At 42.7% G+C, this 57,671-nt stretch carries 51 protein-coding genes and 1 tRNA gene (2 of these 52 running past the window's edge); 30 read left to right on the plus strand and 22 right to left on the minus strand.

The window, feature by feature from the left end; translation table 11 throughout:
• A protein-coding gene (locus AC13FX_RS02420) for an MATE family efflux transporter (protein ID WP_482878839.1) crosses the window boundary here: on the minus strand, nt 1-873 show its 5' portion. Its footprint begins 441 nt before the window's first position; only the first 873 of its 1,314 coding nucleotides appear in the window; it begins with the start codon at nt 871-873; the stop codon falls past the left edge of the window.
• Nucleotides 874-1,048: 175 nt separating this feature from the next.
• Here AC13FX_RS02420 and AC13FX_RS02425 point away from each other — a divergent pair, with 175 nt between their 5' ends.
• The 10 genes from AC13FX_RS02425 (at nt 1,049) to AC13FX_RS02470 (ending at nt 8,780) form a co-directional block, all read left to right on the plus strand.
• Nucleotides 1,049-1,522 carry a hypothetical protein gene (locus AC13FX_RS02425; protein ID WP_482878840.1) on the plus strand — a complete coding sequence of 158 codons (474 nt, stop codon included), beginning with the start codon at nt 1,049-1,051 and terminating at the stop codon, nt 1,520-1,522.
• A complete protein-coding gene (locus tag AC13FX_RS02430; protein ID WP_482878841.1) occupies nt 1,522-2,382 on the plus strand; it encodes a hypothetical protein in 861 nt (286 codons plus the stop codon). Before AC13FX_RS02425 ends, AC13FX_RS02430 begins: the two co-directional genes overlap by 1 nt.
• 89 nt (nt 2,383-2,471) lie before the next feature.
• Nucleotides 2,472-3,026, plus strand: a complete 555-nt coding sequence (rsmD, locus tag AC13FX_RS02435; protein ID WP_482878843.1) for a 16S rRNA (guanine(966)-N(2))-methyltransferase RsmD — start codon at nt 2,472-2,474, stop codon at nt 3,024-3,026.
• Between the two features lie 10 nt (nt 3,027-3,036).
• Nucleotides 3,037-3,537: a pantetheine-phosphate adenylyltransferase gene (coaD, locus tag AC13FX_RS02440; RefSeq protein ID WP_482878844.1), complete on the plus strand. Its 501-nt coding sequence runs from the start codon at nt 3,037-3,039 to the stop codon at nt 3,535-3,537.
• A gap of 118 nt (nt 3,538-3,655) precedes the next feature.
• Nucleotides 3,656-4,849, plus strand: a complete 1,194-nt coding sequence (locus AC13FX_RS02445; protein WP_482878845.1) for a pyridoxal phosphate-dependent aminotransferase — start codon at nt 3,656-3,658, stop codon at nt 4,847-4,849.
• A gap of 72 nt (nt 4,850-4,921) precedes the next feature.
• On the plus strand, nt 4,922-5,209 hold the full coding sequence (locus AC13FX_RS02450; protein ID WP_482878846.1) for an FmdB family zinc ribbon protein: 288 nt from the start codon (nt 4,922-4,924) through the stop codon (nt 5,207-5,209).
• Nucleotides 5,210-5,284: 75 nt separating this feature from the next.
• A complete protein-coding gene (locus tag AC13FX_RS02455; protein WP_482878848.1) occupies nt 5,285-5,857 on the plus strand; it encodes a GbsR/MarR family transcriptional regulator in 573 nt (190 codons plus the stop codon).
• Nucleotides 5,850-6,215: a YraN family protein gene (locus AC13FX_RS02460; RefSeq protein ID WP_482878849.1), complete on the plus strand. Its 366-nt coding sequence runs from the start codon at nt 5,850-5,852 to the stop codon at nt 6,213-6,215. The genes AC13FX_RS02455 and AC13FX_RS02460 overlap by 8 nt, the downstream gene beginning before the upstream one ends.
• 123 nt (nt 6,216-6,338) lie before the next feature.
• A complete protein-coding gene (gene polX, locus AC13FX_RS02465) occupies nt 6,339-8,099 on the plus strand; it encodes a DNA polymerase/3'-5' exonuclease PolX (protein ID WP_482878850.1) in 1,761 nt (586 codons plus the stop codon).
• Between the two features lie 81 nt (nt 8,100-8,180).
• Nucleotides 8,181-8,780, plus strand: coding sequence for a flavin reductase family protein (locus AC13FX_RS02470; RefSeq protein WP_482878851.1), 600 nt, complete (start codon nt 8,181-8,183; stop codon nt 8,778-8,780).
• A 12-nt stretch (nt 8,781-8,792) separates the two neighbouring features.
• On the opposite strand, the gene AC13FX_RS02475 is transcribed toward AC13FX_RS02470, so the two are convergent.
• The 3 genes from AC13FX_RS02475 to AC13FX_RS02485 all read right to left on the minus strand — a co-directional run bounded on the left by AC13FX_RS02475 (nt 8,793) and on the right by AC13FX_RS02485 (nt 12,588).
• Nucleotides 8,793-10,634, minus strand: a complete 1,842-nt coding sequence (locus AC13FX_RS02475; protein WP_482878853.1) for a DUF4153 domain-containing protein — start codon at nt 10,632-10,634, stop codon at nt 8,793-8,795.
• 65 nt (nt 10,635-10,699) lie between these two features.
• Nucleotides 10,700-11,488 carry a toxin-antitoxin system YwqK family antitoxin gene (locus AC13FX_RS02480; RefSeq protein ID WP_482878854.1) on the minus strand — a complete coding sequence of 263 codons (789 nt, stop codon included), beginning with the start codon at nt 11,486-11,488 and terminating at the stop codon, nt 10,700-10,702.
• A complete protein-coding gene (locus AC13FX_RS02485) occupies nt 11,485-12,588 on the minus strand; it encodes an AI-2E family transporter (protein WP_482878855.1) in 1,104 nt (367 codons plus the stop codon). Before AC13FX_RS02485 ends, AC13FX_RS02480 begins: the two co-directional genes overlap by 4 nt.
• A 129-nt stretch (nt 12,589-12,717) precedes the next feature.
• On the opposite strand from AC13FX_RS02485, the gene AC13FX_RS02490 reads away from it, so the two are divergent.
• Entirely contained in the window at nt 12,718-14,220 is a 1,503-nt protein-coding gene (locus tag AC13FX_RS02490; RefSeq protein WP_482878856.1) for an aminopeptidase P N-terminal domain-containing protein, read from the plus strand.
• Between the two features lie 27 nt (nt 14,221-14,247).
• Nucleotides 14,248-14,646, plus strand: a complete 399-nt coding sequence (gene mce / locus AC13FX_RS02495; protein WP_482878857.1) for a methylmalonyl-CoA epimerase — start codon at nt 14,248-14,250, stop codon at nt 14,644-14,646.
• Nucleotides 14,647-14,726: 80 nt separating this feature from the next.
• Here mce and AC13FX_RS02500 read toward each other — a convergent pair whose 3' ends face one another.
• The gene (locus AC13FX_RS02500; protein ID WP_482878858.1) at nt 14,727-15,992 is read right to left on the minus strand and encodes a 6-bladed beta-propeller; all 1,266 of its coding nucleotides are present in this window, start codon (nt 15,990-15,992) and stop codon (nt 14,727-14,729) included.
• A 255-nt stretch (nt 15,993-16,247) separates the two neighbouring features.
• Here AC13FX_RS02500 and AC13FX_RS02505 point away from each other — a divergent pair.
• The 3 genes from AC13FX_RS02505 (at nt 16,248) to AC13FX_RS02515 (ending at nt 17,562) form a co-directional block, all read left to right on the plus strand.
• Nucleotides 16,248-16,321 (plus strand) — tRNA-Pro (locus tag AC13FX_RS02505).
• Nucleotides 16,322-16,441: 120 nt separating this feature from the next.
• Entirely contained in the window at nt 16,442-16,939 is a 498-nt protein-coding gene (locus tag AC13FX_RS02510) for a hypothetical protein (RefSeq protein ID WP_482878859.1), read from the plus strand.
• Nucleotides 16,940-17,145: 206 nt separating this feature from the next.
• On the plus strand, nt 17,146-17,562 hold the full coding sequence (locus AC13FX_RS02515; RefSeq protein WP_482878860.1) for a hypothetical protein: 417 nt from the start codon (nt 17,146-17,148) through the stop codon (nt 17,560-17,562).
• 54 nt (nt 17,563-17,616) lie between these two features.
• Here the strand turns inward: AC13FX_RS02515 and AC13FX_RS02520 are convergent, their stop codons facing one another.
• Genes AC13FX_RS02520 through AC13FX_RS02530 form a run of 3 tightly spaced genes read right to left on the minus strand, consistent with a single transcriptional unit; the run spans nt 17,617 to nt 19,255 of the window.
• Nucleotides 17,617-18,237 (minus strand): class I SAM-dependent methyltransferase, encoded by a 621-nt coding sequence (locus tag AC13FX_RS02520; protein ID WP_482878861.1) that lies wholly within the window; start codon nt 18,235-18,237, stop codon nt 17,617-17,619.
• Entirely contained in the window at nt 18,234-18,680 is a 447-nt protein-coding gene (locus AC13FX_RS02525) for a copper chaperone PCu(A)C (protein WP_482878862.1), read from the minus strand. The genes AC13FX_RS02520 and AC13FX_RS02525 overlap by 4 nt, the downstream gene beginning before the upstream one ends.
• Nucleotides 18,677-19,255: an SCO family protein gene (locus tag AC13FX_RS02530; RefSeq protein ID WP_482878864.1), complete on the minus strand. Its 579-nt coding sequence runs from the start codon at nt 19,253-19,255 to the stop codon at nt 18,677-18,679. The genes AC13FX_RS02525 and AC13FX_RS02530 overlap by 4 nt, the downstream gene beginning before the upstream one ends.
• A 74-nt stretch (nt 19,256-19,329) precedes the next feature.
• On the opposite strand from AC13FX_RS02530, the gene AC13FX_RS02535 reads away from it, so the two are divergent.
• Nucleotides 19,330-19,848: a hypothetical protein gene (locus AC13FX_RS02535; RefSeq protein WP_482878865.1), complete on the plus strand. Its 519-nt coding sequence runs from the start codon at nt 19,330-19,332 to the stop codon at nt 19,846-19,848.
• An 11-nt stretch (nt 19,849-19,859) separates the two neighbouring features.
• Here AC13FX_RS02535 and AC13FX_RS02540 read toward each other — a convergent pair whose 3' ends face one another.
• The 3 genes from AC13FX_RS02540 to AC13FX_RS02550 form a co-directional block, all read right to left on the minus strand.
• Nucleotides 19,860-20,780, minus strand: a complete 921-nt coding sequence (locus AC13FX_RS02540) for a cation diffusion facilitator family transporter (RefSeq protein WP_482878866.1) — start codon at nt 20,778-20,780, stop codon at nt 19,860-19,862.
• Between the two features lie 115 nt (nt 20,781-20,895).
• Nucleotides 20,896-21,354: a hypothetical protein gene (locus tag AC13FX_RS02545; RefSeq protein WP_482878867.1), complete on the minus strand. Its 459-nt coding sequence runs from the start codon at nt 21,352-21,354 to the stop codon at nt 20,896-20,898.
• A gap of 52 nt (nt 21,355-21,406) precedes the next feature.
• The gene (locus AC13FX_RS02550; RefSeq protein ID WP_482878868.1) at nt 21,407-22,681 is read right to left on the minus strand and encodes a M14 family metallopeptidase; all 1,275 of its coding nucleotides are present in this window, start codon (nt 22,679-22,681) and stop codon (nt 21,407-21,409) included.
• Nucleotides 22,682-22,803: 122 nt separating this feature from the next.
• On the opposite strand from AC13FX_RS02550, the gene AC13FX_RS02555 reads away from it, so the two are divergent.
• The gene (locus AC13FX_RS02555; protein WP_482878869.1) at nt 22,804-24,756 is read left to right on the plus strand and encodes a BamA/OMP85 family outer membrane protein; all 1,953 of its coding nucleotides are present in this window, start codon (nt 22,804-22,806) and stop codon (nt 24,754-24,756) included.
• The gene (locus tag AC13FX_RS02560; RefSeq protein WP_482878870.1) at nt 24,756-29,306 is read left to right on the plus strand and encodes a translocation/assembly module TamB domain-containing protein; all 4,551 of its coding nucleotides are present in this window, start codon (nt 24,756-24,758) and stop codon (nt 29,304-29,306) included. The genes AC13FX_RS02555 and AC13FX_RS02560 overlap by 1 nt, the downstream gene beginning before the upstream one ends.
• 257 nt (nt 29,307-29,563) lie before the next feature.
• Here AC13FX_RS02560 and AC13FX_RS02565 read toward each other — a convergent pair whose 3' ends face one another.
• The 3 genes from AC13FX_RS02565 to AC13FX_RS02575 form a co-directional block, all read right to left on the minus strand.
• The gene (locus AC13FX_RS02565) at nt 29,564-30,472 is read right to left on the minus strand and encodes an MBL fold metallo-hydrolase (protein ID WP_482878871.1); all 909 of its coding nucleotides are present in this window, start codon (nt 30,470-30,472) and stop codon (nt 29,564-29,566) included.
• A gap of 464 nt (nt 30,473-30,936) precedes the next feature.
• Nucleotides 30,937-31,614, minus strand: coding sequence for a YitT family protein (locus tag AC13FX_RS02570; protein ID WP_482878872.1), 678 nt, complete (start codon nt 31,612-31,614; stop codon nt 30,937-30,939).
• The gene (locus tag AC13FX_RS02575) at nt 31,615-31,986 is read right to left on the minus strand and encodes a co-chaperone GroES (RefSeq protein ID WP_482878873.1); all 372 of its coding nucleotides are present in this window, start codon (nt 31,984-31,986) and stop codon (nt 31,615-31,617) included.
• A gap of 96 nt (nt 31,987-32,082) precedes the next feature.
• Here AC13FX_RS02575 and AC13FX_RS02580 point away from each other — a divergent pair, with 96 nt between their 5' ends.
• Nucleotides 32,083-32,946, plus strand: coding sequence for an SDR family oxidoreductase (locus tag AC13FX_RS02580; RefSeq protein ID WP_482878874.1), 864 nt, complete (start codon nt 32,083-32,085; stop codon nt 32,944-32,946).
• Nucleotides 32,947-32,960: 14 nt separating this feature from the next.
• On the opposite strand, the gene AC13FX_RS02585 is transcribed toward AC13FX_RS02580, so the two are convergent.
• Nucleotides 32,961-33,164 (minus strand): hypothetical protein, encoded by a 204-nt coding sequence (locus AC13FX_RS02585; protein ID WP_482878875.1) that lies wholly within the window; start codon nt 33,162-33,164, stop codon nt 32,961-32,963.
• Between the two features lie 160 nt (nt 33,165-33,324).
• The gene (locus AC13FX_RS02590) at nt 33,325-33,804 is read right to left on the minus strand and encodes a DUF411 domain-containing protein (protein ID WP_482878876.1); all 480 of its coding nucleotides are present in this window, start codon (nt 33,802-33,804) and stop codon (nt 33,325-33,327) included.
• A gap of 186 nt (nt 33,805-33,990) precedes the next feature.
• Between AC13FX_RS02590 and AC13FX_RS02595 the strand changes: the two genes are divergently transcribed.
• Together AC13FX_RS02595 and AC13FX_RS02600 are read left to right on the plus strand one after the other, a co-directional pair.
• Entirely contained in the window at nt 33,991-34,476 is a 486-nt protein-coding gene (locus AC13FX_RS02595) for a hypothetical protein (RefSeq protein WP_482878877.1), read from the plus strand.
• Between the two features lie 61 nt (nt 34,477-34,537).
• Complete coding sequence (locus tag AC13FX_RS02600; RefSeq protein ID WP_482878878.1) at nt 34,538-34,948, plus strand: hypothetical protein; 411 nt, start codon at nt 34,538-34,540, stop codon at nt 34,946-34,948.
• A 132-nt stretch (nt 34,949-35,080) separates the two neighbouring features.
• Here AC13FX_RS02600 and AC13FX_RS02605 read toward each other — a convergent pair whose 3' ends face one another.
• Entirely contained in the window at nt 35,081-37,348 is a 2,268-nt protein-coding gene (locus tag AC13FX_RS02605; protein WP_482878879.1) for a heavy metal translocating P-type ATPase, read from the minus strand.
• A gap of 250 nt (nt 37,349-37,598) precedes the next feature.
• Nucleotides 37,599-37,817 (minus strand): heavy-metal-associated domain-containing protein, encoded by a 219-nt coding sequence (locus tag AC13FX_RS02610; protein ID WP_482878880.1) that lies wholly within the window; start codon nt 37,815-37,817, stop codon nt 37,599-37,601.
• Between the two features lie 192 nt (nt 37,818-38,009).
• Between AC13FX_RS02610 and AC13FX_RS02615 the strand changes: the two genes are divergently transcribed.
• The 3 genes from AC13FX_RS02615 to AC13FX_RS02625 all read left to right on the plus strand — a co-directional run bounded on the left by AC13FX_RS02615 (nt 38,010) and on the right by AC13FX_RS02625 (nt 42,048).
• Nucleotides 38,010-38,447: a hypothetical protein gene (locus AC13FX_RS02615; RefSeq protein ID WP_482878881.1), complete on the plus strand. Its 438-nt coding sequence runs from the start codon at nt 38,010-38,012 to the stop codon at nt 38,445-38,447.
• Between the two features lie 318 nt (nt 38,448-38,765).
• On the plus strand, nt 38,766-40,856 hold the full coding sequence (locus AC13FX_RS02620) for a S9 family peptidase (protein WP_482878882.1): 2,091 nt from the start codon (nt 38,766-38,768) through the stop codon (nt 40,854-40,856).
• 130 nt (nt 40,857-40,986) lie between these two features.
• Entirely contained in the window at nt 40,987-42,048 is a 1,062-nt protein-coding gene (locus tag AC13FX_RS02625; RefSeq protein WP_482878883.1) for an MBL fold metallo-hydrolase, read from the plus strand.
• Nucleotides 42,049-42,133: 85 nt separating this feature from the next.
• Here AC13FX_RS02625 and AC13FX_RS02630 read toward each other — a convergent pair whose 3' ends face one another.
• The 3 genes from AC13FX_RS02630 to AC13FX_RS02640 all read right to left on the minus strand — a co-directional run bounded on the left by AC13FX_RS02630 (nt 42,134) and on the right by AC13FX_RS02640 (nt 46,566).
• Complete coding sequence (locus tag AC13FX_RS02630; RefSeq protein ID WP_482878884.1) at nt 42,134-44,179, minus strand: hypothetical protein; 2,046 nt, start codon at nt 44,177-44,179, stop codon at nt 42,134-42,136.
• A 147-nt stretch (nt 44,180-44,326) separates the two neighbouring features.
• Nucleotides 44,327-45,976 (minus strand): IPT/TIG domain-containing protein, encoded by a 1,650-nt coding sequence (locus AC13FX_RS02635; RefSeq protein WP_482878885.1) that lies wholly within the window; start codon nt 45,974-45,976, stop codon nt 44,327-44,329.
• A gap of 326 nt (nt 45,977-46,302) precedes the next feature.
• Nucleotides 46,303-46,566, minus strand: a complete 264-nt coding sequence (locus AC13FX_RS02640; RefSeq protein ID WP_482878886.1) for a hypothetical protein — start codon at nt 46,564-46,566, stop codon at nt 46,303-46,305.
• A 249-nt stretch (nt 46,567-46,815) separates the two neighbouring features.
• Between AC13FX_RS02640 and dnaX the strand changes: the two genes are divergently transcribed.
• The 6 genes from dnaX to AC13FX_RS02670 all read left to right on the plus strand — a co-directional run bounded on the left by dnaX (nt 46,816) and on the right by AC13FX_RS02670 (nt 55,421).
• On the plus strand, nt 46,816-48,687 hold the full coding sequence (gene dnaX, locus AC13FX_RS02645; RefSeq protein ID WP_482878887.1) for a DNA polymerase III subunit gamma/tau: 1,872 nt from the start codon (nt 46,816-46,818) through the stop codon (nt 48,685-48,687).
• A gap of 102 nt (nt 48,688-48,789) precedes the next feature.
• Nucleotides 48,790-49,137 carry a YbaB/EbfC family nucleoid-associated protein gene (locus tag AC13FX_RS02650; protein WP_482878888.1) on the plus strand — a complete coding sequence of 116 codons (348 nt, stop codon included), beginning with the start codon at nt 48,790-48,792 and terminating at the stop codon, nt 49,135-49,137.
• 88 nt (nt 49,138-49,225) lie between these two features.
• A complete protein-coding gene (gene recR / locus AC13FX_RS02655) occupies nt 49,226-49,828 on the plus strand; it encodes a recombination mediator RecR (RefSeq protein ID WP_482878890.1) in 603 nt (200 codons plus the stop codon).
• A gap of 99 nt (nt 49,829-49,927) precedes the next feature.
• Nucleotides 49,928-51,808 (plus strand): M1 family metallopeptidase, encoded by a 1,881-nt coding sequence (locus AC13FX_RS02660; protein ID WP_482878891.1) that lies wholly within the window; start codon nt 49,928-49,930, stop codon nt 51,806-51,808.
• A gap of 118 nt (nt 51,809-51,926) precedes the next feature.
• On the plus strand, nt 51,927-53,081 hold the full coding sequence (locus AC13FX_RS02665; RefSeq protein ID WP_482878892.1) for an NAD(P)-dependent malic enzyme: 1,155 nt from the start codon (nt 51,927-51,929) through the stop codon (nt 53,079-53,081).
• A gap of 117 nt (nt 53,082-53,198) precedes the next feature.
• Nucleotides 53,199-55,421, plus strand: coding sequence for a carbohydrate binding family 9 domain-containing protein (locus AC13FX_RS02670; protein ID WP_482878893.1), 2,223 nt, complete (start codon nt 53,199-53,201; stop codon nt 55,419-55,421).
• Between the two features lie 248 nt (nt 55,422-55,669).
• Here the strand turns inward: AC13FX_RS02670 and AC13FX_RS02675 are convergent, their stop codons facing one another.
• Nucleotides 55,670-57,671, minus strand: partial view of a S41 family peptidase gene (locus AC13FX_RS02675; protein WP_482878894.1) — the 3' portion only. Its footprint extends 1,253 nt past the window's final position; 2,002 of the gene's 3,255 nt are visible here — the last part of the coding sequence; the start codon falls outside the window, past its right edge — the gene reads right to left on this strand; its stop codon occupies nt 55,670-55,672.

Below are 57,671 nucleotides of genomic sequence, written 5' to 3' on the forward strand. Positions count from 1 at the left end.
TTTACCAACCAGGCTTTCAGCAGCATAAGCAAAACCATCCGTACCATAAGAACTTATATACCACATTTGTAATAAAATAGTATTTGCTGCCAGAACCACATCCCCCATTTCAGCAGATTTTGCTGTAAAGAATGCATAGGAGAAGATCAGGCAAAGTGTACGAATAACAATATCACTGTTAACTGAAAAGAATTTTTTAAGCTCCGCTGCTTCTATAAGCTCGCCCCACTTTATGTTTAGCCTTGCACCTCCGTATTTCTTCTTATAGAGCAAAATGGCAAGCCCTAATGCCAGAAAACTTGCGATCAAACTACCGGTTGCCACTCCATCAACGGTCATATTGAACCGGAACACAAAAATCAGATTCAAAATGATATTTACAATATTTAAGAAAATGGTCACTATCATGGGATAGGTTGAATTCTGCATTCCGAGAAACCAACCATTCAAACCAAATAATGCAAGGGTAGCCGGAGCTGCAAAGATGCGAATATGGTAGTACAACCTGGTATATTCTTCCACTTCCGGGGAGGCATCCACAATTGCCAGAGATACCTCAATAAGGGGGTATTGGAGTAGGAGGATCATCACACTGCTGACTGCCGCCACTAAAAGAACCCGCATTAAAATGACCCTTGTCTTTCTGTCATTTCCTGCACCATAAGCCTGAGCAACCATTCCGGTGGTCCCCATTCTCAGAAAACCGAAGCCCCAAAAAATAAAATCAAATATGATACTGCCTACTGCAATGGCGCCCAAATAGTAAACGTGCTCAAGCCTCCCTACAACAGCCGTATCTATGGCACCAAGCAGTGGAACCGACAGATTACTTATTATATTGGGAATAGCCAGTCGAAGTATTTGCCGGTTCAATGAAAGGTGTTTTTAATTTTAATGTTAAAAGACTAAAATAAGGCCATTGATAGAATAATAAATTCATATTTTTTGAAAGCTCTGTAAAGTTGCATATCTATGGGTGTGCATGTATTTTCTTTCTCCAAAAATTCTTGGGAATTAAACTTAATTATCTAACTCATTTGCTTTTCACATGAAAATTGAAACGCGTAACACGATCCTGACTATTGTACTTGGAATAATAATTCTTGGGCTTACCTACTGGTTATATGATTCCTTGATCACCCCTTATCAAGAAGTTAAAGAACGGCAGGCGATGACCGAAAAAGTTCGCCAGCGCTTAGTTGACACTAAAGATGCTTTGATTCAGTACGAGTCAGTACATGATACATTTCCACCAACTGAAGGCGGATTAGACAGTCTGGTAAACTTCCTCAAAACTGATTCATTGATGATCGCAATGGGTGATTCTCTGTTTGGATCTACTTTTGATGTCTTCAACCCGGATTCTTTGGTGTATTCACCACGTCCTCCACATCCAAAATTTGAGTATGCGTTGAATGACACCTTGCGTCCTCAGATCTATCTGTTGACAATTCCGGGATCTGATGATGCCATTGGTAGCCTTGAACGTACGACCATGCGTAATGCTCCAAACTGGAATTAATGGGTGACCAACCTGCAAATTTAGGTGTTTGTTTTTTTTCTGATCGATTGTTCTATTCCATCAACGATCCGAATAAAGACAAGCACCTTTTTCGTATCGGTTCATTTGACTTTAATTTCAATGTGATCGATGCCATAACTCGCCAGCAGGACCCAAATTTTTCTCATGTCTTATCCACTTTTGAACAATTCAGGGCCGATTACAATATAAAATCGGTAAGAGCCCTTACGAATCCTGCCCATGAATGCTGGACTGTTTTTCCAAAGGTGGTCTATGACAATGCAGATGAACGTGAAGATCATCTTTCTATTTTAATGAAGGGAGTGGACCGTGAGAATATTGAGCCAACCTGGCATTCACTACACAACAACGAATATAAATTCCTTTCCATACGCAGAAGAAACCTCATGGAAGGTTTTGACAAACTCACCAGGCAGGTAGCTACCACAGATTTCAACAGTGATTTTGAAATGGCTCAGCAATGGTCCAATTTTGCCAAACCGGGAGGGTCCTTTTTAATGATCGGTTGCCATAAGAACGTGATCTCGATCACATCCTACCTGTTGGGTAAATTCAGGGCTGCAACCTACATATCATACGATCAACCTGAAGACCTTCCTTATCATTGGCTACAGTATGCCAAAAACTCAAGCTGGCTAAGGGGATTACATGAGACCATATATCTGTTCGGCACCGATACCCATAATATTGAACACGCGCTCCAGGGGTTCTGGGATGATTCTGCCGAGATCGTGAAGCTCAATTCACTGGACTCCATTGGTGTAAAAGCAGAGGAAGAAACCTATGGCTTTGAACTCACCGCTGCCTTTCCTGCTATTTTGCTTAGTCTCGATTTTTGATTTTGTAATATTTAATGCTCAGTTATAAGTGTTAAATTACGGCTGAATACCATTTACATTTATAATTTTAATTAAATATTCATTCCGCCATGCGGATCATTACAGGAAAATTGAAAGGCCGTCAGTTTACTATCCCAAAAGGACTTGACGTTCGCCCCACAACCGACAGAACCAAAGAAAGCATTTTCAATCTGATCGAATCCAGGGTTTTTATGGAAGGGACGATCATTTTGGATCTGTTTGCAGGGTCAGGAAACCTCGGATTTGAGGCCATTTCAAGAGGAGCAAAACACGTTACTGCAGTAGAGCGCGACTCTCAAAACGTGAAGCAGATCGAAAAGACAGCCAAAGAATTTGGTATAGACAAACAAATGCGGATCGTCTGTTCTGATGTTCAGAAATTTCTGAATGGGATGGCTACGCCACACCATTTTATCTTTTGTGACCCTCCCTACGACTATCCTTTTATGGATGAGATGATAGATCAGATACTCACCAATAACTGGCTAACCGAAGAAGGGTGGTTAATGCTTGAGCATGATAAGTATAAAGACTTTTCAGATCATCCAAACTGTACTTTCTCAAAAGCTTATGGCCGTACAATAGTTAGCATCTTTCAAAAGCATCCGGTAGATTCGAAATAAAAATCAATCCATGAAAACTATCGCCCTATATCCCGGCTCATTCGATCCGATCACCAACGGACATCTAGATATTCTTAAGCGAGCAACTAATCTGTTCGAGAAAGTGATCGTAACGGTTGCAGTAAACAATAAAAAGGATGCTGTATTTAGCGGTGAAGAACGAGTCGAATTGATCAAACAATGTATAAATGGAAAGGAATGGGCTAAGAATGTTACCGTCAATCAATTTACCGGACTTTTAGTAGATCACGCACAAAAGATGAATGCGGATACCCTGGTAAGGGGTGTCAGGCAGATCTCTGATTTTGAATATGAATTTCGAATGGCACTTACCAACAAAAGACTTGCTCCTGAAGTGGATACGGTCTTTCTGATGCCTGATGAAGAATTTACATTCATTTCTGCTTCGATCGTCAAAGAAGTAGCTTATTGGGATGGAGACTTAAGTTCTTTCGTACCAGAGGTGGTTGCGGAAGCACTCAAAAATAAGTTCCGAGCCAGAGAGGGATGAGGCCTTGGAAATAAGGAGTTGTATAGGTAATGAAAACTCTAATTCCTTATTTCACCAAACTCCCCCATCTAGAATTCTAAAATCATTCACCCAAAACACTTTTAATTTGTAGTACCACATGATCTCAAAACGAGCACAACAATTACAGCCTTCTGCAACACTTAAAGTCACGGGCCGAGCCAAGGAATTAAAACGACAGGGTAGATCGATCGTATCACTAAGCGCCGGCGAGCCTGATTTTAAAACCCCAAAACATATTTGTGATGCGGCAATTAAAGCTATCAATGATGGTTTTCACGGGTATACCATGAATCCGGGCACACCGGAATTGCGTGAAGCGATCTGTAATAAGCTGAAAAGAGATAATGGTCTGGATTACGACCCTTCTCAGATCATATGCTCTAACGGAGCTAAGCAATCAGTAGGTTTCAGCATTCTGGCTCTTGTAGACCCTGGCGATGAGGTGATCATACCTGCTCCATACTGGGTATCTTATCCTGAAATGGTCAGATTGGCAGAGGGAACTTCGGTTACCGTCAGAACCTCGTTTGAGAATAATTTTAAACTGACTCCCGATCAGCTTGAAGAAGCGATCACAGATAAAACAAAAGCGTTGATCCTATGCTCACCTTCTAACCCAACCGGTGCTCAGTACACAAAAGATGAGTTGAAAGGTCTGGCAGAGGTCCTAAAGAAACATCCGCAGGTGTATATCATCTCTGATGAGATCTATGAATACATCGTTTTTGAGGGCGAACATGTTAGTATTTTGAATGTAGCGCCAGAATTGAAAGACCGAGTGGTACTTATAAACGGATTTTCAAAAGGTTTTGCCATGACCGGTTGGAGGCTTGGTTACCTCGCTGCCAATAATGAGATCGTGAGTGCTGTTTCAAAGATCCAGAGTCAGGAAACCTCAGCCCCATCCTCTATTTCACAGAAAGCGGGAGAAGCAGCTTACAAAGGAGATCTTGATGAAGTGGTTGCCATGCGCGAACAATTCAGGAAGCGCCGCGATTACCTTGTAGGGGCCTTAAATGATATAGAAGGAGTAAGCTGCTTTACCCCGGGTGGAGCTTTTTATGTATTTCCTGACATCTCTCATTATATCGGTTGCTCTACCCCAAATGGCTCATCGATCGAAAGCTCAACCGACTTATGCCTATACCTGTTGGATGAATTTGGGCTGGCCCTTGTACCCGGTGATGCTTTCGGCGAACCAAATGGTATCAGGTTAAGTTATGCAGCCTCCATGGATGACCTTAAAGAGGCTATAGAGCGTTTGAAAAAAGGTCTGTCCAGTTTGACCTGATACTTTCTGAATGGCACAAAATTTGTAAGTGACATTTAAAATTTACCATAACTCAATTTAACATTTTCCAAAATGCCTACTTACGAATATAAACGAGAAGACGGAACAACCTTTGAGATCCTGCAAAAAATGAGTGAGCCTGCTCTGACAACTTGTCCAACGACAGGCCAAAAAGTAAGACGAATCATTTCAGGAGGAGGCGGTGTCGTTTATAAGGGTGATGGCTGGTATGTCACCGACTATAAAGATGGTGGCCGGAAATCAGCCTCAAAACCTCCGTCTGAAACTTCTGAAAAAGGTAGCACGGAGACTAAAAATGAAGCTCCAAAGGCAGAAAGCAGCAAAGAAACCAAATCGTAACCCATTAATGGTTAATCGTTATTCGTATCTTATTCCCATTGTACGAATAACGATTAACGAATAAACCATTACCTGATGGAACACAGCAAAGCATATCAGGAAGCCCTGGACCAGTTTGTACTTTTATGGGGGGAAATGGCTTCAGCCTGGGGAATCAATAAGACCATGTCTCAGATACACGCCCTATTATATGCTGAATCCCAACCCCTGGATACAGATTCTATTATGGAAACCCTTGATATAAGCCGGGGCAATGCCAATATGAATCTCAGGAGATTACTTGACTGGGAGCTGATCCATAAAACAAGTTACCCGGGTGATCGCAAAGATTACTACTCTGCCGAAACCGATGTCTGGAAGATCGTTTCCACGATTATCCGGGAACGGCAACAACGTGAGATCGCTCCTATTCGGGAGAATTTGGCCAAGTGTGTGGAAACTCTTGAAGCAGGCGGACTGGAAGATCAGGAGAGCAAGGAATTCAAGGTTCGCATAGAAAACTACATGGAGTTCCTTGAAATGTTCGAACGATTCACTGAAGCTCTGCTGCCTTATATCAATAAAAAGAACCTCGGTTTCCTAAAACAACTCGTAAAACTGGTCGAGGTCAAGGAGTCTCTTACCGGAAAGAAAAAGAACGATGACTGATGCATCTCATCGCGAGATCGGCAATGCCGGTGAAGACCTGGCTTGTTCTTTTCTGGAATCAAAGGGATGGAAGATCCTGGACCGTAATTTTTTTTATGACCGGGCGGAAGTCGATATTATCGCCCAGGACGGAGATGTGGTCGTTTTTCTGGAAGTAAAATTAAGGTCAACCACCCGATTTGGACAACCATTTGAGCACGTTACAGAAAGCAAAGTAAAAAAAGTATTTAAGGCTGCAGAGGCCTGGGTCCGGGAAAATGACCTATATGATTCACCAATGCGATTCGATATAATCGGTATCATCAAAAAAAAGAACCAAGCGCCGGAATTTAATCACATTGAGGATGCTTATAGATAGATGTTAGGTTCAAGATACAAGGTGTCAGGTGCAAGAATTTCAATGATGAACTCTTGCACCTTGATCTTAAAACCTTGCACCTCATAACTATTCCATTAAAAATATTGAAGCCCAAAATATAATATGCCCTTTACCAACGACGATATTGCCTCGAAACTCCGTGAAGTTTCACAACTGATGCAGCTTGCCGGTGAAAATCGCTTTAAAGTGATCGCATTTGACCGGGCGGCTCAAACCATTGAAGGTTTGCAGGAGAATATTAATGATCACATACAGGAAAAAACTCTGACAGACATCAAAGGTGTGGGCAAATCTATCGCTGAAGATATCTACGCTCTGGCAGAAACCGGTAAAATGCCCGTATTGGAAGCCTTTAAGCAAAAAGTACCGGAGGGCTTGGTTGAGTGGCTTAACATATCCGGCCTGGGACCAAAGAACGCCTATAAGATCCACAATGAACTCGGTATCAGTACCATTGAGGAATTGAAGGAAAAGCTTGAAGACGGTTCAGTCGCTTCACTTTCAGGTTTGGGTGAAAAGTCAGCAGAGAAGATCATGAAGTCCATAGAATGGATGGAGAAATTCAACGAACGCTGCAGGCTTGACGAGGCCAAAGATATCGCTAGCCCAATATTTGACAGCCTAAAAGAACTTAATGGTGTTAAACAGATCGAAGTGGCCGGTTCTTATCGCAGAGGGCTTGAAACCATTGGTGACATTGATATCCTTATAGCAGCTGAAAAGGAAAATATTGCAAACCTATTTGATGTGTTTACCCGTCATGAGCGTGTTACGGAAGTATTAGGACGGGGCGATACCAAGAGTTCGGTTCGCACAAAAGAAGGCCGACAGGTTGACCTGCGTATCGTTTCCGAAAAAGAGTTTCCTGCGGCTCTTATGTATTTCACCGGAAGTAAGGAGCATAATGTTGTACTGAGACAAAGAGCACGTGAGCGTGGAATGGGGCTAAATGAATATGGCCTCTTTAAACTCAATGACGACGGAGAAACTGATTTTGACTCCCCCATTGAGTTTGGCAGCGAATCAGATATCTATGAAAAACTAGACCTCCATTTTGTACCACCAGAGCTTCGTGAAGATCGAGGTGAGTTTAACATATATGAAAAACAGGAGAGCATAGACCTTATCACCGATGATGATATTCGCGGGGTCATACATGCTCACAGCACATACAGTGACGGCAAGTATTCGATCCGTGAGATGGCTGAAGCCTGTATGGAACGAGGCTATGAATATCTTGGACTTACCGATCACTCCAAAACTGCTGCTTATGCCGGAGGGCTATCCGTAGAGGATATCAAAAGACAATGGGAAGAGATCGATGAGCTGAATCAGGAATTCAAGGATGAAGGCAAGAACTTTGTCATTTTCAAAGGTATAGAATCAGATATTCTGGCTGATGGTTCACTGGATTATGAAGACGAGGTCCTGGACGGGTTTGATTTTGTGATCGCCAGTGTGCACCAATCTTTGAATATGCCCCGAAAGGAAATGATGGAACGCATGCGGAATGCCATCAAAAACCCCTACACCCGAATTCTCGGTCATCCAACCGGTCGCCTGCTGCTGAAACGTAACGGCAGTGACCTGGACCTGAATGAATTGGTTGCTTTGGCCGCTGAACATAATACAGCTATAGAGATCAACGCAAACCCACACCGCCTTGATATTGACTGGAGGTTTGGGAACAAAGCCCGTGAAGTTGGAATGATGACTTCCATCAACCCGGATGCCCATACCATTGAGGGTATTGATGATATTCAGTACGGCGTTCGGATCGCAAGAAAGGGTAAGTACGTCAAAGACCGTGTCTTAAATTCCAAAGAGGCAGATGAAGTTATGAAGTTTTTTAAAGCGAGGTAAAAGTCTGCCACCCCGGCCATTATTTTTGATATCTAAAATTGGCTACCTTTGGCCTAACCTGAAACCTATAATAATATCGTTGTGATCATCGATAAAGCTCAGTTCCCGGACGTTGATATCGTTAAACTTGTTAAAGGCACGGTTGTGCCAAGACCTATCGCATGGATATCATCCGTTGGGAAAAGCGGGATCCCCAACCTGGCACCCTATAGTTTTTTTAACGTGATATCTACCGATCCCCTGATGTTCATGATCGCCAGCGGTCCGGGTGAGAATGTCGGCAAAACCGGTGATAAAGATACACTGACTAATATCCGGGAAACCGGTGACTTTGTGATCAATATGACCTCAGCAGCATTGGCCGATCAGATGCATCACTGCAGTACCGTGTATCCGAAAGATATCAGTGAATTTGAAAAAGCGGGGCTGACCGTTGCCAAAAGCAAGTTGGTAAAGGCTCCCCGGGTTGCTGAGGCTCCGATCAGTATGGAATGCATTTTAAAAGACGTACTCGAATATGGCAATTTCAAACAGATCATTGGAGAACTTGTCTGCTATCATATTGATGATGAGGTTTATATGGATAATGACAAAGTTGACTATCAAAAATATGATCCCATTGGAAGAATGGCAGCAAACTACACTCATGTAAGGGACCTATTCTTTCCCGGAGAGGTTTAGGCTCTTCACCCCTTAATTTTCAGAAGAAAAAAACAGGTCAAAATTGGCGTTAACGCTGGTGATCTCACCATTTTGTCTTTGACCGCCTATGGAATTGAACACGAGTTTAACCTCCAGGGATCCACTTTTTTGAGTCATCGTCATGGTTTCAACAGATACTGTTTCGACTTTATCAGCCCCTGTATCTCTTAGTCTCCCAATAAAAGCTTTCAGATCAAAGACCAGGATCTGACCTGAATCCAGTCTTGATATCTTGATATCATAGTTCTCATTATCAAGAGAGATCGTGTATTGATGTCCCCCAATTGAAGTTTCCAGATCATTGGAATTTGACCAAATATCCAGGTCACCTATAACATGGTCATAACCTTGCAGTGGAACAGGATCCATCCTTCTTTTTTGATATTGAAACATGGCATACTCCTCACCGGTACCATTTTCCATTTCCCAATCATATACATACTCTATTCCGATCAGGTTAGTGATGGCTTCAGCATCCGATACCACGTTCATGCTGTCTTTATTTGCTAAAACCTCCTGAAGGTCCTGATCAAAATATGGCTGTATAGCTCCGATACCCTTCAATTCTATCAAATAGTTGATCCCTGAACTAATTTGTTTGCGGTCTTTAAATGGAATGTCTTTCTCAGACATGAGCACGGTTCCGTTCTCTGAAAGAAGCTCATATTCCTTCAGTTTATCCTCGAGTCGGTTTACCTGGCTTCGCTCAGATACTTCAAATGCACTGAGAGGACCATACACGATGAGAACTGAAACCAAACACAATGAAGCTGGTATTACTTTGATATTTCTTTTCTTACTCAATAGAAAGTAAATAACGAGACCGGCCAACCACACTGCAAGCGTGGCCACTAAGTATCGATTTACCGTTACCCCGTATTCTGAAATTCGCACCCAAATGGAAAGCATTAATAGCACAACCAATGGGATCATCACAATGTAGAATCCCCTGGAAAAGATCCTGATCCACTTGTGACCTTCCTCCTCCTTTATTGGGTGAAGCAATAAGAGAGAAAGGATGCCTACAATTGAATAACTAAGGACCAGATTAGATACCCATCCATTCGGCCACTCCCATTCTATGATGATCTTACCCATGTACATATACAATATGGCAATATATACCACTACGAGAGGTATCAGCACATATTGGGAAAAAATCCTCAGGCCTTTTGGGTAGAGTTTCTCTTCACTCGTTAGCTGATCTGGGTGAGGTACTCCCGAAAGAAAGAACCAGGTTCCAAATATTCCGATCAGGAAAATAGCCAACTGCCCATACCTGATCCCGGATATATCAAATTCAAGAAGTACTTCAATAGAATAAATAGCTACCGATAATCCATTGAACAAAATGCCAACATACAGAGCTGAAAGTAAAATCCTCAAAAACAGGATCTTGTTGTATGCCCAAAAATCATTGACTCTTTCCAGGCCTATATAAGGTGCAAACGACACAAATAAATGGGAGGCGATAAACAGGAGAGAATATCTGTAGAATTCCACCGACCCTGATGGCTCAAAATCTTCGGGTAAAGCCAGATAATAGATCACCAATAATATTAATACAACAAACCGTACTCCAATTTTTGTAATCCGCTTCCAGTTTCTACCCTCACTCATTACCGTTACAGCCATGAAGACGGAAATGGATAAAGCTGAAATCCAACAGAAGTTTCTGATGAGGTAACTAACCTCCTCTTGATCCCATGACCTATCGACGATCCAGATTACGCCAATGGTACCAAGTAATGCGAAGGTTAATGCAATCGGAAATCTTCGGAGTGTCGCTGAGGCTTTAGTTATTATCTGATCGATGGAAGGCAAGCTAAGCATATTGGACCCTTTAATTTAAACCTATCCGAATGTACTATAATTTTGTTTTAATTAAATGTGTAATCTCATTGGTTTGGCCGTTCATCATCGACAGACCGGTCAGGGTTTTCTTCACGATTGACAACTGTACCAATGCTATCATACTCGATCCAAACCCCGGACTGTCGCCCATTTACATATTCACCGATCACTTTCAACTTTCCGTTAGGATGCCACTCTTTGATCACCCCATGAAGGCCCACACCGGGTTTAAAAGGAAAATATCGTCGCATATTTCCTTCGGAATCATATAAAATACTCAAAGTGTCCCTTCGTACGGTGTACCTTTCCAGATCTCCTTCCCGGTTGTAATAACTGTGCATTGTATCACTAATGATCTCTTTAATGGTCTGTGACCCCGTATAGTAATAGTACACCTCATCATGATTAGCCGACGCTACCAGTGAACCGGCTGAACTCCATAAAGACAAAGTACCCTCTCTAAACTTTTGATCCATAGCAAGAATCCGGTTCGGGTGCCAATATCTTAATCGGAAGATCTTACCGTCCTCAAACTCTCCCTGAATATTATATCGATCTCGGTGAAAGGTCCTGATATAGCCGGTATATGGCTCGCCGGACCTTTTGTGTACCAGCGTCAGACTTGTATCTCGTACCCGGTAATAGCGATACCCATTCATTGTCGTTCTGCTAATGAAATCTCCGGGTAACACCGTATTCCCTGAAATATCCTTAAATACAAGATTATCGTAACCATCCAGAAAATAATGCTCACGACTGTTTGACACTTCCTTACATGAAGTGGAAATAATCAGGAAAAGCAGAGCAATGAATGTCCACTTGAAATGGGTCATTCTTCCTCGTTGTATTCTATGGAATTGCCCAGTAGATATCCATAGGGTTTAAGGTCCGGAATCTGATCAAATATGACTTTCAGGATACCGATAAGCGGAACAAACAGTATCATTCCTGAAATGCCCCATAACTGCCCGCCAATGATCAATGCCACCATGGCTACAAATGGGTTTATAGAAACTTTGGATCCGACAATTTTTGGGGTAATGAAATTACCTTCGAGGAACTGCACCGTTGCAAACACTGCGACCACCAGCAGTGGCGTGATCAACGAGTCTGTTAACAGTAAGGCAAACAGTAAAGGCGGCAATGCTCCGATTATGATCCCTATATACGGAATAATGGCTAACAGTGAAGCAAAAACACCAAAGAATAGAGCGTGTTCCAGGCCAATTATAAACAGACCGGTCGTGTTCAGCATGGCCAGGATACCGATCACGGTTAACATCCCAACCAGGTAATTCTGTGTGACTTCCTGTATACGATCCAGCAGACTGTTAATGTGGGTGTAATCTCCTTTCTTAGCGGTAAATAACTTTTGAAAGAAGACCCGATACATTTCCTGATAGTACAGCATGAAAAAAATAAAGATCGGCATCAACCCCAATACCGTGAACATGTTAGTGGTTGCACTAACTACGGAGCTTACCAGATTTCCACTTTGATCGATGAGGTTATTAATACCTTGTTCTAAATATTTACTTTGCTCCTCCTGTGAAATACCTACCTGTTCCTCCAAAAACCCTATAGTTTGTGCTGTGACTGTCTTTAGTTTTTCTGTAACCTCGGGCACCCGTTCCGCAAACTGAGTGAACTGTACAGATATAAGAGAAAGTATACCTGCCAAAACAATGATCACAGCTATCATACTCAAAATGATACTAAATGCTTTTCCGATCTTTAACTTTTCAAATGATCTCACAAGTGGATTTAACAGCATCGCCAGGAAAGCAGAAAAAGCCAATGGCATCAGGATGAATTTCGCATTGGTCAACACAATGACCAGTAAACTCAATCCGATCAATATCATCGTGGTCTTAAACCAAAATGGATATTTTTTTTGATCTGAGATAGGATGATGTGATAAAATTTTAGGCATATAGTTCGTTTCTTATTTAACGGGTGAATTCAATATGTTAAAGCTAATATAACCTTTAAATACTTTTTGATTATAAGGGTAAAAATCATGTACTCTTTGGCAATCGATAGGCACATAAAACATCAACTCATGAATAAACATTTTTTTAAACAACTTTGCCTTACGGCTCTTACCTCTATTTTGTTTTACACATCAGGATATGGGCAGTCTTATGAATGGAACACCTCAAAGGAAATGGAGGAAAGACCATTGTTCTCCACTCATTTTAGTGTGGATGAATTTGCTTCGCGACAAGCCAAAGTTTTTGATGCCATCGGCAGTAATACAATTGCTGTGTTACAGGGTGCCCCAAGTGCCGCAGGATATCTTCCCTTCTGGCAGAATAATGAATTCTATTACCTGTCCGGGATTTCTTCACCCCATGCCTATCTGGTTCTTGACGGTACCACCCAAACGGTTTTATTGTTTTTACGGCCCCGGGATGAACGAAGAGAATATGGTGAAGGAAAAGTTTTGTCGGCCGAAGATTCCACTATGATCTACGATCATGCGGCAATTGATGAAGTTTATTATCAGAGTGATTTTGAGGATGTGATCACCCGGTTACTCAGTTCTGATGATATTGAAACGGTCTACACTCCCTTTTCACCTTACGAAGGAATCGCAGGAACAAGGAGCATGTTGAGCCGGGCCATTAGGGACATGGAAAGTGATACCTTTACAGATCAAAAAGCCCGGCATGAGTTGTTCATTTCTAAACTGAAAGGGATCTCAGCCGATAAAGAAGTCCGCGATCTGGATCCAGTTATTGATGAACTTCGTAAGATCAAATCTGAAAAGGAGATGGAACTCATCAAACGATCCACAGACCTGCAGGCAGCTGTTATCATGGAATCCATGAGATCAACTGAAGTCGGCATAAAACCCTACGAACTTGAAGCGGTTTCCAAATACATCTACATAAAAAATAACATTCAGGATGATGCTTACTACCCGCTCATTCATTTTGGTCCTGATGCTTACATGAATCACTATCATGAGAGTGTTCGTCCGGCAAGAGATGGGGATATGATCCTTATGGATTACGGAGCCTATGTGGACTATTACTCAAGTGACCTGGGGCGCATGTGGCCGGTCAATGGAACCTTTAATCCGGTTCAAAGGGAACTCTATACCTTTTATTTGAAATTTTACGAAGCCATTTTATACAACATCAAAGTTGGACTGACACCGCAAGAGGTCATGAAAAATGCCTTAATTGAGATAGACCAAATACTTGCAGCTACTGATTTTTCAAAACCTGTTTACCGAAAAGCTGCTGTAGACTTTGTTCAGTCTTATCATGATAGAGCCGAAGATCCAGACATGACTCTAGGTCACGGTGTGGGCATGTCGGTTCATGATGTAGGTAACTACTCCGTACCCATTAAACCGGGTATGGTTTTCGTGATAGAGCCACAATTCAGGGTTCCTGAAGAACGAATTTACATCCGCCTTGAGGACATGATATTTGTGACAGAGGATGGAGTGGAGATCTATAGTGATTTTCTTCCTCGTGATATAGAAAATATAGAAAAGATCACGCGCGAACCCGGCTTGCTTCAGCAATATCCGGCAGATATTCAGAACTAATTTTAATTCAATACCTATTTATTCATCATGCATATAGATCATATTGGCATTGCCGTCAAAGACATCAAATCAGCTACTGAAACCTATAGCAAGATCCTGAACAGTTCTCCTACCAAAACGGAAGTGGTTGAAAGTGAAAAGGTCGAAACGGTCTTCTTTCAAACCGGAGAGTCAAAGGTCGAATTACTTGGTCCTACCGACAAAGATTCCGTGATCGCAAAATATGTGGCTAAGAAAGGAGAGGGATTACATCACGTTGCTTTTGAAGTGGAAGATATCCACGCAGAACTTGATCGCCTCAGAAAAGAGGGATTCACCGTACTAAATGAACAGCCCAAGGATGGAGCCGACAATAAACTGGTGGCTTTTGTGCATCCTAAAGACAACAACGGCGTTTTGGTGGAGCTGTGCCAGAGTAAGAAATAAACTTTGGGTAAGGAAGTATTAGAAGTGCAGGTATTTAGCTAAATCGATATAGGCACCTAAAATATTAAAGAACTTGCCTATCAATTCGGACTCCACTCCATACGGTGTTTTACCACATACTCCGCCCCAGTTTCATCAATGATTTCTTTGCTATAAATAAATCCTTTTTTAAATTGAAAGTGTCTTTTATAGGCAGGAAGATGAAGCTTCGCTCTCAGTTCTCCCGTTTCTTCAAGGATCCACCATTCATAATATTCGCTTTCTTTTTCTTTAGTCAATGAGATCCAGATCCTGTTCTTATCATCAACTCTCATTCCTTCCACAACACGCTCTGTTTCTGGGAGCTCTTCACCGTATCTCTCAATAGTATTCATTATATCACGCCGGTTATACGAACTGCTTTCCGTGTATTGATCCAATTCCAGGGGAAGTCCTTTGATTTTGTAATAGATCGCTGAATGATATACTCCTTTTTCATCAAACTTTTTGATGAGTAAGTCTCGGTTAAATATGGAGAATAATCCGTTATCTTTGGACGGTTCTACAAATGTATTTCCCATAAAATGAAGGGGTCTGAATGCACTGGGTGTCATTGAGTTTGGTTTTATGACATTGACACCTTTAGGAAATGTAGCGATTCCATATTCCAATGGCTCACCTTCCGGGTTAATCAAAAGGAATTTGACCACAGGCCGTCCCTCATCCATAAAACGCTCAGAGAAAACGGCATATAGATTACCATCATTTCTGGGAAATAAAAACGCGAAATTTAGCCCCTTAGTTTCCATTTGATCCACTACAGGCAGGCGCTCTTCGAGCATAGTCTTTTGTAAAGTATAATTGGAAGTATTGTACACATTGACCCGCTTATTAAGGGGATCATAAACAAAAAAATTATCGTCGAGTGTTCCTGCCATTAGTGGCACTACGTATTCACCGGGTCCCTTCCCCTTTCTCCCCACTTTTTTGAAGTATGAGCCATCGTTATTATAGGCATATATCTGTTGTTCAAAATTATTCCCGGAATTCAAAAGGATCACTCTGTCTTTGTCATCTATGAAGTAGTTAAGTACTTTTGTTAGATACGGCTCACCATCTTTTCCATACGTTTGTTCCGGTATGAGTTCGAGCGAATGAGTAGGTTTTGTATCCCCTGGTAATACGGTGAGATTTTCAATTTCCTGCACATGCGAGGGAATCTCATTGATGACCTGATAACTAGCCTTGGGTTTTTCTACTGTTTCTTGATCAGTTAGTTCGTTTTGAGATGGTTTAGAATTTTGACCATGCTGATCACTACACGCGGCAATGAAAATTGCTAAGACTAAAGTGACAAAAATTCGCATTTATTTGTTTTATATTTGATGTAGTTATCTTGAATAATTACGCTATTAAATAATTAATAATCAACACGATAAAATAAGCCAATAAAACCGGAATCAAGTCCCTTTCTTATATTTCAAGTACTACCAATTATTCTGCTTTAGAAATAATGGCATATCAATAGTAATACGATACCAATCTACTATCGAATTGCACAAAAACCGAAAATATTAGATTGATGCCCGCCTCAAATCAGCGTATCTTTGGTATCTAATGATCGGGGCGTGGCTCAGCTAGGTAGAGCGCTCGGCTGGGGGTCGAGAGGTCGCTGGTTCAAATCCAGTCGCCCCGACATTTCAAGGGATGCTAGTTTTGCACTGGCATCCCTTTTTTATTGTAACAAATTTCTCCCTCGGAACTTTATGTTTAAGTTCAGGTTAAAATGATCAGACACCCATAAGTCCGTAGCAGTATGTACATCATAGATAACAAACGACAGATCGAACGCATCAACAGCATGGTTCCACTCCGTAAGAACCTGGAAACGTTTGAAGTGTATTATCACGATCCGACTACCGGAGAAATGTGGAAGAGCTTTTTCCCAAAAGGATATCAGGAACACAAGGGGCCCAAACTGCTCCGACCCGAACCACTCCCAAAAAGCCTGGAACTGCAGCTTGAGATCTGCCTGAACGGAAATGATGAAGCGGATGCTATTGGCCTTGGAATAGAATGTTCCGTAAAGCCTGAACAATGGCCTCAAATACTTGATCTACTCGATAAGAACCGCAGCAATTATTTGAGATCTCATCTCAATACATTCATCCATCATCTAGGTGTTTTGGATCCTCTCAATACCCTGAAAGCTATTGAACAGACACCCGAAGAAGCCGGACTTTCCGGAGATGAACTCAACCGATTGAAAAAGCAGGCAAGAATGATCAAGATCAAGAGATTCCTGAGACTCTGACTCCTTTTTCGTTGCCGTTTTCTAATCTTTGCCCTTCCCCTGAGGTGTAGCCTCAATTTCTAATAAGTGTAAAAACCCCTCCTGAACGCCTCATGTACTACTTTTTCCCCTACAGAGAAATAGTCCATCTCCGTTTCAAATATTAAGATTTTTTAATATTAGAAATATTTAATAATTTAGGGGTGAGTTAAAACAAGAGACATCCAATGAAAACGCTCATTCTTTCCATACTGACTTTATTAATGACGGGGTTTAACCTTCAGACCAATGCTCAGGTAACCGCAGTAATGCAAGCCCGTGTAGAAGTGATCAGTGGTGCAGGTTTTACCACTTTGACTGAACATCTTATCGATTTCAATTCTGTAAATGCTTTTGAAGACTTTGAAGCCGGTACATTCACACTTGTAGCCACTCCCGGTTCAGATGTTAATATTCATATTGAGAATACAGATCAGATCACCAATGAGAAGGGAGAAACTCTAAATTTTGAAGAATTGGATGCTGATCAGATAATTTCTGATAATGGTGAGTATCAGATATCCGTAAATGGTAAAGTAAGCGACCTGCAAGAACTAACCGGCCACTATCAGGGGGCTATCACTGCCGTTGTAGAATATTACTGAAAAGGTCATAGAGCAACACACAGGACATCGTTCTTCTCAGAATAAGAAACAGTTTTACTTTTTCAAGGCTTTAAACAGGTAAAATTGCCAGTACTTATATTTCCACTTTCTTTCCTTTTCTATTTGGAAGTTTTTCTCTTTCAGCATCTTCCTCGACTCTCCGGCTGATCTTGTATTAATGATCTCAGGCACTACTACCTTAATACCATAATTGATCAATCTGAAAAACCCTGATCTGTTCCAGTCCAAAAGGTAAAGATAGCCTCCCGGTTTTAGCACCCTTTGCATCTGCTCCAATGCTTTATCCTGTTCAGCATAGTTATGGAAGGCATTCATCGATATAACGATATCAAATGCCGAAGTATCAAAACCAAGTTCCTCTACATAAGCACACGAAAAATTCACGTCCCCCCTCTCATCGAGCCGCTGTTTTGCCAGCTTAAGCATTCCGGCAGATACATCATTAAGGGTCAGTGTGTTAAATTCATGCTCACCTTCGATCAAATGCTCTGCAAACAACCCTGTACCTGCACTCACATCAAGGATCTCAGATTCCGGCCCACTCTTAAAATCCGATAAGAGGACCGAATGGGTATGATCCAGGTATTCAGCCCACTTTTTTTCATAGTTTCGGGCACTTTTAGAATAGGCTTCCGAGGTTAGCTCTTTGCTCAATTTTTTACCTGTAAATTGATCTCAACCTCACCGGCTTTACTCAATTGCAACAGCACTGATACTGAATCTCCGGTCTTCAGATCATGATCAAGCTGCATCAGCATAACATGCAATCCACCCTGTTCAAATACAATGGTTTCTTCGGGTTGAACCGGAATATTTAATCTTTCACGCATCCCCATCATCCCATTTTCAGTCTCATACGTTTCATGGATCTGTGTCAATGCTGCAATATTACTTTTCACCCCAATTATCGTATCCGGTTCACCAAATGTATTTGTGAAGCTAAAGTAGGCAGCACTTGTGCCACCGGCAGCAACCGGACGAATTCTCTGTTCGATCCTTGAATCCTTCGATTCTGCAACCGGTTCGGTTTTTTTCCCCGATCTGCACGCTGCAAACGACAAGCTAATTATCAGTAAACCTGAAATTAATCCCTTCATCTTAATTTATTTAGATCTTCAACTACAATAGACGGCACCACTTTTTGACTCCCTCCATACTCAAAGATCACTTCTGATTCTTTGTTCAAAACCATGATCTTATCCGAGTGATTAATAAAATAAAGCTCACGTCCGTCATCGGTGGTCTGAGACATGGAAATCTGACTTCGCACCCTGGCACTGTCCATCAGAGCAAACACTTGTGTAGAATCTCCGGTCAGAAAAGTAAACCCCTCTTCAATCCCAAAAGATCTGGCATAATTCTTTAAAGAAGAAGGAGTATCACGCACCGGATCAAATGTAGCTGCTACAAATTCAACATCCTGAGGGTAGTTCAGGTCTTTCTGGATCTTCATCAGGTTTTGAGTAATGAGCGAACAAATATCCGGGCAGTTTGTGTAGATGAATCCTATAACAACGTATTTTCCTTGCAGGTCATCAGGAAATGTTACTGCTGTGCTATCCTGGTCCAAAAGCTGAAAAGAGGCATCCCCCATATCGTCGATCACATCCGGATCATTTCCACAGGCGAAAAAAAGTAGCGGCAATAGAAGTAGTAATAAAAGTCTTTTCATGATTTGAATGTAAGGAACTTCAGGAATAACTTTAAGATTGTGACAACAAGTATCAACCTTTTTAAAATTCCGAAATGAATAAAAATGTAATTTTCCTGACAACCCTTTTCATTACAATGTTGATCTTTATAGGTATAGCCTGTCAGCCTCAGCAACCTCAGGATACTATTTCAGAAACCGAAGCTCACCCGGATGCTGATGAAAATTACGCGAACACTGTCCCTCTTATCTACCACATGTCATTTATTCAGCGCTACAGTACCAAGCTTTATTTTGCCGGAATGGAGCAAAACTGGGGACTTGCTGATATTTATGCTCATGAATTGGAGGAACTTTCTGAGGTGATCAGTGAAGGTAACCTCAAAGATGATGGTATTAATGTAAGTAACCTGATGGCAACTATGCTGCCTCCTCAGCTCAAAAAGGTTGAAGAAGCTATTGATAAACAAGACCTGACAATGTTCAAAGCCAATTATGAAAATATGATTCAAACTTGTAATAAGTGTCACCAGGCATCAGATTATGGGCTTGTTAAGGTCACGATCCCGGAGCAAAACCCATTCAATCAGGATTTTTCAATTCCCACTGAATAGATCACTTTAATTCAGTGTTGATGAGCTACTTCATGTTTATGTGCATTGCAGGGCTCAAATTCAAACTCCAACGTACTATGTGAGATATTAAATTCATCATGCAACACTTGTTTGATGGCTGATTTTATCTCTTCCATCATGTGCATGTCTTCTTTTAGTATCACAATATGACTTTCGAGCAGAGTGCTCTTCTCATCCAGCCTCCATACATGCACATGATGTACTTCACATACCTTGTCCACTTTTTGCATGGATCCTGTCAGTTCAGATATATCAATGTCATCTGGTTTAGCCTCCATTAATATCTCAATTGCCTCCCTCAGCATATGGTAACTATGCCACAAAATGTAAGAGCCAATGATAAGTGTCAGCACAGCATCTACAACGTACCAATTGTATTTGATGATGAGCCAACCGCCTACGACCACTCCAACAGATGAAATTGCATCAGCCAGTATGTGAATGAATGCGGCTCGCATGTTCAGGTCATCCCCGGAGTTCTTCCAGAGCAGAGCAGCTGTTATGAGATTGGCCGCCAGGCCTATCAAGGCTACCCAGAACATAGTAAGTCCATCAATGGTCTCAGGTATAAAGAATCGCTCCACTCCTTCTTTGATAAGGAATAAAGCCACGATCACTAGTGTGATCAGGTTGACGAATGCACCAATGATCTCAGCTCTTTTATATCCAAAGGTCTTGGAGGAATTAGCCCCTTTATTTGCAATTTTTTTGGTCACCAATGTAGTCACCAGCGACATAGAATCATTGAAGTTGTGAACTGCATCAGAGAGAAGCGAGAGGCTATTTGATATAATGCCACCTATAACCTGAGCCAGTGTGATACCAAGATTCAAAAATATCGAAACCCATAATTTCCATATGGAAGAATCGTCAATTTCCGGATGATGATGGTGATGGTGATTATGTCCCATAATACGTCAAAATAGCCTGAATGCTGACCGGTTAGAATGCAACTGAGTTTAATATTGCAAAAATCCGGATAAACATTTTCTCGAATTATATCGAGTTATTGCTGAATTCTGATCATTAACCCAAATACCAGATCGCAAAACTTCCCACGAGCGTGATCACAAATAGGATATAGGCTTGCTTCACAGGTTTATCAGGCAGGTAGTTGTATAAGGGGTTTTCAGTAAAAAACTGTTCCAGTTGTTCTCGCCTCGACCTTTCATTTTCATCAAGATCATCCTCTTTCTTAACCAATACTTCTGCATCACCCTGAACTTCTTCCAGACTCTCATTTAAAAATCCGGCGATAGTATACTGATCTACCTTTCCAAGGTTGCTGACAATGAGGTAGGCAGGTGTACCCACCATAAAAATAGCTATACTCACCACGGTTTTATCCCAAACGGTAAGCTGTACAAATTCACCCAGCATCATACTGATAAATGCTGCAAGCCCCATAATACTTAAGAGTGCACTTAGTATGAGCCTTAGCTTCCAGTTCTGTATTCCTTCCAGTAGTATTTCAGATCCCTTCATAAACTGCTAATCAAAATATTGATAATAAATATGTACAACGCTGTGATAGTTATCAAGAATTTTTGGCATTCCATTCATCCATTAATAAGCGCATCAATGAACGTGCAGCTGACCTGGAGATCTCGTCTAATTTATCCAGTGTAAGCTGATCGTCAACCTCATAGGTCACGGCATCTATGCCAAATGTATGATAGAACCAATTCTTCGCGATCGGTGAACTGGTATCAAATTCCTCAACAGTAAATTCTATCCCCTCATTATCCTGCATGATCATTTTGATCCAATTCTGGGTGATATTATCAGGTTGGGTCTTAACATTCTCATTTATGGGGTAAAACAGGTTTTCATTGGTTGAGTGAAAATCGATCGCGTAATACATGATCCTTTTGTTATGTCCTTTCATCCATGAAAGAGCATCTCGAACCACTTTTGTTTCAGGTTGATTGAAGTTTTTCCAATCCCGGTTCAGATCTATACCACCTGCATTATGTCTCCAATGGCCAAGATCAGCACCGTCAGGGTTGATCAGGGGAAATGCTTTGACCACAAAAGTATTCCTGAATTCCTCTGCCAGTTCAGAATCAGAGGTCAGTTCTTCCAGAAAGCTTAACGAAGCAAGATATCCCGTCACTTCAGGCGGATGCTGCCTGCCCACTATTGCCAGCACCGGAGCCTTTTGATCAGGAGAGATCTCAGTAATTTCAAGCTCAATTATTTCTCTCCCTCTTTTCGACAACCCTGCCCTACTAAGTTTTACAAAATTATGCCCGGTAATGGCCCTTCTTTCCAGCTCTACCTTTAGATCTGATGTGGTCTGTAGCGGTTGTGCGGATATATAAAACGGGGCTTTACTTAATGCCAGGTCAATGATCGCAGTACCATCTGTTGAGTCGAATTCAAATTCCAGTTGTTCATATTCTGTTAGTTTAACGTTCCCTAAACTATCCGGCCTATGTAATTTAGGAACATAACGATGTGTGGCATCCTGATAATTAATCTTTATTTTAGCTGACCTGAGAGTATCACTCCAGATCTTAAATGCGTACCATGGACTGTTATTGATGGGGGCATTTTCTGGCTGAATAAAAACCTCAAACAAAGAATCATTTTTCATATAAAAATCATTGAGCCGGGCACCCTCAAATTCATTTGAAACCCAAACTTTAGGTAAACCTGCTCCTATTACTCTCTTATATTGTGGGATCAGTTCTTTGTCTGTGGTATCAGTTACATCAGGCGGGTCATATGAAAAACCTGAAAATTCCTCTGTACTTTTGCAGGATGACAGTAATAAAAGCAGAGATACTATGATCAGTGCTGAACGCATCTAAATAATGATTTTAAAACTTTGATATTATATCATTCAACCAGGAACAATTGCTACCAAGATAGTAAACATTCAATTATACTTATCATTCAAATAGCAGTTTCTATTTCCCAATATTAAGAATGCACAAACTAACTCAATTTTTCATTTTGTTTTTGGGACTCCTGATCTGCCCAATGAGTTTGGTCAATGCTCAGGAACAGGATGATGAACCGGTTCAACCCCGGGTCTGGAGCATAGATTTTAAGGGAAATACCACCTATGAAGACCTGGTTCTGCGTAAAGTCATTTTGAATGAACCGCCGGGATGGTTCAAAAAACTTGTTTTCTGGAAAAAACCGGGCATGAAGCTAAATGAAAACGAGGTGCGCCGTGATGTTATCCGGATTCAGAGATTTTATCAACGGCGAGGTTTCAATGAGGTAAGCGTAAGTTATGAAGTAAAAAGCCTGACACGGGAATGGAAAAAAGCTATTGTATTCATTATCAAAGAAAATAAACCCATTCGTATCTCTGAGGTAAACTTTGATATCAAAGCCAATGAAAAAGACCGTGAACTCATAACCGGTAATGAAAGATTTCAAAATATTAGAGAGAGGCTGCCCTATCGTAAAGGAGAACGGTACGAAACCATCAATGAATCTGACGTAAGAGCAAATTTGACAGGGGCTCTTAATAATCTGGGTTTTCCATATGCCAGCAGCTCTGTCCAGGCTCAAACTGATAGTGCAGCAAAATCTGCCGTGGTCAATATCGAGGTGAATTCAGGTATGAGAGCTAAGTTTGATTCTGTTACTGTAGAAGGTGAAGAAAACCTGGCTGCCAAATATATTGCCCGTGAAACCGGGATCAGGAATGGCGATTATTTTAGCAATGATCAACTTAGAGAAGCACAACGTGAAGTATTCAGCCACCATCTGCTTCGTTTCGCGATCGTATCCATCCCCGATCAGCCACAAGATTCCACGATCACTGTAAATGTTAGGGTAAAAGAATCTCCTCTTCGAACAGTGCAGGTATTATTCGGGATCGGAAACCTGACACGGCTCGATAATGGATGGGCTGACTTCTACAAACTATTCAGAGGACGCGCTTCATGGACACACAGGAATGTAAGGGGAAGAGGTGAACGCTTTACTATTTCAGCCGGTGCTTCAGCTATCGAACAGCGGCTAAGTACTGATTACCTGTTCCCCTATCTATTCAATACCAAATCATCTTTTGTGACCTCACCTTTCATGAGTCATCAACTTGAACCTTCTTACGAGATATTCAGGGGTGGTTTTACCAATAGCTTTGTATATCAATACAGTTCCAACCTAACCGGTACTGTATCTTACGAGTTTACCTTGAACAATGAATCAACGATCAATTCTCAGGAAAGCCTACCGGATAGCATTCAGTCATACAATACCTCATCATTCAACCTCAACGGTTATTATTCAAATGGAATCAACCGCGGGCGCAGCGGCTGGTCTGTTCAGCCTTTCTGGGAATTATCCGGTTTGTTTGGTGAATCTACCTATAGTTTCCAGAAATTCGGTTTGGATACCCGAAAGTTTACTCCTGTAACTGACAATATCGTTTTTGCAAAGCGCATCAACTTTGGGGGCATATATTTCTCTAAAAATGATACACTTCCATCCAATATTCGGGTTTACAGCGGTGGAACCAATTCTGTTCGCGGCTGGAACCGACAGGAACTTGGGCCTAAAAGGGCCATTCTTGATGCCAACGGTAACTTCGATCGTTATGTGCCGATCGGTGGACGGGCCAGTTTCAGTTTTAACACCGAATTTCGTTTTAGATTTGATGGGTTTATAAAAGGATTTGGTATGGCAACCTTTCTGGATGGCGGACAGGTATGGAGAAGCTTTGAAAACATTGCGACCACTCCTATTCAATTTGGAACGGGAGCCGGTTTGCGTTATCAATCTCCGATAGGGCCGATAAGAGTTGATATTGCGTATAAAATAAATCCAACTGATGAGGATCTGCAGTTTTACCAGGGGGTTGACTTTGGCAGTGCCTGGGATCGATGGGGAATTCATTTCAGTATCGGGCAGGCATTTTAATGAGTGAATCCAAATCACATATCACCAATAGAATCTGGTTTAAGCGAACAGCATGGGGACTCCTTACTTTTATTTTGCTATTGGTAGCTTTGCGTCTATCACTGAAAACTGCTCTTGTTAAGAATTTTGCTAAAGATCAGATCGAATCTATCGCCAATTCATCCACCAATGGAACTCTGCATATCGCTTCCATTGATGGAGATCTTTGGAGTGATTTTACTATCAGGAATGTCACCTTAAAAGATCCTGATACTTTAATCACTATCTCAAAAATTCAGGTTAAGCACTCTCTGTTAAAACTTTTAGGCCTTACGTACGAAAGCTCACTGATCTCCATAGATAGTCTTAAATTCTACCTGAATGAGGACAGTACGGGTCGTTTTAATGCCCAGGAAATCGTAAAACAGGACAGTACAGCTATTGAATCTGAAAATGGATCACCCATAGATCTCGACCTGAAGGACATTCGTTTATTTAATTCGGCCATTTATGTGAATTCACCCTCCTATCTACCAGATGGATCATTATCAGTCACTGATCTGAATGCACGAGCCCAAATAAAATTATTTGATGAGTTCTCAGCCAGTTTGAGCCAATTGGATCTTACCATTAACGAAGGACGCTTACCTGAACCGATAGATCTGAATACCTCAGCCAGTTATGCGGGTAATCAAATTACACTGAATGAGTTGATCCTGGGAACTGGAAGGTCGTTTTTAGAAGCTAATGCCACAACCAACCTTAAAGATTCAACACTAAATGCTGCTTTTCACGCAGTCCCCTTTTCCTTTTCAGATCTCAAGCCGTATATCGATCAACCTCTGCCCGATGAGAACCTGCAATTATCCCTGGAGGCCGGCGGAACCTTTGATTCACTCGATGTCAAGGTCACTGGTGACGGTACCGGGATCGATGATCTCTTATTTGTTTCAACTCTCTCTATGAAGGAGCAACCAATCTTTAAAAAAGTAGGTTTGAGCGGCAGAAACCTTGATATCGGTTATTACACTGCTGATTCTGTTGAGGCAATGATATCAAATTTTCAGCTCACTGCTGAAGGATATATTGACCCGGATCTGGACAAAACAGATCTGACCTGGGGTTTTTCGCTGGATAACTTACGCTATGAAAACTATAGGCTTCAAACTCTTTTTGGAAGTGGAACTTTGAAAAATGGATCAGTGCTCGCAAATGTTGAAATGCGAGATGGTCCGGAGTCCATTGTCATAAATACTGACATTGAAAAAATATTCAGTAATGATCCCGAATGGCTTGCAGAGTTAACGGTCTCAAAGCTGGATCCGGCACGCTGGATGAAAACTCCTGAAATGAGAGGGCTCGTTTCCCTAAATGCCAAAGCTTCCGGAGTCGGATTTACACTGAATGAGTCACCTTGGGATTTTGCTATCTACAAGCGTAAAGCTCCTGTTTTGATCGATGAGCCATCTAATGCCAGTTTTGGGAAACGAATATCACTTCAATCGGAGCCGATCGAACTGGCAGGGTATCAAATTCCGGATCTTTCAGTTACCGGTTCTATTAGTTCCGAAAGATTGACCACAGAAGGGTTCGTTGACCTGTTTGAAAACAGGATCAATTTTAAATCAGCCATTCAGCAGCTTTTGCAGGAAACCCGAACGTTCACATTCGAAAGTTCTACAAAGTCGTTTAATATTGCTGACCTGCCGGATCTTGAATCAGTGTCAAGCTCCATCAACCTATATGTAACCGCTAACGGCAGTTTCACCAATACGGATACCTTCAGCTTTGAGACCTTGACACAGGTCGACTCAAGCTATATAAACAATGCTTCAATTGACTCATTGACGATCGATGCCGAATTACTGAATAATATTCTTAGGGTGAATAAAGGGAATCTTGTGAGTGAGGTTATATCAGGAACCTTTTCAGGACGCCGTAATCTTTATGACCGAACCGACCCAAACAACAATTTCAGCCTCGACATGGAGATCCTGAGCCTGCAGCCACTTGCACCTTTAGCCGGAGCCGATCAACTTGAGGCAACCGGCTCCATCACCGGTAAAGTCAGTGAGGTTGTAGAAAATGAATTGCTTTTTGACGGAAATATATCACTGTCCGACATTCGATATGATTCATTATTCACGGCAAACTCAATTTCCGGCTCCACGAAGATCTCTATCAGAGATGAGTATGGATATGACCTGTCGCTCAGTATCAGCCAACCAATAATTTCCAATGTGCCTCTACAAGATGTCACATTTCAAACCATTGGTGTTGCCACAAATGAGTTCACTTCCGGTTTTTTCAACTTTGATATTATCAGTGAAAACGCCGGTGAGATCAGGCAGTCGGGTGATTACGCCATCAACCTGAATAATCTGCGAACGGAGTTAAAGTGGGATATGATGGAAATCGAAACCCCTGCACAGTTGCTTTCCATGCAACAACCTTTTAACCTGACTTATGAAGAATCCGCAATTATGACCGATACCCTTCGGTTAGGTTCTGAAGATGAGTCTTACCTCAATTTTGCCGTTCCTTTTGCTGACACCCTTACTCAGCGGTTTTGGATGGAAGCCAATAATTGCGACTTCGGTATCATACAAGAGACCATTTTTGATGAGCGATTTGTGGATGGAGTGTTGTCAGGAGGCCTAGCCATTGAAAATACTGATACAACCTTCAGTGGCAACGGAGCATTGAATATTCGGGACCTGGCTTATCTTGGAGCTGAGGCGGATAGATTCAACTTAGATTTTCAGATCAGGAATAAAAGGTTGAATGCCGGATTAAGTATTGTATTGCAAGGTGAAGAAAAAATTCGGGGGGCACTCGACGTCCCGTTTGTGCCTGAAACACCCGAAAATCTATCAGACTCATTTTTTGACAATCCGGTTTCAGGTTCACTCAAAATAGAACCTATTAACCTAAACAATATCAGAGGCATACTTGAAGATCTGCAGATCACTCAAACTGATGGTTTGGTCTCATTTGAGGGTAACCTGAGCGGAACGGCAGGAGAGCCTGATTTCGACGGTATATTCAACCTTAATAATCCGACCCTTTCCGGGATTCCTATAGATTCGGCATCGGCCAGTTTTGACTATGATCATAACAAAGGGAATATTTCCATTCTTTCCCAAATTGATGCCCGAGGCCAAAGGGCTGCTTCCATCAATGCGATCGTACCAATTTCAATAGATTTCAGAACATTTGAACTTCTAATGCCGGGACCGGAGGATTCGCTGACCGTTAATCTTAATACCGACAAATTCAATTTGTCCGTTTTCAATGATTTCCTTGACAAACAATATACCAGAAACCTAAAAGGTACTCTGGACGCGAATCTTAGTATAGCCGGTACTCAAAGTGACCTGAAGCCTCAAGGTTTTATGCGGTTGAATGGGGGCAGGTTATCAGTTCCTGTCGCAGGAATTTCACTTACTGACATTAGCTCAGAGATCCAGCTTTTGGAGAATGGGCATCTCGAGTTAAAGCGATTCAACATGAAAAGCGGTAGTGGCAATTTCAATGCCACAGGCTCTATTGAACTTAATGGCATTACACCAACTAATTTAAATGTGGATGCAAAAGCTAATAGGTTCAGACTGGCAAATACGGATGACTACAACCTCACCATCGATTTGAACAGTAATATTTCCGGAGATCCGGTCAGGCCAAAAGCCTCAGGTTCACTGACCATTAAAAATGGATTCATCTATTTACAGAATTTTGGTGAAAGAGCCGTTGAGGATATTCAACTTGAAGAAGAAGAGACTTCCTCATTCAGTCCCTATGATTCCTTAGCCATGGATATGCGTTTTGTGATAGAGCAGGATTTCTTCGTCAGAAACAGTCGGTATCTGGACATGGAGATCGAATTGAACGGGCAACTGGAAGCACAAAAGGCAACAGCAGGCGACCTACAATTGTTCGGCACACTTGATGCAGATAATGGCTATGTGAGGCCACTTGGCAAGCAGTTCAACCTTGAAGAAGGAAGCTTCACTTTCAGCGGCCCCCTCGAGAATCCTGATATTTTCATTAACACCAGTTATATCCCTCAGACCACCCAAAAACAGGGCGACCCAATTACATTATATTATGTAATTGAAGGCACTGCAGAAGAACCCACCTTTAGGTTTAGAAGTGAACCACAGATGGAACAGCAGGATATCATATGCTATACCCTATTCAACAAACCATGTTATGCCCTTGATTCCTGGCAACAGGTTGTTAGCGGAGGCAGTGGTTCCTCACCAACCGATCTGCTTGTTGGAGTGTTACTGGATGAGGTCGAAGCTTTAGCCACTCAGGAGTTGGGCATAGATGTGGTTCAGATCGAAACCAATAATACAGGATCTGATGCCGGAACTACCACCTCTATCAAGACCGGCTGGTACCTGAACCGAAGAACCTTCTTTGCCATCATAAATGAGATCACCGGTACCACTCCTGAAACTATGTTCATCCTTGAGTATATGCTGAGGAATAACCTGGATCTCATCCTGACTCAGGGTGATGAGCGACAGCAGGGGATCGACCTGCGCTGGCATTATGATTATTAGGAGACTGTTATGGTTTTTAGATGCTTAAGTGTTACGGTATTAGAGCACCTTTGTGCAATCCTAATACCGTAACACCTTCACACCATAACACTTACATTCCACATCGTTCTCCCCGGCAGCATTCTTCAGCATTGATCCCACAAGCAGAGCACTGTCCATGCCCATGCACCCACACAAGGTCTGCTATCTGACCACAAAACTGACATCTTCTTTGGGATGTCTGACCTGGATCAGTTTCTTTAACTGTTTTTTGTATGTTAGTCTTGTGTGAGCTCATCATAGGCAACCTGAACATTAGCACTTAACGGTAATCTCCAATCGGGTGCCTTAAATTCCTCAAAGCCATCCAAAGTTTCAATATCCGCCAGTTCTTCTTTTGATCTTCCGGCTTCGATTCCATTTTGAGTGTATTCTATCAAAGCTGTTAAAAAATCTCTTTTCACCATAAGGTCATCCTTTGAACCTGTAATCCCATAGTCTGAATTTCCATGGCCAAAAATATAGATCGTATCCTTTGGCAACTCCTGTACCACTGTTTCTAATGTTGTGATCCAATTTGAAATAGAAGCCCCTGAGCCTCTGTCTATAAACGGATGAGCCCTGTTAAACATGAGATCACCCATATGAGCTACATTGGCCTTTTCAAAATAGACCACTGTATCTCCACCGGTATGTGCCGGACCATAGTGTTTCAGGTGAATGGTCTCGCCTCCAACCGTTTCATACCAGGAAGTTTCATAAGTTGTATCCGGGTAAACCTGGGCATCTACCGCCTCCTGTCCGTTTCTCTCAGCAGCTGCCTTTTGCAAATCGGGTACATTTTGATGGGCAATTATTCGTTGCACTTTGTCCTTAAAGGCAGGATTTCCGGCCGTATGATCTCCGTGATGATGGGTGTTGATCAGCATATCGAAAGCCACCTCTTTCATTTCTTCAAGTCCTGATATACAGGTTTGAGCCGATTCCGGAAACTGGGAATCTACCACTACAATTCCGTCATCATTGACCAGCCAGCCAATAGTTCCACCTCGTCCAACGAAGGTTCCAACATTTCGCCTCAATGTGGTGAAAGGACTATTTTGTCCTAAGGCAAGCAGTTTATGAAAAGGTAGAGTTGCGGCAGCACCCATCAGGGCTGACTTCAGCAGAAATTCACGGCGTTTCATAGGGGATTCGATTAATTGAGGTTTGTGACACGCAATTAACGAAAAATTTCTCAGTATTCATTCCCTTCCTGTTTTCCGGTCGTTCCTTGGATTCTTCGTTCCGACGCAGAGCGTCTGAACGAGGTAGTGGTGTGTTTCCAAGGGCTTCAGCGAAATGCCACTTAGGCTAAATGGCGATGGAAAATATCAACTCAGGGAAAGGTAAATATACCCTTGAAGCCTCAATACCGATCATTGTCCAAGTGGGACGCTTGAACCAGGCTGTAGAGTACTCCCTTAAATTTGTTCTGACATAGAGCCTCTGAACTAGGAAGTATAAACTTCCCCGGTACTTCAACTTAATGCATCAAGGGTGAATGAAAGTGGCAATAGTTAGCTCAGGCAAGTTAATTAAATCCTTCACAATCATAACCTCCCAACCTGTTCTTGCTAAGACGCTCTGCGTCGTAGCGAACAAAGTCCGATCAACTCATACCCCGGTACCGGCCGGGCTTATGATTAATGGCCAAAATGATATTAAGAGCTACAGCCGCCAATACTGAAAAAGCGAGGGCTTTCCAGTCTACAATAAAGAAGGCAGCCAGGATGATCAGTGTATCCGCTGCCATCTGAAATTTTCCGGCACTGATCTGAAAATACTCCTGTACATAGATCGATAGAATATTCAATCCTCCCAAACTTGCTTTATGCCGGAATAGCATCAATAATCCACTTCCGATGAGGAAGCCTCCAAATATAGCGGCGAACCAAGGATTGATCTCCCCAAATTCGAATATTGTTGGGATGAATTCCGTCAGGAAAGACACTCCTGAAACCGCTATGAAGGTCTTGATCGTGAAATCCCACCCCAGCTTTTTGATAGCCAACAGGTAGAACGGGATATTTATGGCAAAGAATATCGGACCAAAGGTGAAAGAAGTAGTGTACTGCGTCAAAAAAGCAACCCCAGCCGTTCCCCCGATGAGGAAGTTCATATGGGAAAAGATCGCTATACCGAATGCGGCCAGCAGAGAACCAATGATGATACCCTGTATGTCATCAACTATCGAGTGCTTTTCGATATTCTTTTTACCTGTATTTCGTTCGCTTTCCTTATTTATCGTTTCTTTAATAGTGTTCTCGTGTTCTTTTTCTGTATTCATTTAAGTCAATTCATCGTCTCTGATCAATAGCAGGATTGCTGCATGAGGTACGATCAGGTACGTTTCATTTTCAAATTCAATTTCGTAGGCTTGTTTTTTCAGGAAGATAGCCAGATCTCCTTCTACGGCCTGCATCCCAATGTATTTGGTATCGGTGCTGCCTTTCCATGTTTCTTCAATATCTGTATTGGGAATGGGATAACCGGGCCCCGTTTTCAAGATATAACCGCTCTGGATCTCCTCTTTTTCCTTTACAGTAGCCGGAAGAACCAGCCCACTGCGTGTATGGGTCTCCATATCACGGGGCTTGATCAAGACACGGTCTCCAACCACAACAAATTTCTCAATTGAGTTCAGATATTCCTGTATCATATAGCTTCAATTTTTATCCAAAGATACGGAATTTGAGACTTATGAAAACCGTTAGTACGGATCATATTTCGAACCAAAACACCAAAAAAGCCTGAAATGAATAAGCGCTCAAAAAGTGAACTGATGCACAACAAACTAGTCGTTGTTACCGGAGCCAATTCCGGAATTGGTTATGAAACCACCAAGGCACTAGCACAAAAAGGAGCTTTTATCGTCATGGTTTGCCGAAATGAGGACAAAGCTGAATCAGCCAGAGAACAGATTATTGAAGAAACAGGTAATACCGGATTAGAGATCGTTTTATGTGATTTTTCCATTCAGGCTGATATCCATAAAGCTGCGGAAGAGATAAACGATCAGTACGAGAAGATCGATGTGCTTATCAATAACCACGGTTTTCTGGCTTCTGAAAAGGAAGAAACGGTAGACGGGCTTGAAATGACCTTTGCCGTTAATCACATTGGCTACTTTCTGTTTACCAAATTACTTCTTGATAAGATCAAGGCTGCAGATAGCGGGCGGATCGTGAGTGTAGCCTCTGAAGCTCATCGCGCCGGCACCTACGATCCTGAAAATATTCAGCTACGGGAAGGGTATTCACCCTGGAAGGCTTACGGTAATTCCAAACTGTATAATATCCTTTTCACTAAAGAACTGGCAAATCGACTGACTGATTCCAACGTAACGGCAAATTGTCTGCATCCCGGAGTGGTCGCATCCAATTTTGCCCAAAGCGGAAGCTGGATCATGAAAACCCTGTTCACAATAGGAAAGCCCTTTTTTGTATCTCCGAAAAAAGGAGCCGAAACCTCTATTTATCTGGCGACCTCTCCTGATGTCGAAAACACCAACGGGGCCTATTTCAGAAATAAAAAAGCAGCCACACCTTCAGCAACAGCCCGCGATCCGGAAGCTGCAAAAGAGCTATGGGAGATAAGTGAAAAACTATGCTGCGTTTAGCCTTCCAGCTGCTGTCATTTAAAATTGACCTTGGTGATGATAATACCAACCAGCATGACCACAGCAGCGATAATCATAGGATTATAATCGCCTGTACTGATCGCTATATCGGCACCGAAAGCTTCAAAGGAATCCGATTCTTCATAGTATTGCCATCCAAAATATATGATACCCAAAACACCCCCAATGGTCAGTATTCTTCCTATTGTCTCTTTCATTTTACTCCGAATTTTGTTCCGATTTCTTTATTTAACCCTATTCAGAATACTTTGTTTCGGTTATAAATTCAATAATTGAACGGAAAAAAATTAATACAACAAAAAAGCCCTCGTATCATACAAGGGCTTTAGACAAGGTCAGATGACAAGTAGATCAGTATCAGTAGGAAGAATATACGCTGGTTGTACCGTCGTTATGAACCAAAAGTACATCATAGCTTTCAGGAGCACGTCCCGGTGTTTCCATTCCGGGTGAGCCGGTCGGCATTCCCGGCACCGCCAATCCAATGGCATCAGGTTTTTCTTTGAGCAATCTCTCCACATCGGCTCGCGGTACGTGACCTTCCACCACATATCCTTCCACGATCGCAGTATGGCAAGAGGCCAGCTCTCGTGTAATTCCATTGTCACGCTTCACCTGCATCAGTACCGGAACCGGAACTTCCTCCACGGAAAAATCACCTTCATGCATGTGATCGCCCCATTTGGTACAGCACTGACAGCCTTCATTCTTATACATAACCACTTCGGTTCCGCTTTTAAACAGGTCACTGGGCGACTCATTACCCGGCCAGAATAAAAAGGCGGCCACACCGGCAGTTATCAGTAAACCTAGGATCAGGATCTTGTTATTGCTCATAGCTCTAATAAATAAAATTTTTGAATAGGATTTCGATAAAGATAACCTTCTTACAGGAAATTTGTTTTATGCTGAATTATGAAAGTTTGTTAGGGTAATTTTCGTTCGATATGGGTGGAAAGTTAGACTGGAATTGGATAGCATGAGGCAGTGCTCCTATTTTAGTAAAAAAACTGAAACGATTAAATGAATTATAAAGGTTTTCCATATTCCAATGTTATAGTGTTCGTATTAACATTACTAAACTCACTAAGTGCAGTTGCACAAATCAGCAACACACGGTTATGTGTAATATTTGATAAAGATTCTCATGCTATTGAGATAACGCATGATGTGGATTCCACCAGATTTGGATTTAACATCATCAAAGAAGGTTTTGAAACTGAGGAAGCCAGAGAAGAAGCTAAAAGAAAAGCCTTGAATGTTTACGAAAATAATAAATTAATACCTTATCAACACCTACAGATATATTTGACCTATACTGCTCTAAGAAAGCCAACAAAGTTCAATTCTGTAGAAAAATTTATGTCATGTAAAGGGTTGGTTGATATCGAAGCTTTTAGAAAACAAGATTTCAACCCTCCTAAAGATACGGGCTCAGCACAGATCTACTTAGTTGAAAGACAGGGTTCCAAAGAAATATTAGTATGGGCCGCTTCTTACTTTGAGTGAAATTATTGTGTGATGAAAAACTAAAGTAGTTCTTGGCAGGTAAATTAACAGCTAGGAAATCATGAATACGATCGGAATAAAAACTTTCACAACTCTAATACTCTCCCTCTTACTTTTTGGTTGCAGTAAACCGAAATCAAAACTTTTGAAAACCTATAATAAAAGTACTTATAGCCTGAATACAACACCGTTAACATCCGCTAAAGACAGTATTAGAGTTAACTTTTCCTTTAACTTTTCAGATCAAAACACAACTTCTAACCCAATCCATATTCAGGCAGGTTCTACATTAGTTAGAACATCTGGAAACAGTTTTGAATTGAAGATCCGCAAATCGAGTATGCCTATTCAGTTTAAAATTAGCTCAATTGGATACTTTTCGATTGAAACGAAACCGATTGTAACTAAGGAAGTAGATTCAATTTCTATAGATGTTAATTTTGTTGAAGATGACCGTCCTTTAATACACTAGCCAGAATTTAGACTGAAACTAGATAGCATGAGGCGGAGCCTCCATTAGGCATTCCGGAGCGGAGCACCGGAACGAAGATTATCCTGATCAATCGTCCGATGAGCTTGGAGTCAACTAACGAATTCCCAATCCCTAATCCAACTCCGCTTTTCCCAACCGTTTTGAGTTGAGAACCACATTGATGGAACTGAAGGCCATTGCGGCTTCTGCCAATAAGGGATGCAGCATACCCACCACGGCCAGGGGTATCATGATCAGGTTGTAGAAAAAGGCCCAGAACAAATTTTGCTTGATCTTGGTAAAGGTAGCCTTGCTGAGATTGATCGCCCGCAATACACCCGGCAGATCTCCTTTCACTAAAACGATATCTCCTGATTCTATGGCCACATCCGTTCCCGTTCCGATGGCAATGCCAACATCTGCCAGGGTCAGCGCCGGGGCATCATTGATGCCATCACCCACCATAGCTACCACTTTGCCTGATTGCTGCAATTTCCGGATCTCATCTGATTTCTGATCCGGTAATACCTCAGCGATCACTTCATCAATACCGACCTTATCGGCGATGGCCTGACCGGTTTTGGCATTATCACCCGTCAGCATAATTGTTTTTAGTCCCAGCTTTCGGAATTCACTTATAGCCTCAAGGCTGTCCGACTTCACTTCATCTGCGATACCCAGAATGCCCAGCAGACCTCCGGATCGACATACATAAACGGCTGTTTTGGCCTCTTCTTCAAGTTGTTGTTTTTGCCGGGATCTCTCTTCCGTGATCTCTGCACCCAGTTCTTCCATCAGTGATGCCGTACCCACTCCTACAGCTCCGTCACCAATGATGGCTTTCACTCCTTTTCCGGTAATACTTTCAAAGCCGACTGAATTTAATAGTTCCATACCTTTTTCTGAGGCCGCATTCACCACAGCACGGGCCAGCGGGTGCTCTGAGTTGTTTTCAACAGTGGCAGCCAGATTAAGCAGATCGCTCTCGCTCAGGTCCCCAAAAGTGATCACATCGGTCACTTCCGGCTTCCCTTTGGTGATGGTTCCGGTCTTATCCAGCACAATGGTATCCACATCTTTCATACGCTGAATGGCTTCTCCCTTTCGGATCAAAATCCCGTTTTCAGCGCCCAACCCGGATCCAACCATAAGTGCGGTTGGTGTGGCTAATCCCAGGGCACACGGACAGGCAATGACCAGCACCGCGATCATCGCATAAAAAGCGAGGGCCGTGGAACCAAGATCAGGGTTTACCCATGGAATAAAGTCTGATGCCCAGATCACCAATCCGCCGAAAAGATCCGGAAAGACCAGCCAGGCGGTTAACGTCGAAAGGGCAAGTAATAGGACCACCGGCACAAAGACGTTGGTCACCCGGTCGGCAAAATCCTGAATCGGGATCCTGGAGCCCTGAGCTTCTCCCACCATTTTGATCACCTGATTCAGAAAGGTATCCTTACCGATCTTGGTGGCTTTCACTTTAAGCACACCATTGGTATTCAGGGTAGCGCCAATGACCTCATCTCCTTTGGTTTTCTCTACCGGCATAGACTCGCCGGTGGCAATGGACTCATCCACACTGCTTTCCCCTTCTATTACCTCTCCATCGGTAGGGATCTTTTCTCCGGGGCGAACCAGCATCACATCCCCGATCTTCAGTTGGCTGACAGGGATCTTGATCTCTTCCCCATCTCTTAAAACGGAGGCTTCCTTTGCCCCCAGGGTCAATAACTTCCGAATGGCCTGTGAGGCACTCCCCTTGGCTTTGGTCTCAATGTACCGACCGGTGAGGTGAAAGGCCATGATCATGCCCCCTATCATGGCAAAGCTGTGAAAATCAGCTCCGATCCCAAAGGCATGCAGCAGCTTAACAAACCCGGTGGAAAGGGCAGCCAGTGACCCCATCGCGATCAGCACATCCATATTCGGGCTCAGATTTTTGGTTGACCGCCAGGCACTCTTCAGAGTCTCCCATCCCGGCACAAAAATGGCAAAACCTGCCAGCAGTATCATTCCTGCCTCCATCCCGATCATGCCAAATAACATGTGATCGGCGAACCACATGGGCAGCATCCATGCCAGCATGATGATCGTCGGGATCCAGGACCACACCATGTTTCTGCGGGCCGTATCCAGTTTCTTTTGCTCCCGTTCCTCAGCCTGTTTGGCTTTATCTTCTGTTTCTTCTGATTGCTGACGGACCAACGTAAATCCGGCTTTAGTAACAGCCTCATCAAAGGCCTCAATGGAGATCTCTCCCTCATATTCAACCGTAGCCGATTCCGTAGCGAGATTTACCTGTGCAGATTCCACACCCTCCAGGGCTTCCAGTTGTTTGTCTACGGCATTCACACAACCGGCACAATGCATGCCATCAATTTGAAATGTGGTTTTTTTCATGGGTAACAGATTTAAGAGTGTGAATTATACTTCAGAGGCCTCCATTCGGACCGGAGGTCCGGGCATGCATTCCCAACCGGGTGGTTGGGAACGAGTTTGTCTGGAATTTTGAAAACAAGTTTTAATAAGCCAATACATTCTTATTTGGTCATTCCCGCGCAGGCGGGAATCTGATAGGTAATACTTCAAGTGCAGTGGAATCATTTCCACCCTTTAGATTTCAGGCATTCGCCGTAAAATGACCAATAACTTAGTTGGCTATACCCGTCATCTGGTAACCGGCCTCTTCCACGGCCTTTTTGAAGTCTTCTTCTTTTACTTCATTCTCGTCGTAGTCCACTTCTGCGATGCCCTTTTCCAAATTGGCGATCGCAGTTTTGACTCCGGGTAGTGCCGCAAGCGTATTTTCAACGGTATTTACGCAACCGGAACATCCCATTCCGTCGATATTCAAAGTTATGGATCTCATGGTATTTCTCGTTTTTTAGTTAAATTTTCTAACCAAAGATACTGAAGCTGTTGTCCCCATAAATGCTGAATCTGTACTGAGGTTTATCAAATTTTGTTATAATTATTCTGCTATGTGAAAATGTTCATTATTCATAGAATGCATCGTGAGATAACCCGCAACCTCTAATTGATTTACAAGAATAATTGAAGAATGAGTGTAATAGTTACCATAATGAGAAACCTTTTTTTACTTACTGCAACCATAATGTTTGTAACTCTACAAAGTTGTTATTCACAATCAAATTATTGCCCCCAAAGTTTAGAAGAAGCAGATAATGCACTTTTCAAATTTCTTAACACAGAACCTCAAATAGAATCTCTTGAAGATTTATTGAAAATTAATTTTGAAGAAAACCCTAAAGAAAAAGTACGCCCATTAACGGATGAGACTGACAAAGTTATCTGCCAGTTATTAAAATCTAACTTGCATTGGCTGAGTGATTATAAATCTTACTCTTTTTATACTCTAAATGATAATTACTTTATAGTACTCTATAAATTGGATATCGAAAACAATTTTGAGCTCATCGAAATACCGATAATAAATAATGAATTTATGGCTGTCGGAAGTTTTATAAGTAATTACTAACCTTTTATTCATGTGAATGATATCAAAACAGATATACTATCTATATATATCATTCCTAATTCTCTTTTTTCAGGTCTGCTCAGATGATTTAAGAATTCATTACTATTAATGCTTAGAAGACAAAAGGCTGCATGGAATGAAGTTTATCGCAAGCTATTGGTTGTATCAAACTCATATTTCCTAATCATTACTGCCTCTGAAGAGAACAAAATAACTGACCCATGGATCTATCTGATTAAACCAACTTTTTCAATATTTCTCCCCCAAAGTTTTTATTCTCTCTCCCTCCATTAGTCAATTCAGAACCATCAAGATCCTATGAAGCATTTATTTACTGCTCTGTTACTGCTATTGTTCATTGGTGCCGACCTCAGTGCACAGGCCCAACAGTTTCCGGATGAATTAACCCTGAAGGATATTTTCCACGAACCCTTTGTTCCCGGAACCCGACCTTCTTTTTCACATTTTTCTCCGGATGGAAGGACCATTTACTTCAGCTGGAGTGATTCGGCCACTTCAGACCGGGAACTCTTTCAGGTTGGCCTGAGCGGTAAGAATCAAAAGGAAGCCCCGGAGGATGTGGTCCGGAATTATGAACGGTCACCGGATGGTAAGCATGTATTGTTTACAGAAGATGGGGACCTGATCCTGGCTAACTCCAAGTTTGAAGAACAAAGACTGATCGTCGCTTCCAAGGATTTTGATTATAACCCGGTCTGGAATACCGATGGTACTCAGTTTGCATTCGTTCAGAGCGGAGATGTTTGGATATTAGGGGTTGAAGAGGCCTTCATAAAGCAGATCACCAATAAAGAAGATGACGCTCCTAATTACAGTGTAGCCGGCTGGGCAGGTAATAAGCTGTTACTGAGTCAATTTGATAATTCGGGATACACCGAGTATTATTTCCCGGAATATACGGGGCAGTATGTTGAAACCGGTGCTACCCGACGTGGTATTCCAAACCGGATATTTTCCGTAGCCCCTATCGATAGCGGTGACGTGGAGGTGATCCTGGAACATAAAGGATATGTGAGTTCTGATATCAGTGCCACCGGAAAACATTTTGCGCTGGATATCATCGACGCCCCCATGAAAAAGCGCCGGATCGAGGTGTTCAAGACAAATGATCTTAGCTCAAAGGTTCTTTTTGAGGATTCTACCAAAGGGTGGCTCTATGGCACCAACATGGAATTCGCCCCGGCCACCGAACGCCTGATGTTCCAGAGTGAACGTGACGGATGGAATCATATTTATACCGTCAATCCCGATGGATCAGGCTTTGAACAACATACTTTCGGGGAGTATGACATACCCTGGGCAACCTGGACGGATGAACGCACCATTGTGATGGCTACCAATGAGATGGATCCGGGTGAAGTGCAATTGTACAGGCTGGATATCATCAATAACCTGCCAACCAAACTGACCTCAGTGGTCGGGTATCGCAGGGATTTCAACTTAAGCCCTGACAGACGGTATGTTGTATACAGCAAAACCTATTTCAATGAGCCCTTTGACCTGTATATGGTCGATACCAAGATCCCTCAAAGGGAAGTGCAGCTGACAAATTCGGTACCTGAGTCATTCTATGAGTATGACTGGCAGAAGGAAGATTATGTTCGTTTCACCGGAAGGGATGGAGATACCCGTTTATCCATGTCGGTGCTAAAGCCGGAACGCAGAAACCCGGAGGGGAACCCTGTGGTGGTATTTGTACACGGAGCCGGTTCCTTACAGAACGTATATAAAGGTTGGTCAAACAGTTACTGGCGTGAGTACATGTTTCATCAATTCCTGACGCATCAGGGCTATTACGTGATCGAGGTCGACTACAGGCACAGTACCGGGTACGGCCGTAAATTCCGGGAGGATGTGACCAACTGGATGGGTAAATACGAAACCGAGGATATTGAAGACGGTCTTGCCTTTCTGGCTGATAATTATGACAAAGCGGACACCTCTCGAGTGGGCATCTATGGTGGCAGTTATGGTGGATTTATGTCATTATATGCTGTGGGAGTATCTCCGGAACGTTTTGATGCTGCAGCAGCCTTGCGATCCGTGACAAAGTGGGAGAATTATTATTATACCAATCCTTGGTATACCCTGCCAAGACTGGGTGATCCTGAAGAATTTCCGGAACACTACGAGCGCAGTAATCCACTGACTTATGCGGATTCTCTACAGCGGCCGGTCATTCTCCTGCATGGACTCATTGATAATAATGTCGGGTTTCAGGATGCGGTACAATACATCGAGCGACTGGTTCAAACAGGCAACGAGAACTTTGAGTTGATGATGTATCCAACTGAACGTCACAGTTTTCAGGATGAAGACGCCTGGTATGATGAGTATCGCAGGATCTATCAATTCTTTGAGGAGCATTTGAAGCAGAGTGGTCAGTGATAAGGAAATAAGTAAATAAGGGAACGTAACGAAAGGATTTAAGGTCTGTATTACACAGTGCATAATATCACCTATTCCCTTATTTACTTATCCCCGAAAACCTTAAAGCAGCAGTTTAAAAACCTAACCTATGAAACTCATTGGTAAAATCGTGACCATACTCCTGATCCTGCTTATCACTGCCGCACTGTTTATTGTCTCTGTTGGCTGGTATGTATCGGAGCCGGGATATGAGGGTCCGGTCAGTGAACACTTCAACGGAGAGACCTTTGAAAACCCGGTAGAAGTTCCCGAGAAATCGTTCATGGATGTCATGAAGTGGTACTTTCAAAGAGATCAGGGGGAATGGGAGCCAATTCCTGGATCTGAGATCACCTTTGCCAACAAACCGTCTGAAAATGTAACAGAAGGGATGACCATCACTTATGTAAATCACTCTACTTTTCTGATACAGGTGGCCGGTGTAAATATTTTGACTGATCCGGTATGGAGTGATAGGGTGAGCCCTGTTAGTTTTGCTGGCCCCAGGCGATACCGCCCTGCCGGAGTCCGATTCGAAGACCTTCCCCGCATCGATCTTATCGTCATCAGTCATAATCATTATGATCACCTCGATCTTAAGACCCTTAAGCAGATCAATGAAAAGTATGAGCCTCGTGTGATCGCCCCTCTGGGTGTTGGCCGCCTGCTGAATAGTAACGGTATCAATAAGGTGTTTGAATTAAACTGGTGGGAGGACAAAGTGATCGACAGCGACATCACGGTTCAATCCGTTCAGGCACAGCATTTTTCAGCCCGTGGATTATTTGACCGTAATAAGACCTTCTGGAACGGCTATGTGATCGAGACCCCGGTTGGCGACGTCTATTTTGCCGGCGATACCGGTTATGGACCTTTCTTTAAGGAGATCGGTGAACGCTATACGAATATCAAAGTGGGGTTGATCCCGATCGGTGCCTATATGCCACGATGGTTCATGAAACCCATGCACGTTAATCCTGAAGAAGCCATTCAGGTACATAAGGATGTGGGAGCTGAGATCAGCTTTGGCATGCATTTTGGAACCTTTCCCCTGGCAGATGATGGCATGAAGGATCCTGAAAATGATTTTTCTGAAGCTATGCGATTGCCGGAAAACAGAGGCGTTAATTTCAAACTTCTAACGGAAGGGGATTCGTTTAGCATACAGTAACATTCATTTTACAAACGAATTAAAAAAGGGCATCAGATCTAACTGATGCCCTTTTCGCCACTAACCTTCTTATGATAGTTCGCTACTAATACGTGTATTCATTCAGATTGTCATTATTTGCGTAGGTTACGTTGGTCTTATTAAGTATCGCATCACGACCCGTTCTGATGATAACCCCATAGTTGGCGCTATTCTCGATCGATGAGTTTGTGAGCGTGAGGTATCCGTCATTATAGACCCCCAGGTTTCCGGCATCCATATAGATCGCCAGATCCTTTCCGCCCCCATACTCCACTAAAACATGATCCATGATATTATCCACAGATGAGGATGAGATCAGAATACCACCCCAGGCACCTTTTGATTGTGATCTACCCGTAAATGTGATCGGTTCGGAAGCTGAACCCAATGCTTTGAAGACGCTCACGCCGGCTGTTGTCGAACCTGAAACTACCAGGTTCACGTTGGTACCCATCTCAAAATAAGCACCGGCTTCAATGGTAACTTCATTATCTATGGTTACGGTTTGTGAAAAGTAATAAGTTCCATTATTCAGGTTACTCCAGGTCACAGCACCAGAGTCTTCGGTGTCTCCTTTGTAAACTTCGACATCTCCACCGTTAAAGTTGGTTTGACCATCTATAAAACCCGCCTGTGTTGGGTGAATGTACATGTCTGAGAATTCATTATTATTAAATGAACTGCTCTCAACACTAAAGGTTGATCCGTCTCTTCTCGTTTGAATTCCATAGCCATCACTATCGGTTATGGACACATTTCGAAGGGTCACTTTAGCATTATCGATAGCCATATTGGTTTTTCCAAAATAGGTTCTGATCTCACTGCTGCCACCATAACTGATATCAACATGCTCAAGGAGATTATCGACTGAACTTGTACCGATAAAGATACCTCTCCATGCACCCGGCGCTTTACTTACCCCTGTAAAAACGATCTTATCTGTTGCAGTACCCTGCGCTATGATCGTTGATCCGTTATTTATATCCAAGCCGGCATCGGCTGCAAATTCAAATTCAGTTCCTGCTTCAATAGTTACTGTATGCCCAAAATCTGATTTGGCCATGATCTGATATTTAGCTCCATTCAGATTTGCAATATCCATGTCAGCTGTGGTATCCCCACTGTAAACGAAAACATATCCGCCATCAAAGGAACTGCCGTTATCGAAATACCCCATTTGATCAGTGTGAATGTACGCATGACCAAGATCATTAGCCTCAAAGGTCATATTCTGCATGGGAAATTCCGATTCGTTTCGGCGGGTTTGAATTCCATACCCTCCACTATTCGAAATTTTAACTTCAGACATCTGTACCATAGCCCTGTCAATAGTTACAGTAGCATTTTCAAAGTAGGTACCTGCTGAAACACTCCCTCCATAACTGATCTCAGCATTACTGATCGAGTTTTCAACTGAATTAGAATAGATATTCAAGCCTCTCCAGAAACCATTCACTGACTGATTTTCTCCTGTGATCACAATCATATTATCAGTTTCGCCATCCGCTTTAATAATTCCGGCTCCGTTTATATCGATCCCCAGATCCTGCTGAACATAGATCACAACGCCGGGTTCAATAGTCAGCATCGCCTCGATATCTAAATTACCTACTACCAGGTAATCAGGCTTTGTCGGATCTGTAAATAGATCCACCAATGTAGAATCACTGCTAATGGTACCACTCAGTTCAATGGTATTCTGCTCAACAGGTGTTACCGTGATGGTTGCAGTTTGGGAATCAGAAACATTTTCAGATGAATTGCTAATTTCCAGTTCCACAATGTAGTCTCCGGCTACATCCGGTGTAAATACTGCATTTTGTTGGGTTGAGCCTGTTATAGTTGCAGAGCTCCCTGCCGGGCGATCCGTAAACGACCAGCTAACATCATAACCGATATTCTGATCGTCACTTGAAGCCGTTGCATCTAAATTAACGTCCATTCCCACTTCTGGTGAGGCCGGGGAATACCCGATCACCGCCGAAAGTGTGGGGGGATCTGAATTATCCGGTTGATCAGGCACTGTTTCATTCGTTGGCGATTCACTACAAGAAGTAAGAATCAATAAGGTTGTTAGTAAAAATGATATGGTAAGTTGTTTAATCTTCATGTGTTGTTTTTAGAACTTAATGTTGAAATTGAAATTCAAGACCATCTAAAATCTCTCTTTGTAAGCCTCAAACCTTTGTTATTTAATTACTGTCAATACCCCTGATATTCATGGGACATATCTATTCACCCATATTGGAATGCAGGATCAGTTGGCTCCCCATTTTGGATACCTCATATCATCATCATAATCCGTCAAAATGGATGGGGATCCGGAGCCATCTGCAGTTGCTGTCATGATCTCCTGATCGTTTCCATCAAATCCTTCAAAGACGATCTGTGTTCCATCCGGTGACCAGGCCGGATCTCTTCTTCCATTTTGAGAGTCTGTTATCCTGACAATATTTGAACCGTCTGCAGCCATCGTATAGATGTCGAAGCTTCCATTCCTCGTACTTGCGAATGCAATTTTTGAACCATCAGGTGACCATACAGGATCCTGATCCCGTACACTCGATCCTGCCGGATCATTGGTAAGCAGAGACAAGTTAGTTCCATCTGCATCCATGACTGCTATCTCGTAGTTATCTACCGGAAATGCATCAAACACTATTTTTGTACCATCAGGTGACCAATCGGGCTCTCTTCCGCTATAATTATTATCGGTCAGTGGAGTCAAATTCGAACCATCGGCGTCGATCACGAAGATCTGTGGGTTTCGATTGGCATCATATCTTGAAAACACGATCTGAGTACCATCTGGTGACCAGGCGGGATCATTATTACCACTCCCATTTGATGTCAGGCTGGTGAAAGTGGAACTGTCAATATTATATACATACAGATCAGAATTTGTTACCGGCCCCTGAGAAAAGACGATCTTTGAGCCATCCGGTGATATATCAAAAGAATTGAATCCTATCCTTTCAAAAAATAGTGTAAGGTCACTTCCATCCGGATTCATTGAATAGATCTGTTCAGGCGACTTTGAATCGTTCACAAAGACGATCCTATTTTCAACAAGCGAAATTTCAGTGCAGGTTATCTGATAACTTGTTTGGGTTGTATCACCTGCTACAATTTCTATAGGCCGCGGATTTTGTCCACTTAGTGAACAGTTATCATTTATTCCTTTCAATTCTGCGGTGTAACTGCCCTTCGTTACTTCACCCCTTGTTGCTTTAGATGTGGTGGCAGAGATCGGAGTATCTTTTCCATCAAATGTCAGGATCATACTTTGGTCCTGATCAGGCCCGTTTCTGCTGAATAAAAATTCAACCGCACCCTCGTTTATTACATCGAAATCTGGTCCCGTTGTTGTTTTCCCATCCACTGTTACTTCAATAGGACCATCAGTTGCACCTTGCGGAACCTGTGTCATCAACTCATCCTCAGACGCATTCAGTATCTGTGCTTCAGTCCCATTGAAAGTGATCAAATTTTCAGAGGCAGTATCACTAAAATTCATTCCCGATATCGCCACCTGCTCTCCAACCACTCCCTGTTCCGGATCAACCGAACTGATTCCGGGGGTCAGTGATTCAACCGTAAAGGTTGGTCCATTTACCGTTTGGTTCCCAACTTCAACACTGATGACACCGGTTGTAGCTGTTTCCGGGACTGTTGCTTTGAGATGGGAAGCACTCGCACTTGTTATGTCTGCTTCTACACTATTGAAAAATACTTTATTGTTTGTAGCCTCCTCAGAAAACCCACTTCCATTGATCGTGACTAAAGCACCGGGAGGACCACTGTCTGGCTGTACACCGGTGATCTCCGGATCGGGCGTGCTGTTGCCGCCACTACATGAAATCAACATTAAGGCTATTACCGTTAGAACAAGTGACGAATGTCTCATTTGTGAATTTTATTGCAGATTCAACAACTAATACGATGTCGCATCCTAAACCCGCTCAAAATTCCTTCAATATTTGGACTCACCTGAAATTAGATCTAAAAATTAAGGTAAGCTTACTTAATACTGCCTTTATGAGGAGACACATCCTGCAAAGTTTCCTTTTACTTAAAACATCACAATGATCGTAACAACCATGAACAAGACTCAAAAACTTGCGGGCAAAAATGATATGATCCAAACTTACCATTGGGAAAAGGCTGTGCAATTGGCGGCCCAATGTGGAGAACTTCTATGATGATGAACACAGGTAACTAATGAAGTTTTATTTACATCACAGCAATATTTGCAACAGAAAGGATCAACCAGGCTACAGTAAATGTTGCCAAATATTCCTCAGTGTTCAGTGGTTTTCTAATGATCCAGTAAATAATTAGAGGAATGACCGATACTATAGTTGCAAAAGCAAAATGACCAAGCATGCTAAATATCAGGCCAAGTGCAGTAACCTGATCTGAAGTGATAAGGGATACAGTCAGAGTCAATAGCACTAATATTACCCACCAAACGATATGTTCTCTAAATAATTTCATTGGTTGAACTTATTGTGTTTAGTGACAGGTAATTGTTCTAGTAACACCTTCAGAATTTAAAGAAATTTTTATCAAAGCCCCATTTTGCTCCCGTTGTTATAAACATAAATGGCCTTACAAGAATGCCAAATTCTATGAAGCCATTTTGAATCGATACACAACCAAAATTCACCTTATTAAATCCCCAAATCACTCCAATTTTTTCTCTTCCTTTTTGTACATTGTGATGATTGAAAAACCGATTTATCAATGTCAGATACCTACCGCGCACTTACCAGAAAATACAGACCTACTTCTTTTGAGGATATTGTCTCGCAGGAACATGTGAGTGATACCATAAAGAATGCGATCAAACAAAATCGCCTTTCTCATGCATATATGTTTTGTGGTCCACGCGGAGTTGGTAAAACGACTATGGCCAGAGTACTTGCCCGTACCATAAATGAGATCGATATCAGTGTTGATGGGGAGTCACTGAATCAGACATTGAATATTGTGGAAATGGATGCCGCCTCCAACAATAAGGTGGATGATGTACACCATCTCAGGGAAAGTGTTCGAATTCCTCCCCAAAATGGAAAGTACAAGGTATTTATTGTGGATGAGGTCCATATGCTCAGTAAGGCAGCTTTTAATGCCTTGCTTAAGACCCTTGAGGAGCCTCCAGAACATGCTATTTTTATTTTTGCGACCACCGAGCCTCATAAAGTCCTCCCTACTATCTTATCTCGTGTTCAGCGATTCGATTTCAAGCGTATCTCCGTTGATGAGATCGTACAGCGACTTCGAAAGATAGCAATCGACGAAGATATTTCGATCGACGAAGAGTCGCTTCATGTGATCGCTAAAAAAGCTGATGGCGCCCTTCGTGATGCCCTCGGGCTTATGGATCAGGCCATTGCATTCTGCGGAGACACCATTACTCATAATGAACTGTTGCAGGCGCTCAATGTAGTTGGAACCGATCGCCTCTTTGAGTTTATGGAATGTGTTAAGGATCATGATGCAGACCGCGGGCTGGAACTGATTAATACCCTGCTTCAGGAAGGTTATGACATTCAGGAATATCTGATCGGCCTGACAGAACACCTTCGGAACCTCTACATCGCTTACGAGACTACCAAACTGTATCTGGTCGAAGCGTCTGAAGAGACCAAAAAACGATATCAGCAGACGGCCGGACATTTTTCGCGGGATGACCTTATGCGCATGCTGCATATCATCAGCGAAGCACAGATCAAACTAAAGGATGCAAGCCAGCCAAGGATCCAGTTCGAGATCACCCTACTTAAGCTCATCCACATGGAAAGAAGTGAGCAGCTTGCAGAGCTGTTGGAAGGCCTTCAGGAGTTAAAAAAAAACTCCGGTAACTTTGTAGCCCCGTCCCAAAACGGTTCAGCCCCAAAAAAACCGGATGCTAAAGCTGAAAACGAGCCCGAAAAGGTATCTGAGCCTGAAGAAGAGACCATCACGACCGAAACAGTAACCGAACAGGCTGCAGGTACCCATGAAACAGCAGAAAAATCTGAAGAAATTGAAGCAGAAGAGGCAGGCCCGGTTCCCCAGCCAAATGAAGGGAAAGTAGAAGTTGATGAAGAATTAGGTGAGGAAGATGATGATTTTGATATCGGAACTCCGGCCTTAATAACAACTCTTACACGTAAAGCTCGCGCATCGGTTCAGGCCGAAAAACAAAAGAATCCGGTCTCCTCTAACGGATCTGCAACAGAAACACCGTCCGAGAAAGATGTTCCTGAAAAGATCACTACAGAATATGTACAGCAGATATGGGTTGAATATCTGGAATCCCTGAAAGGAGATTTCCCGATGCTTTTGCATCTGCAAATGGAACGGGTTAAGGTAAAACGAGTCAAAGGTGGCGAACTGCACCTGGAGTGCGATAACGACTTTGCCCAAAAAATGCTGAATGAGCAAAGTACGGATCTACAGTTCAAGCTAAAGGAATTTACAGGAACCGTACTGCGTTTTAATATTTCAGTGGGTGAGAAAGATGAAAAAGACAAACCCATGAGCGTGTATGAACGCTTCAAGCAAATACAACAAAAAGACCCTATCATACGTGATATCGTTGAGATATTTGGGGCAGAACTTGAATATTAGTGTCAACAACTAAGGTATTATGCACAAAGTAGCTGCAACTGCTTTCAATATTCAGTGTTCACGATGTTTTGTAAAACAGTTTATTAATCAAAATTCTAAGCTATGAACAATTTTAATATGGCCGATATGTTTGGCAAGATCCAGGAAATGCAATCGAAAATGCAGGAAGCTCAGGAAGGGCTGAAAGAAGTCATTGTTGAGGCTGAAGCCGGTGGCGGCATGGTAAAAGTGAAGGCCAACGGTAATAAACAGATCGTGTCCATTGAAATGGACGATGATGTGGTAGATCCATCTGACAAGGAAATGTTAGAAGACCTTATCGTGGCAGGTGTTAACAAAGCCCTTGAAAAAGCGGAGGAGGCATCCAAAGAAAAAATGCAGGAAATGTATAAGAATATGATGCCCGGTGGCGGTATTCCCGGTATGGACATGTCAAAATTTGGACTCTAAGGGAAATTCAAAATGAAAAATGAAAGATTAAAAATGGGTTACATACACCCTGATTTTTCATTTTTAATCTTAAATTTTTAATTCCTTAATGCAGATAACCTCAGAATATCTAGAACGAGCGATCGAGCAACTTTCCAAGCTCCCGGGTACAGGAAGAAAATCAGCCCAGCGTATTGCCATTCATCTTTTAAAGCAAAACAACGATTATGCCATGAGTCTGGCTCAGGCTATCGTAGACCTTAAGGAAAAGGTAACCCGGTGTTCCATCTGCGGCAATGTCAGCGATTCCGACCCTTGTAAGATCTGTGATAATCCCAAAAGAGACCCCTCGGCCATTTGTGTAGTGGAGGAATTCAACGATGTTTATATCATTGAAAAATCGAATGAATTTCGTGGACGCTATCATGTATTGGGTGGAGTGATATCTCCTATGGATAATATTGGTCCTGATAAACTTCGCATACAGGAATTACTAAAACGAGTCGGAGAAGATGAGCAGATCAATGAGATCATACTTGCCTTGAATCCCGATGCCGAGGGCGAGGCGACCTCATACTACATCAATAAATTATTGAAGCAATATGATGTAAGGGTAACGCGTATTGCTTATGGAATTCCGATGGGAACCGAACTTGAGTTCATCGATGAAGCCACTTTAAGCCGTGCCTTCGCCAGCAGAAACAGTTTTTAATATATTTGAAATGAAAAATTCCAAATTTAAAATTAACCTGAGTGGTCAATAATTTTTCATTTTGAATTTTAAATTTTGAATTAACTCTAACAAAACGGTATGAAAAAACTACTATCGCTACTACTTGTTACTATTCTAACATTGCCTGTTTTGCAGGCACAGCACCGTGATTACTGGCAACAGCACGTTGATTACACAATGGAGATCGATGTGGATGCCGAAAACCATCAATATTCCGGTGAGCAAACATTGGTTTATACCAATAACTCTCCTCACACCCTGGATCGTGTATATTATCACCTCTACTTCAATGCCTTTCAGCCTGGGAGCATGATGGACGTTCGTTCCAGAACTATTGCAGACCCTGACCGACGCGTTGGCGATCGCATTTACAATCTTTCAGAAGACGAGATCGGCTATCAGCGTGTGAACTCGCTCACACAAAATGGTCGTGCAGTTAATTACGAGACTGACGGAACCGTGTTAGTGGTTGACCTTAATGAACCGATCGGACCTGGCGAAAAGGCCACGTTTGAAATGGAATGGGATGCACAGGTTCCTCTCCAGATCCGCCGTTCCGGCTGGAATAATGCTGAGGGCGTTGAATTCTCAATGAGCCAGTGGTACCCAAAAATGGCTGAATATGATTTTCAGGGATGGCATCCAAATGAATATGTTGGACGTGAATTCCATGCTCCTTTTGGAAACTTTGATGTAAAGATAACCATCGACCAGGATTATGTGTTAGGTGGAACCGGTATTCTTCAGAACCCAAATGAGATCGGGTATGGTTATGAAGAAGAAGGTGCACAGGTAAATCGTCCAGGTGGCGATAAAATGACATGGCACTTCAAAGCCGAAAATGTGATCGATTTCTTTTGGGGAGCCGATCCCGATTTTAAACATGTCACAGCACAGGTTCCAAACGGACCAAAACTGCACTTTCTTTATCAGCAGCCTGCTGTAGTTGAAGGAGCCTCTGAGGAAGCCAATGCACAGTATACAGAAAACTGGGAACAGCTGGTTGACTACACTATCGGCGCATTTGAATATGCCAATGAACATTTTGGAGAGTACCCATATCCGCAATACACCAACCTGCAAGGCGGTGACGGCGGTATGGAGTATCCTATGGGAACTCTTATCACAGGAGGTCGCAGTCTCGGTAGTCTGGTAGGCGTGATGGTGCACGAGATGTATCACAGCTGGTTCCAGAATGTCCTAGCTACCAATGAAAGCCTTCTTGAGTGGATGGATGAAGGTTTTACCAGTTTTGCCTCTTCAGAGACCATGGCACACTTATTTGATCGTGACGGTAACGTTCATGCCGGTTCATATCGCAGCTATAACTATATTGTTCAAAGCGGTAACGAAGAACCAATGATTACCCATGCAGACCATTATAATACCAATGGGGCTTACAGTGTGGCTGCTTACTCCAAAGGTGCCGTATTCCTTAATCAGCTTGAATATATCATCGGTAAGGAAGATTTCAGAAATGGAATGCTGAAGTATCATGAAACCTGGAAGATGAAGCATCCGACTGCCCTTGATTACATCAATATCATGGAACAGGAGTCCGGTATGATCCTCGACTGGTATTACGAATATTTTGTTCAAACCACCAAGACCATCGATTATGGAATAGAGTCTGTTGTAGGTGATCAGAACAAGACCGTAGCTAAATTAGAGCGTAATAACCTGATGCCAATGCCATTGGATATTGTTGTGGAATACACAAATGGAGAAAAAGAGCTTTTTTATCTTCCGTTACGTATGATGCGTGGAGAGAAGCCGAACGAAACCGATATCAAGCGCACGGTTCTGCGAGACTGGACCTGGGTTGAACCGACTTACAACCTTGTCATTAACAAGCCGGCTTCACAGATCAAGAGTATCACGATCGATCCGACTCAACGTTTAGCTGATATAAATACAGATAATAATTCTTTCGATGTCGCTTCAATGTTGAGTGAATAATTCCTTATTTTTAGCAGATCATCTAAAGGCGTTGCAATCTGCAACGCCTTTTTTATTTACTGAATTTTTTAAAACTCAATATATCTAAGCAAGAACACGCTTAAACTCATCACTCACCATGTCAAAAAAAGACTACGCTAAACTGGCTCTTGAAGCACACAATAAATATAAAGGTAAGATCTCTGTTGAACCCAAAATGCCCCTCGAAACCAAAGATGATCTGAGTATTGCATATACCCCGGGTGTGGCAAAACCTTGCCAGGAGATCGCAGACGATAAAGAAAATGCTTATAAATACACTGCAAAAGGAAATATGGTAGCTGTGGTCAGTGACGGCTCAGCTGTATTAGGTCTTGGCAATATTGGTCCTGAAGCCTCCCTTCCGGTTATGGAAGGAAAATCCGTATTGTTCAAAAAATTTGCCAATGTGGATGCCTTCCCTATCATACTCGACACTCAGAATACCGATGAGATCGTTCAAACTGTAAAGAACATTGCTCCGGGATTTGGCGGGATCAACCTGGAAGACATCTCTGCACCTCGTTGCTTTGAAATTGAAAAACGTTTGAAGCAGGAACTCAATATCCCCGTATTCCATGACGACCAACACGGAACTGCTATTGTAACACTGGCCGGCATGTACAATGCTCTTGAACTCACCCACAAAGAAATGAAAGATTTGCAAGTGGTTGTTAATGGTGCCGGTGCAGCTGGCGTAGCCATTGTGAAACTATTATTTGCAGCCGGTGTTAAAGATGTCATTATGTGTGACAGCCGTGGCATCATTTACAAAGGCCGGAACAGCCTGAATGATACCAAAAAGGAAATGGCTGAGACTACCAACAAACAGGGTCGAAAAGGGTCTCTGGCTGATGCTGTTAAAGACATGGATGTATTCATTGGGGTTTCCGTTCCAAATGTACTTTCCCAAGATATGGTGAAAAGCATGAACAAAGATCCTATGATCTTTGCCATGTCTAACCCGGATCCGGAAATTCTTCCCGACCATGCCAAGGAAGCCGGTGCTGCGGTTGTTGCAACCGGCCGTTCTGACTTCCCTAATCAGATCAATAATGTTTTGGCGTTTCCGGGTCTTTTCAGAGGTGCTCTTGATGCTCGCATCACTCGATTGACAACAAAAATGTTCATCACTGCGGCCAAAGCCATCGCCGATTGTGTAGAAAATGTGACCCCGGATAAGATCATACCAAGTCCTTTTGATGAACGTGTACCTCAGCGAGTGGCAAAAGCAATCATCGAAAGCGCAGAATAACAGAAGCTGATTCAGCACGGAGGTGTGGTCCCGATATCTTTTTACAAAAAGCACCTCCGACTGATATTCAAAATCTTTACTTTTCCTGACTTCTTTCAACAAAATAACAGGAAAGTAATGAGGTCCATATATTTAGCTGCCTGGCTGATTCTGTTCACATCTTATTCTACCAATGCATTTGGGCAGATCCAACCGCCGGTACCCGCACCAACAGATTTTGAAGTCACCGCCGTTTTCACTGAAAACCCACCATATATAGATGGTGACCTGAGTGATGAGGTTTGGCAGGATATTCAGCCTATTACCGATCTTACTCAGGTTTGGCCCAACGACGGTGCCAAGGCTACGGAAGACTCTGAAGTCAGGATAGCTTACGACCGTGACCATTTATATTTCGCATTCCGGTTTTATGACAAGAATCCGGACCTGATCAGGGCCAAGAACCTTGAACGAGGTGGTCGTAATAACAGGGATGATCATGCCTACATTGGAATTGACACATATCGTGATGGACGTAATGCTTACCTGTTCGAAATGAATGCGCTTGGAACTCAGGATGATGCCCTGGTAACTGATGAAAGAATAAGCTATGAGAGTTTTTCATGGGATGCCGTCTTCATTAGCGAAACTATGATCGATGATGAAGGTTGGACCCTTGAAGTTTCAATCCCGTTTCGTCAGCTTCGTTTTCCGGAGGGTGACGATCTTGAGTTTGGCTTGATGGTATCCCGAATGATCAACCGAAAAAATGAGCGTGTGCTATGGCCGGCCATTGGTATGGAGTATGGAGGCAGTTTTGGAGTACTGGCTGCGGCGTCCCAATATGGCACCCTAAAAGGGATCAAAAACATTCGCCGTGGAAATAATATTGAGTTTAAGCCTTACATCATATCAGGTGTGCAGGAAGTGCGCCCTGACCTGCAGAATGAGGCAACCAATACCGATTATACCTATGATATTGGGGGAGACATGAAATGGGGTATCACTTCGAACCTGACTCTGGATATGACCATCAACACCGATTTTGCCCAGGTAGAGTCTGATAACGTTCAGCTTAATTTATCCCGGTTCAGCCTCTTTTTTCCTGAAAAAAGGGAATTCTTTTTAGAGCGATCAGGTCTTTTTCTTCATGGAAATAGTCGCTCAACTCAGACCTTCTTTTCAAGGCGTATTGGTCTAACCGATCAGATCCTAACCGGAGCACGGATGACCGGTCAGGTTGGACGGTTTTCTATCGGGGCCATGAACATAGAAACCGGTGATAAATTCAAACAAGCATTTGGTAGTCAATCCGTCAATAATTCAGTTGCCAGAATTCGAACTGATATTTTCCCTCGTGCCACTGTAGGCAGTATAATCACAAATGTCGAGCAGGTAAATGGCTACAACCGGGCACTTGGTTTCGACACAAAGTACCGGTTCTGGACTTCAAGTGAGTTCAATGCATGGTATACTAAGGTTTGGGATGACACCGATATTCTTAATGATCAGGCAGGCCATGCCAGTTTACAGCTTCAAAATGACACCTATGAGATCGGTGGGTCTTTCACGAGTGTAGGTACTAATTATGCCCCTGCCCTTGGTTTTGTGCGAAGGCAGGATATTAAAGAATATTCTGGTAATATCGGTTATAACCCAACCGTACAAATAGATGTTTTACCCGGTATCCGGCGATTTAACCTGGGTACCGATTATGACTATATCGAAGGACAGGACGGTGTCAAACAGTCGGCGTATTGGTCCGGGAGTATAAGAGCAGAATTCAGCAGAAATCAAAATATAACCCTTTCTGCTAACCGGGAATTTGAACGATTACTTTCACCATTTTCCATTAGGCCCAATGCTATTATTCCTGCCGGCGACTATACATTCGACAGGGTTGGACTTAGTATTACTACTGATGAAAGTCAGCGTGTTTTTGGATCGGCATCAGCCGGCATTGGTGAGTTCTTTAGTGGAAACAGAACCGAATTTGGTGGAAGTATTGGGTTTCGTCAGTCTAAACATTTACATGTTGAAGCTAATTTCGACCACAGTATCATTGACCTGCCAATCACAAACGGTGAGTTTGAAGCCACTACAGTATCAACCTCCATTCTTGGGGCCCTGAGTCGCAAGCTCTTTGCCAAAGCATTGATACAATACGATAACTTTTCAAGAGATCTTCAAGCTAACCTCAGAATAAACTGGATCCATACACCGGGAAGTGATCTTTTCTTTGTGTTCAACACATCATACCACCTCACCGGAGATAACGAAAACCTCTTTGATCCCCGTCGTGATATGATCATGAACAGTCAAGCCGCAGTTGCCAAAGTCACGTATTTGATCATGTTGTAATGGGGTAGGATAATTCCATCATTCGGTTCCGCTTACACCGATATCTACATTCAAAGCCTGTTCGGAACCGGGTGATGGAGTAAGTGAAGGGTTAGGGATTAAATCAAACTCATCCATCACCCCGTCCATTTCTCTAATTTTATCTCATAAGCCTATTTATACAGGACGAAATGATGGATTTAGCATAAAAAAACCCGGTGAAAGTGGATCCACCGGGCTGATTTACATTCCAGAAAACTGAAATCAGATTATTCACCATCCCTATCCGGACGTTTCCATCGTATTGGGTCTTCTGGTGTAGGAATGATCGGATCCTCATAATTACGAAGAAGACGAAGAGCTTCTTCTACTGCTGCTTCAAGTTGAGGGTCATGTCCGTTGATCACTTCTTTTGGTGTTTGCATTACTTCAATATCAGGTGCAACTCCTTCGCCTTCAACATCCCATTCTCCATCAAGATTGTAAAATCCACCTCGTGGAGCCACAAAATAGCCGCCATCAACAAAGGGTGGCGTATCCCAGGTTCCAACCAGGCCTCCCCAGGTTTTAGCACCAACCAAAGGACCGATCTCCATCTTTCTGAAAAGAAACGGAAGAAGGTCTCCTCCTGATCCGGCACGTTCGTTTATGACCATGACTTTTGGCCCCCATATTCCCGCACCCGGTGTAGTAAACGGTGTTCTGTCAGCCGCCTTACTGTTGAAGAACCCGTGCAGTTCACGCGCCATGATGTCCACCATGTAATCTGCAGCGGAGCCTCCCCCATTGTTACGTTCATCAATAATGGCCCCTTTCTTATGCTGTTGTGCAAAATAGTAACGATTGAAGTAGGTGTAACCACCCTGACCCGTATTTGGCACCCAAACATAAGCCAATTTTCCGTCTGACATTTCATCCACTTTTCGTCGGTTCCCTTCTACCCAATCCCGGGTTCTTAACCCGGATTCATTTGAGATCGGTACGACCGTCACTAAACGGGCACCTTCTGTCCGGGGTCGGTCATTGACCAAAATCTTGATCTGCCGTCCTACGGTTCCCTCAAAATAAGTGTAGAAATTTTCTTCAGTATTGAGTGTTTCGCCATTTACCTCAAGGATGTAATCACCTTCATTTACATCTATCCCCGGTCCGGATAATGGAGCTTCAAGATCAGGATTCCAGCTCTCACCGGTATAGATCTTATCGATTCTGTAAGCCCCGTTCTGGATGGATATATCAGCTCCTAAAAGACCGGCTTGAACGTTTTCAAGGTCAGGGAAATCACCCCCGCCTACATAAGAATGACCAACAGCCACCTCACCACTCATGATATCAAGCACATAATTCAGGTCAGATCGGTGTTTTGCATGGGCCACCCAGGGGGCATACCACTCATATATTTCATCCCATGGAGCTCCGTGCATATTGTCAACATATAGGAAGTCGCGCATGAATCGCCATCCGTCTTTGAATATCTGTTGAAATTCCTTCTGTGGATCAACTTTTATATTGATCCCTGAGATATTCAGGCTGCCTTCTCCTGAACTTTTTTCACCGGTATCAGTGGATACGATTCCCCACGTTCCGCCACTTCTGTAAAGCAGATTCTTACGGTCTTGAGATACCACTCCTTCATTGAAGTTATTCAGGAATAAACTTCCCTCCTTTTTGGTCAGGTCATATTTATGGAGTCTGGTTCCTTCATTTGAAACAGATTCTGTGTAAAACACATCCCCTCCCGGTCCCGGCATCAATCCCGTATAATTTCGCTCAGGGACATTCAAGGCCAGAGTTCGTTCAGCAATATTATCGAAGCTGATGGTAACGGAAACCGATTCTTCCCCGGAATCACCATTGGATTCCTCAGTACCTTTCTCAGCAACTTCCTCATCATCACTTTTAGGTAATAATGGGGAAGGCTTATCATCAGACAGAACGATCATATATAAAGCTCTTGTCACCGGCATGTTATACGAACTCATGTCAAGCCAGCCTGTGTTCAATCCATAATCTGTACTTGCAAGGAAGTAAAGGTATTTACCGTCCTCACTCCAAACCGGAGTGATGGCATCCGACATCCCATCGGTGATCTGATGAGTTTGCCCCGTTTCAATATTGTGAACCTGAACCGTTTTGAATTGATTATCCTGTAATTTCACATACGCGATCCACTTGCTATCAGGAGACCAAACCGGATTCAACGTTCGGTTAGGATGGGCATATCCGTCTGTATCTACTTTTTTAGCTTCGCCATTCTCTATGTTGACATAC

This window comes from Gracilimonas sp. B-17 (assembly GCF_056857935.1).

Bases quoted from the DNA above. Each gene is read 5' to 3' on its own strand.
- AC13FX_RS02425 (WP_482878840.1), top strand. From the start codon at position 1,049: ATGAAAATTGAAACGCGTAACACGATCCTGACTATTGTACTTGGAATA.
- AC13FX_RS02540 (WP_482878866.1), bottom strand. From the start codon at position 20,780: ATGGGACATAATCACCATCACCATCATCATCCGGAAATTGACGATTCT.
- mce (WP_482878857.1), top strand. From the start codon at position 14,248: ATGCATATAGATCATATTGGCATTGCCGTCAAAGACATCAAATCAGCT.
- recR (WP_482878890.1), top strand. From the start codon at position 49,226: ATGCAGATAACCTCAGAATATCTAGAACGAGCGATCGAGCAACTTTCC.
- AC13FX_RS02530 (WP_482878864.1), bottom strand. From the start codon at position 19,255: ATGAAAAGACTTTTATTACTACTTCTATTGCCGCTACTTTTTTTCGCC.
- dnaX (WP_482878887.1), top strand. From the start codon at position 46,816: ATGTCAGATACCTACCGCGCACTTACCAGAAAATACAGACCTACTTCT.
- AC13FX_RS02480 (WP_482878854.1), bottom strand. From the start codon at position 11,488: ATGACCCATTTCAAGTGGACATTCATTGCTCTGCTTTTCCTGATTATT.
- polX (WP_482878850.1), top strand. From the start codon at position 6,339: ATGCCCTTTACCAACGACGATATTGCCTCGAAACTCCGTGAAGTTTCA.
- AC13FX_RS02445 (WP_482878845.1), top strand. From the start codon at position 3,656: ATGATCTCAAAACGAGCACAACAATTACAGCCTTCTGCAACACTTAAA.
- AC13FX_RS02490 (WP_482878856.1), top strand. From the start codon at position 12,718: ATGAATAAACATTTTTTTAAACAACTTTGCCTTACGGCTCTTACCTCT.
- AC13FX_RS02620 (WP_482878882.1), top strand. From the start codon at position 38,766: ATGAAGCATTTATTTACTGCTCTGTTACTGCTATTGTTCATTGGTGCC.
- AC13FX_RS02635 (WP_482878885.1), bottom strand. From the start codon at position 45,976: ATGAGACATTCGTCACTTGTTCTAACGGTAATAGCCTTAATGTTGATT.
- AC13FX_RS02600 (WP_482878878.1), top strand. From the start codon at position 34,538: ATGAATACGATCGGAATAAAAACTTTCACAACTCTAATACTCTCCCTC.
- AC13FX_RS02610 (WP_482878880.1), bottom strand. From the start codon at position 37,817: ATGAGATCCATAACTTTGAATATCGACGGAATGGGATGTTCCGGTTGC.
- AC13FX_RS02475 (WP_482878853.1), bottom strand. From the start codon at position 10,634: ATGCTTAGCTTGCCTTCCATCGATCAGATAATAACTAAAGCCTCAGCG.
- AC13FX_RS02565 (WP_482878871.1), bottom strand. From the start codon at position 30,472: ATGAAACGCCGTGAATTTCTGCTGAAGTCAGCCCTGATGGGTGCTGCC.
- AC13FX_RS02430 (WP_482878841.1), top strand. From the start codon at position 1,522: ATGGGTGACCAACCTGCAAATTTAGGTGTTTGTTTTTTTTCTGATCGA.
- AC13FX_RS02560 (WP_482878870.1), top strand. From the start codon at position 24,756: ATGAGTGAATCCAAATCACATATCACCAATAGAATCTGGTTTAAGCGA.
- AC13FX_RS02500 (WP_482878858.1), bottom strand. From the start codon at position 15,992: ATGCGAATTTTTGTCACTTTAGTCTTAGCAATTTTCATTGCCGCGTGT.
- AC13FX_RS02525 (WP_482878862.1), bottom strand. From the start codon at position 18,680: ATGAAGGGATTAATTTCAGGTTTACTGATAATTAGCTTGTCGTTTGCA.
- AC13FX_RS02555 (WP_482878869.1), top strand. From the start codon at position 22,804: ATGCACAAACTAACTCAATTTTTCATTTTGTTTTTGGGACTCCTGATC.
- AC13FX_RS02510 (WP_482878859.1), top strand. From the start codon at position 16,442: ATGTACATCATAGATAACAAACGACAGATCGAACGCATCAACAGCATG.
- AC13FX_RS02665 (WP_482878892.1), top strand. From the start codon at position 51,927: ATGTCAAAAAAAGACTACGCTAAACTGGCTCTTGAAGCACACAATAAA.
- AC13FX_RS02455 (WP_482878848.1), top strand. From the start codon at position 5,285: ATGGAACACAGCAAAGCATATCAGGAAGCCCTGGACCAGTTTGTACTT.
- AC13FX_RS02650 (WP_482878888.1), top strand. From the start codon at position 48,790: ATGAACAATTTTAATATGGCCGATATGTTTGGCAAGATCCAGGAAATG.
- AC13FX_RS02590 (WP_482878876.1), bottom strand. From the start codon at position 33,804: ATGAGCAATAACAAGATCCTGATCCTAGGTTTACTGATAACTGCCGGT.
- AC13FX_RS02575 (WP_482878873.1), bottom strand. From the start codon at position 31,986: ATGATACAGGAATATCTGAACTCAATTGAGAAATTTGTTGTGGTTGGA.
- AC13FX_RS02625 (WP_482878883.1), top strand. From the start codon at position 40,987: ATGAAACTCATTGGTAAAATCGTGACCATACTCCTGATCCTGCTTATC.
- rsmD (WP_482878843.1), top strand. From the start codon at position 2,472: ATGCGGATCATTACAGGAAAATTGAAAGGCCGTCAGTTTACTATCCCA.
- AC13FX_RS02515 (WP_482878860.1), top strand. From the start codon at position 17,146: ATGAAAACGCTCATTCTTTCCATACTGACTTTATTAATGACGGGGTTT.
- AC13FX_RS02670 (WP_482878893.1), top strand. From the start codon at position 53,199: ATGAGGTCCATATATTTAGCTGCCTGGCTGATTCTGTTCACATCTTAT.
- AC13FX_RS02585 (WP_482878875.1), bottom strand. From the start codon at position 33,164: ATGAAAGAGACAATAGGAAGAATACTGACCATTGGGGGTGTTTTGGGT.
- AC13FX_RS02545 (WP_482878867.1), bottom strand. From the start codon at position 21,354: ATGAAGGGATCTGAAATACTACTGGAAGGAATACAGAACTGGAAGCTA.
- AC13FX_RS02580 (WP_482878874.1), top strand. From the start codon at position 32,083: ATGAATAAGCGCTCAAAAAGTGAACTGATGCACAACAAACTAGTCGTT.
- coaD (WP_482878844.1), top strand. From the start codon at position 3,037: ATGAAAACTATCGCCCTATATCCCGGCTCATTCGATCCGATCACCAAC.
- AC13FX_RS02570 (WP_482878872.1), bottom strand. From the start codon at position 31,614: ATGAATACAGAAAAAGAACACGAGAACACTATTAAAGAAACGATAAAT.
- AC13FX_RS02615 (WP_482878881.1), top strand. From the start codon at position 38,010: ATGAGTGTAATAGTTACCATAATGAGAAACCTTTTTTTACTTACTGCA.
- AC13FX_RS02660 (WP_482878891.1), top strand. From the start codon at position 49,928: ATGAAAAAACTACTATCGCTACTACTTGTTACTATTCTAACATTGCCT.
- AC13FX_RS02605 (WP_482878879.1), bottom strand. From the start codon at position 37,348: ATGAAAAAAACCACATTTCAAATTGATGGCATGCATTGTGCCGGTTGT.
- AC13FX_RS02640 (WP_482878886.1), bottom strand. From the start codon at position 46,566: ATGAAATTATTTAGAGAACATATCGTTTGGTGGGTAATATTAGTGCTA.
- AC13FX_RS02485 (WP_482878855.1), bottom strand. From the start codon at position 12,588: ATGCCTAAAATTTTATCACATCATCCTATCTCAGATCAAAAAAAATAT.
- AC13FX_RS02460 (WP_482878849.1), top strand. From the start codon at position 5,850: ATGACTGATGCATCTCATCGCGAGATCGGCAATGCCGGTGAAGACCTG.
- AC13FX_RS02550 (WP_482878868.1), bottom strand. From the start codon at position 22,681: ATGCGTTCAGCACTGATCATAGTATCTCTGCTTTTATTACTGTCATCC.
- AC13FX_RS02450 (WP_482878846.1), top strand. From the start codon at position 4,922: ATGCCTACTTACGAATATAAACGAGAAGACGGAACAACCTTTGAGATC.
- AC13FX_RS02535 (WP_482878865.1), top strand. From the start codon at position 19,330: ATGAATAAAAATGTAATTTTCCTGACAACCCTTTTCATTACAATGTTG.
- AC13FX_RS02595 (WP_482878877.1), top strand. From the start codon at position 33,991: ATGAATTATAAAGGTTTTCCATATTCCAATGTTATAGTGTTCGTATTA.
- AC13FX_RS02630 (WP_482878884.1), bottom strand. From the start codon at position 44,179: ATGAAGATTAAACAACTTACCATATCATTTTTACTAACAACCTTATTG.